This window comes from Salinimicrobium terrae DSM 17865 (assembly GCF_000424665.1).
Lineage (GTDB): Bacteria > Bacteroidota > Bacteroidia > Flavobacteriales > Flavobacteriaceae > Salinimicrobium > Salinimicrobium terrae.
In genome coordinates, this window is record NZ_AUKI01000001.1 from 1 (window position 1) to 57,671 (window position 57,671).

Sequence of the window (57,671 nt, forward strand, 5' to 3'; positions counted from 1 at the left end):
CCACACAGAATGCTTTTATTGAACGATTCAACGGCACCTATAGAAGAGGAGTTTTAAATAAATACATTTTTGAAGACTTGAATCAGGTAAGAGAACAAACTCAAATCTGGATGGATGATTATAATAATCAAAGACCACATGATGCATTAGGAAAAATGGCACCAATAGAATATGCTGAATTTAATTCTCTATTAGCGACTACAGATAAAACCAAAAACAATAATTTTATCCCATCAAGCAGTTCTAATTAGGGGAAGCTTACAATTGTAGTTCCCGAAGGATATAAAATTGAGCCTTAGAAGAAGACCTTACCTATCTGGTAGACTTCCCAATGGACGACAATGAAAATTATTACGTCGCCGTAGCAGGTCGGCATTTTTACGAAATAAAGCCGGAAATCGCCCCAGATGCACGGATTCTGCAACTCATGCCAGCCGGCAGCACAAAGGTTATCTATGATAAACTTGTTCCTGACTAAACTTAATACTATTTGACGATAAAAAAAGTTTCTTCGTTTAAAGCTATCCTAAAAAAGGGTAGTTATGTCAGACATTCACGAGTCGGTAAAGATTTGAATCTCCACTTTCTTATTTACCCTGATCAACTAAAAAAGCCACAGTAATAGCTTTAGTAAGCAAACAGCAAAAGGTATTTATTCTTTTCAAATGCAGGTGATTTTTTTTTCAAACAAAGTGCCCGGGTAAACTCACAAAACTTCTCTGGAAGTTTCCTGTAGAAATGAAAAAACAAAAAAATTTCGTTTTTCAAGAACAGCAATGACCTGATTCTATTGCCTCTTCAAATGACCTGAAATCTAGTTTTCTGATTCTAGAATAGGTGATTATTCTATCATTTTTCACAGTACTTTATGGTTGTTTGCGGCTTCCCTTGAAGGTATTATCTTATATTTGAAAATTAAAATTTACAAATGTCGGAAAAATCAGACCAGACAAAAATTTTAGTTACCGGGGCTGCCGGCTTCATAGGTTTTCATCTCGTAAAGAAATTATTGAATTTGGACTATGAAGTCGTAGGTATTGATAACATCAACGATTACTATGATATTGATCTAAAGTATGATCGTCTCAAGGAGCTGGGAATCGATAGAAAAGCTGCAGAAAATTTTCATGAAAAGGTGCAAAGTAAGCATCAGTTAGGCTTTACATTCATTAGAGTGAATCTTGAAGACCGGGGATATCTGCCTAAATTATTTGCTGAAAACAACTTTGAACAGGTCTGTAATCTTGCAGCACAAGCGGGAGTACGTTATAGTATTAAAAATCCGGAAGCTTACGTCGACAGCAATGTGGTGGGTTTTTTAAATCTCTTGGAATGTTGCCGGAATCACAAGATCAAACATTTGATATATGCCAGCAGTTCCAGTGTTTATGGGCAAAATGAGAAAGTGCCTTTTTCTGTTGAAGATAATGTAGATCATCCCGTTAGTTTATACGCAGCCACCAAAAAAAGTAATGAATTAATGGCTCATACGTATAGTCATTTATATGATATTAAAACTACAGGGCTTAGGTTCTTTACGGTATATGGTCCCTGGGGAAGACCAGATATGGCAATGTTTTTATTTACAGATGCAATGGTAAAAAAGAAACCAATTAAGGTTTTTAATAATGGTGACCTTGAGCGGGATTTTACTTATATCGATGATATTGTTGAGGGTATTATAAAAATTATACAACCTGAAAACGAGAATTCTAAGGCTCGATATTCTTTATACAATATTGGAAACAGTAAGCCGGTAAAGCTAATGGACTTCATTAGAGAAATAGAGAGGCAATTGGGTGTAGAAGCCCAAATGGATATGTATCCCATGCAACCCGGGGATGTTAACAGGACCTGGGCAGATGTTGAGTCATTAAAAGAGGATTTTGGCTATAACCCAAATACCCCCGTATCAACGGGAGTTAAAAATTTTATTGAATGGTTTAGAAAGTATTACACTTAATTTGTCATTCTATATAGAAAATTTCAATTTGATAAATCCTGTTTTGATTTGACTTAAACTTTTTCTAAGCTGGACCTTATTTTAAAATAAGGAGAGACTCATTAATTTTGCAATTGTTTAAGATTTCCAAATAAGCCTCTTCTTTAAGAAGTACTATCTTTACCCTCGGTTTTAATCTGGTAAGGAAAAAGAAATATTTATAATTCCAAAAAAGGATTTTAGCCAGTTAAAAAGCCGTAAAATACCAAACATGGAATATTCAGAATTTCTACAATTCTACAAATGGTTTAAATAAACAACTATTGATTAAGAACTTCATAAAAAAGTATTTTGAGAGTCTTGCTTTATTTTACTCTTATTTAGGGTACAAAGTATTTTTCATTTTCGCCTTGAATATTTTGGTAGGAGTGTTAGGTGGATTAGGTCTAACAATATTTTTACCCTTGTTACAACTTGTTAGTGACTCTTCCGAGGTCGATCCTGAAAAACCCGGAAAGATGGCTTTTATCATGGAGTTCGTACGTGATCTGGGACTTTCCTCGGAAATGGTTTTTATACTTTTCTTTATGATTATTTTCTTTTTTAGGAAAGGCCTAATCCGGTTCCTTCCCGGAATTTTGAAATTAAGTTTTAAGGAAAACCTTATTAGAAGATTAAGGGCGACAAATGTCCCGCACTTGAACAAATTAGTAGATCGTGCAGCAACATCCTTTTAGAAAATAGATCAACTTTTAGAAAAGACTTGGTTTTGTGGAAAACAAGTATAAATAAATGTTTAAAATTTTATTGTAACTATAGACTTAATGAATAAACCTCTTAATTTATATATACTTAATACACCTCATGATCAATGGGAAAATTACCTTATTAAAGATTTTAAAGAAAAAGGTATAATAGAGAATGCTGTGGTCCAGAAAACGGTTGCTGCCAGTAAGAAAAAGTTTGTGAATCTCGGCTCTAAAGGCTTGAATGGTGAATATAAATTTGTACCATTAGAAATTTATGATAAGGTGTATGATCATCTACCTAAGTTCATAGACATGTATTCAAGGGTTAACCTGCATAATTCTGTTAACTACAACGAACTTAACTACCATCAGTATCTCGACCATTTTAACTTAATGATAAATTATTATTATGGTTTATTCACTGAAAATAAAATTGATTTGCTCATCCAGAATAATTCCCCTCATGCCGGTTATGACTACATTCCTCATGTATTGGCAAAAGAAATGAGAATTAAAACTTTATATCTAGAACAACCGACATTTCCTAATAGATTTTTTCATTACTGGGATTTTGAGGATTATGGATCTTTTGAAACAACAGAAAAGCTTTTTGAACCTACCCGAATTGAGATTGAAAATAAATTTGAGAAGGATCTGCCTTATATGAAGGTGAATCGTAGAGATGGCTTTAAATTGTCTAATATTAAAGGTCCAGCTTCCTTACATAATGAGTTGACTAAATATGTTCCTGAATATCAATTGATAAAGGATTTACTTAAATCAAACTATAGAAGTCAGGCTTATTACCGTTATAAGCTACGAAAGCAATATGAAAAAAACAGAAAGAAACTCGCAACTGAGCTTAATTTAAATGTTCCTTTTGTCTATTTTGCATTACACTTACAACCAGAAAAAACCACTTCTTCCCTTGGAGGTAAGTATTCCGATCAGGCTTTAGCTTTAGAACATTTGTCTTCAATCCTGCCAGAGGGCTGGAAGATATGTGTCAAGGAAAATCCCAAGCAGACTTATTTTATGAGAAATCCCGAGTTCTTTAAAAGAATTGAAAGAATTCCCAACTTGGTATTTGTATCGCCTTCCTACAATACATATGATTTAATTAAAAATTCAAAGATTTGTGCAACCATAACAGGAACAGTTGGATGGGAGGCTATTACAGGGGGAAAACCTGTTATTGTATTTGGACGGGCATGGTATAAAACATTACCTGGGGTTTTTACTTTTTCATCAGATCTGGACATTGAAAAAATAAGTTCTGAAATAGTAAGTTTCACAGAGCTTCAGTTAAAATTTGATGAGCTTACTGCGAAATTAGCACCGGGGGTGGCTTTAAATGAAGTTTATCCTTCTTATTATAAAGATTATGACGTCGAAGAAAACGACATTACACTGGCCAATAGTCTTGAAAAAATTATTCGATCTAAATTTGAAAATTAATGTTAGCAAATAAAAGTTTATTAATTACTGGTGGCACCGGATCACTTGGGAAAGCTCTTACCAATCATATTTTAAAGAATTATCCTGGTATAAAAAGACTGGTTATCTTTTCAAGAGATGAGCAAAAACAGTTTCAAATGGCTCAGGAATATCCTGCTGATAAGTATCCACAGATCCGATATTTTATTGGTGATGTGCGGGACAAAGAAAGACTGGTGCGGGCTTTTAAAGATGTAGATTTCGTCATACATGCTGCGGCAATGAAACATGTGCATTTGGCAGAATACAACCCGGATGAATGCATTAAAACTAACGTGGGAGGGGCACAAAATGTTGTTCATGCCTGTTTGGAAACCGGAGTAGAACGTGTAGTTGCTTTATCTACAGATAAAGCTTGTGCTCCAATCAATTTATATGGTGCAACTAAACTTACTTCAGATAAGCTTTTCATAGCTGCAAATAATATTAAAGGCTGGAATCCTATTAAATTCTCAGTCGTACGATATGGAAATGTTATGGGATCTAATGGTTCTGTAATTCCTTTCTTTATGGAGAAAAAAAAGGAAGGTGTCCTGCCGATTACAGATCCCGAAATGACCAGATTTAATATCTCTTTAAAGGGAGGAGTGGACATGGTTATGCATGCATTGGAGAATGCCTGGGGCGGAGAACTTTTTGTTCCCAAGATCCCTTCTTATAAAATTATGGATGTTGCGGAAGCAGTTGGTCCCGACTGTCAAAAGAAAGTCGTAGGAATAAGACCGGGAGAAAAATTACATGAGGAAATGATCACTCCTTCAGATTCCTTTTACACCTATGACTTAGGGAAATATTATACTATTCTGCCTTCCAATCCCCGATGGAATTTGGAAGAATTTAAGGAGAAATTTAATGCCAAAAAGGTTCCTCAGGGCTTTAAATATAATTCAGAAGAGAATACAGAATGGGAAACTGTAGAACGTTTACGTGCTTTAATAAAGGAGCATATTGACGAAAATTTTGAAGTTGCCCAATAAAAATAAGTGATGCAAAATAAACCTATTCCCTACGGAAGACAAAATATTACAGAAGAAGATATACAGGCTGTTGTAGAAACCTTAAAGTCAGATTATCTTACTCAGGGACCGAAGATCATTGAATTTGAAAAAGCATTTGCAGAATACTCAGGTAGTAAATATGCAGTTGCAGTTGCTAATGGTACAGCCGCTCTCCATCTCTGTGCACTTACTCTGGGTGTAAAAGAGGGAAGTAAGGTTATTACTACTCCCATTACTTTTGCCGCCTCTGCCAATTGCGTAAGATATTGCGGAGGGGAGGTTGTATTTGCTGATATTCATCCCGAAACGTATCTCCTTGACATCAATTCAGTAAAAAAATTGTTGGAAGATGCTCCAAAAGGAACTTATAGCGGTATCATTCCCGTTGACTTTGCAGGTCGTGCCGTTAACCTGGAGGAATTTAAAGAACTGGCAAAGGAATATGATCTTTGGATCATAGAAGATGCCTGTCATGCACCAGGAGGTTTTTTCAATGATTCTAATGAACAAAGACAATTTTGCGGAAATGGAAATTTTGCCGATCTCGCCATCTTCTCTTTTCATCCTGTAAAACATATTGCCAGTGGAGAAGGAGGAATGATTACTACTAATGATAAAGATCTTTACAAAAAACTACTTCAACTCCGTACCCACGGAATCGTAAAAGATGACAATCTCTACAAGAATTCTATAGACTTCGCAGTTGGATCGACTGACCAGTCGAGTGGAGCCAAGACCTATCCTGGGTGGTATATGGAAATGCAGGAACTGGGATATAATTATAGGATTACAGATTTCCAGGCAGCCCTTGGAACAAGTCAGTTAAAAAGAGCTGAAGAAGGATTAGAGCGAAGAAGAGAAATTGCTCAAAACTACTACAGGGAATTTCAGAATAAACCGTTTGTAAAGGGCCAGTCTGGTCTTTTCGAAGGACACGCTTATCATTTATATATTATTGAGGTTGAAGATAGACTGGGCCTTTATAATTTTTTGAGAGAGCAAGGCATATTTGCACAAATTCATTATATCCCCTGCCATTTGATGCCTTATTACAGGGATCTTGGGTGGAAAGAGGATGATTTACCAAAGGCTGAAAACTATTACAGACATTGTATTAGTTTACCTATGTATCCAACTCTTTCACCTGAAGATCAGGATATGGTAATCTCAAAAATAAAAGAATATTACAGTGAATAAAAATCTTTGCATCATTCCGGCTCGTGGGGGAAGTAAACGTATTCCCAGGAAGAATATTAAAAGCTTTATGGGCAAGCCAATTATTGCTTATTCTATAGAAGCCGCATTAAAGAGTGGACTTTTTGAAGAGGTTATGGTATCTACTGACGATGCGGAGATCGCCGAAATAGCGGAAAAATATGGTGCAAAAATTCCTTTTTTGAGAAGTAAAAAGAATGCCGATGATTTTTCAACTACTGTGGATGTACTACTGGAAGTTGTGGAAGAATATGAAGCATTAGGAAAAAAGTATAACAATATCTGCTGCATTTATCCCACAGCACCTTTTGTAACTGACATAAAATTATCCGAAGCTTTTGAGAAATTGTCTAGGGAAAAACTTGACGCTGTATTTCCCATAATACCATTTGGGTATCCTATTCAAAGGTCATATAAAATAGAAAATAATAGTCTTCAGTTTTTCTTTCCGGAATTTGAGAAGTCACGGTCCCAGGATCTTGAAAAAGCCTATCATGATGCGGGACAGTTTTATTTTGCAAATACGGCAAAACTTCTTGTTAATAAATCTATTATATCAAATAGTACGGGGGGAATCATTATAAATGAAATGGAAGCTCAGGATATTGATACGTTAGAGGACTGGAATTTAGCCGAAGTCAAATTTAAACTAATGAAAAAAGAAATAGATCAAAAATAATAAATCAGCTGTTCTTGATAAATTTCAACATGGCAATGGACGCAAATAAAAAAAATATTTTTTTCAGGGCAGATGGTAGTACAGAGATTGGCTTAGGTCATATAGTCAGATGTATTGCTCTTGCCCATATGCTGAAAAAAAACTTTTCAATCAATTTTGCTTCAAAAGAAATTCCGGAAAATTTAAAAAAACAAATAAAAGAAAATGGTTTTCTGTTAAATGTGATTTCTTCTGAGGAAGATTTTTTCTCCTTATTATCTGGACAGGAAATCGTAGTGTTGGATCACTATGAACTGGATTCAGATTATCAGAAAAGAGTAAAGAACCTTGGGTGTAAATTGGTTTGTATTGATGATTTACATGAAAAAGAATTCTTTGCTGATTTAATTATTAATCATTCTCCAGGAATTGTCCCACAGGATTATCGTGCTCAAGAATATACAAAGTTTGCATTAGGACCTCAATACGCATTACTCCGTCCTATTTTTATTCAGGCTGCAGGCTTAGAGAAGGAAATAAGGGAAGTTAATAATGTAATGATATGTTTTGGTGGCTCAGATAATAAAAATTTAACCAAGCCCATTTTAGAAGTTGTGCAGACCAATAAGAAAATTAAAACGATCACTGTCATTTTAGGATCTGCATATCCCTATAGGAGTTCCATTGATGCAATTGTTGGAAACAACTCTAGGATTAGAGTATTATCTTCTTTAAATGAAAAAGAAATGTTGGCTGAGATTGAAGGTGCAGACTTGGCAATAATTCCTTCCAGCGGTATATTGTTTGAGGTTATTGCTGGAGGATGTATCCCATTGATTTGTTACTATGCAGAAAATCAAAAGAAACTTTTTACTTATTTCAAAGAAAGCAGAAAAATACCTTCATTTAATGCATTGAAATTTGACAAAAATGAGTTGGATTCTGCGATATCAGATATAGTGAATAAAAAAATCCAGATGAGAGAAATTCCTTTACGAAAAAAGATTGGACAATCTTATGTTAACAATTTACACAAGTTTATGGAACTCATAGCGTAATTAATCAAAAAATCAGGAACAAAAATTAGAAAAATTATGGGTTATACAATTAATGCGGAGCACATTTCTATTGGAAAGTTCGTTACCATTGAAGACGGCGTTTATATAGGAAACAAATTCGGAAAAAAAGCGCATAAAGTGATTATTGGTGATGGAGTCCATATTGGTCATAATTCCCGTTTCTATTATCCAAATTTAGAAATTGGGGACTATACAGATATTAACAACCACGCATTTGGTAGTGGGGATATGGATTGTAAAATTGGAAGTTGCTGTTGGTTTGGGCAGAACTGCATCCTGGATTCTGAAGGAGGACTTGAAATTCATAATGGTGTTGGAGTAGGGGCATACTCACAGTTATGGAGCCATATTAAATTTGGGGATGTTCTGGAAGGATGTCGTTGGGATCAAAGAAAGAAGCTTACTATTGAAGAAGATGTTTGGTTAGTAGGACACTGCATTGTTTCACCCATAACAGCAGAAAAAAAGAGTATGGCCATGGTGGGATCTGTAGTAACAAAAGATATGAAGGCTAACCACATCTATGCCGGTACTCCTGCAAAAGATATGACTGAGATTTTTGGTAATCAATATCAGGAAAAAAGTGTGGATGAAAAGTTTAGTATGATGGTTGAAAAATATAATGAATTTCTTGAGACACGACCTGAATACAAACCGGATAGAAATAATATAGAAATTATAAAATCAGCGAAAGCTATACAGAATAGTGATGAAATCTCTTATTTTAATGTAGAAGATAGGACTTATAATAAACTGCTCACTCAAATGGAATATGACTTTATGAAATTCCTCTTGGTACAGATTAAATTTTATCCTCGTCAATAACAAAATAGTGATCTTTTGATATTTTAATTACAATTGATACTAAATATAAGAAAAGCAACAGAGGAGGATTGCAGCTTATTATTCAAATGGGTAAATAATGAAGATGTACGGAAGAATGTGTTGAACCCTGAGCGAATTAATTGGACAAAACATGAATCCTGGTTTAGAAAAAAAATTGATGATCCTAATTCAGTTATTTATATCCTGGAAAAGGATAATTACCCTATTGGACAAGTAAGGTACGACAGAAATGAGGAAGATTTTTGGGATATAGATTTTTTTATTGATCCTAATTTTAGGAGCCTTGGTTTTGGAAAGAAAATAATTGAATTAACCTTAGGAGAAATAACTGGTTCTGTTAGAGCTTTAGTAAAAAAAGATAATGTGGTTTCACGTAAGGTTTTTGAAAAACTTGGATTTCAAGGATTAGAAAGTAAAGAAGGGATTTTCCAGTATATATTTAGATGAAAAGATTTGTTATTCTTACAGAGAAACCATGGCATAAAAGCCTCTACCTTTCGCTCCAAAAAGTGATTGCAGAGGCAGATTGGGTGCTTATCGATGAAAAGAAAAATTTTTCTTATGAGGAACTGGAGAAATTACAACCAGAAAAAATTTTTATACCTCATTGGTCCTATATCATTCCACCTCAAATTTTTAAAAAATTTGAATGTATTGTATTTCATATGACAGATCTACCCTACGGGCGCGGAGGCAGTCCACTTCAGAATTTGATTGCCAAAGGACATTCAGAAACAAAAATTTCAGCAATTAGAGTGGAAAAAGGTTTAGATACAGGTCCTGTCTATTTAAAAGCACCATTGAGTTTAATGGGTACAGCACAAGAAATTTTTCTCAGAAGTACTGATGTTATTGAGAAAATGATTGAGGAAATAATCATCCACGATTTAAATCCGGTTCCTCAATCAGGGGAAATTACAGAATTTATCAGGAGGAAACCAGAACAAGGAAATATAGAACGTCTTGATACTGTAGAACAGGTTTTTGATTATATAAGAATGTTAGATTGTGAAGGATATCCACCGGCATTTTTTGAAACAAAGGAATTTCGATTTGAATTTACCAGGGCTTCATTAAAATCTGAAAAAGAAATATTAGCAGATGTTAGAATCATTAAGAAATAAAAGAATTTTGGTCGTTGTTGCACATCCGGATGATGAATTATTGGGCCTGGGAGCGACTATGCATCAATTAATTCGTGATTATTCCTGTAAGGTAAAAGCTGTAATTCTGGGGGAGGGAATAACCTCGAGGTCTGATACCCGAAACCCGGAACAATGGCAGGAGGAATTGAAAATTCATAGAGATAATATTGAAAGTGCTCGAGAAGCAATAGGTTATGAATCCACAGGGATATATGATTTTCCGGACAATAGATTCGATACGGTATCTTTGCTGGATATCATAAAAGTTGTTGAAAAAGAAAAAAAACTTTTTGATCCCGAAATTATTTTTACCCACCACCATGGCGATGTTAACATCGATCATCAACTCACTTTTGAGGCCGTTGTTACTGCCTGTAGGCCTGTGAATGAGGAAAGGGTTCATACTATAGTTTCATTTGAAACTCCATCTGGTACTGAATGGGTAGCACCGACAGATTATGCCAGACAATTTATTCCTAATTTCTTTGTAGAAGTTTCTGAAGAGGGATTGGAGGCAAAAATAAAGGGAATGGAGAGTTATGAATTCGAAAAAAGGGAATATCCACATCCCAGGTCTCCTGAAGCTTTAAAGATCCAGGCTCAAAGATGGGGTGTTGTGGTCGGCAAAAAATTTGCAGAAGCATTCTCAATCGTTCGGATAGTTAATTAATCATTTTATAACGGCCTAAAAAACTTTTGATTTTGAATAAAATTTTTTGCAATTAAATATAATTTATCATGTGGAGACCAGAACCCACTAAAAAAACGGGGCCGAACTGAAAAGCCATACGAGTAGGAATTTAAAATTAAGAAAAATGAGTTTTAAAACAGAACAAGAGAATTTTTGGGCGGGTGATTTTGGTAATGAATACGTTGATAGAAATAATGACATTAAGAGTATAGCAACCAGAACTGCTGTATTTTCAAAAATTTTCTCCAGAACAAAGGATGTTAATTCTATTATTGAGTTTGGATCCAATGTTGGACTTAATCTTAAAGCTATAAGAACATTATTGCCTTCAAGTTCAATTAGTGCTATTGAAATAAATTCTAAAGCAATCCAGAAACTGAATGAAATTCCTGATGTAAAGGTTTTTGAAGGATCAATTTTAAATATGGAAGCTAAAGATTTAGGTAAATACGATTTAACTTTTACAGCAGGGGTTTTAATCCATATTAATCCCGAAGAATTACAGAAGGTTTATACGAATTTATATGAATGTTCAAACAAATATATACTTGTTAACGAATACTACAACACTAAACCTGTTGAAGTAAATTATCGTGGTAATTCAGAACGACTTTTTAAAAGAGACTTCGCAGGTGATTTGTTGGACCTATATCCAGATTTAGAATTAGTTGATTATGGTTTTCAATATCACAAAGACCATAACTTTCCTTTGGATGATTCTACCTGGTTTTTGCTAAAGAAAAAGAAGTAATATACAACCTATTGCCATCTGACAGTGGGACTGTCTTATCACGAGAATTGTGAAACGAAAAGTTTTGTGTACAGAAATCTTTAGGGATTAAATAGAAGGTAAATTCCCTTTAAATTTTTTCTTACTTTTTTTGAGACAACAGTAGAAGACATGTGGATTATTAAATGTAATATTTCTTTTTCCGCACAAATAACAGAAAACAAGAGCTATATATAAAAATTGTCATTTAAAGCTCTAGGTCCTGGTTGGAATTAAAATCTGAAAAATCAATACAATGAAAATAGGAAATATAGCAATAGGAGGAAATAATCCTTCATTTATAATTGCTGAATTATCGGCTAATCACAATGGTAGTTTAGAAACTGCAATAGAAACAATTAAAGCTGCAAAAAGAACAGGTGCAAATGCCATTAAATTGCAGACCTATACGGCAGATACTATGACTATTGATGTAAAATCTCCTGATTTTATGCTGAGCCAGGGAACTATCTGGGATGGTCAATATCTACATGATCTCTATAAAGTGGCGTACACCCCCTGGGAGTGGCATGAGCAACTTTTTAAGGTTGCAAAAGAGGAAGGGTTAATCTGTTTTTCATCGCCTTTTGATCGAACAGCCGTAGATTTACTTGAAGAATTAAATGCACCGGCCTATAAAATAGCTTCATTTGAAATTACTGATATACCACTTATTGAGCTAGTAGCTTCTAAAGGTAAGCCGGTAATAATTTCAACAGGTATTGCCGGGAAAGGGGATATTGAGCTGGCATTAGAAGCTTGCCTAAGAATGGGAAATAAAGATGTTGCGCTTTTAAAATGTACTTCTTCTTACCCGGCGCCCATAGAAGAGGCAAATATGGTGATGGTCAAGGATTTGGCCGAGCGATATAATGTTATCTCCGGCCTATCAGATCATACTATGGGAAATACTGTACCAATTGTTGCTACCTGCTTTGGAGCAAAAATTATTGAAAAACATTTTATTCTGGACAAATCTATCGGAGGTCCTGATGCTTCATTTTCCATGGATGAGCAAGAATTTACAGAAATGGTAAAAGCAGTTAGAGAAGCCGAAAAAGCTATTGGAGTGGTTGATTATACTTTGACCGATAAGCAGAAGAAAGGGAGGGACTTTTCACGCTCTCTATATGTGGTAAAAGATATAGAAAAAGGGGAAATAGTTACTGTAAAAAACGTAAGATCTATAAGACCCGGGTATGGTCTGCATCCCAAATATTATTCTCAAATCATGGGAAAAAAGGTTTTAAAAAGTCTCGATCGAGGGACACGTGTGTCTCTCGAAGATATAGAAAAATAAGTAAAATTCCATAAATATCCACAACTCGTATACGACACTCATTTTGTTCGTAAAGTTTTGATGCTGGTTAAAAGAACAATTCTTATTTATTTAACAGACACCAAAATAATCTCCTTTACTTTAGCCTTTTTAAAAAGTATATGGAAAATTTGCTGCGGCAGGAAACTTTTCTGAAGCATGCTGAGTAGCGCTTTCCTGATGAACGGCTTAAAAAATGATTATGTTTTGGGAATCTTGATTTTTTTGAAGCTTTTAGCGGTCAAGTAAAAAGGTAATTGTTTATGGGAAAGTTTTGATGATCGGAAAAGATATTTGTCACTTGAGCAGTACCCTCTGTATTAATTAATTGTATGTCTTTACAAAAAAAGGCTATCTCAGGTATTAGCTGGACTTTTATTGAGCAATTTGGTAGTAAGCTAATGTCATTTACTGTCCAAATCGTTTTAGCCAGACTAATCGCACCTGAAGAATTTGGTCTCCTGGGAATGATATTAATTTTTAATGCCGTCGGCACCTCATTATCAGATTCAGGGATGAGTCAATCTTTAGTAAGATCTGATAAGCCCGATGAAGAAGACTTTTCTACCGTTTTTAGCATAAACCTCGGGGTCTCACTGTTCCTTTACGTTATATTTTGGATTGTCGCTCCTTATATTTCGAGTTTTTATGACCAGCCCCGGCTAACCAATCTAATTCGGGTATATAGTGTAGTCATAATAATTAATAGCTTATTTGCCATACAAAAAACCAGATTAACCTATAATTTGAATTTTAAGTATCAAATGAAAGCTCAATTGCCAGCTTTGTTCCTCGCTGGTATTACAGGCATTCTACTGGCCTACTTAAATTTTGGGGTTTGGGCATTGGTGTATATGGAGATAGTAACTGCACTATCCTTGACGGTTATCTATTTTTTCCAAACCCGTTGGATTCCAAAAATGAGAATTAACCGTGTGAAACTAAAAGATCACTTTAATTTTGGTTATAAACTTGCTCTCTCAGGTGTTATGAGCAGAATTATTGCCAATATCTTTCCCATGGTAATTGGTAAGTATTTTTCTGCTGCAATGGTGGGTTATTACACGAGAGCATTTACAATGAAAAAATTCCCGGTTATTACTATTTCCAATACTTTAGATAAAGTTCTATATCCGCTTTTTGCAAAGATTAAACATAATAAGGTCCAATTAAAAAAAGCTTATCAAAAAGTACAGATTTTAGCTTTACTTGTTTTAAGTACGATTATGCTGATGTTAATCTTAACTGCACATCCTTTATTTGGCTTCTTGTTGGGTGAAAATTGGCTTCCGGCAGTTCCTTATTTCCAACTCTTATGTATATCGGGAATTTTTTACCCAATTAATAAATATAATTCAATACTATTGAAAATTAAAGGGAGGACCGATTTATACCTGAAAATGGCGGTAATTGTAAATGTTACTCTGGTTCTGGGAATAATTTTTACAGCTAAGCATGGAATTATTCCCTTAATTCTGGCACAACTAGGTAATATGTTAATCGCTGTCTTCCTTAACATCTATTATGCAAATAAGTTTATTAACTATACCTTTAAAGAACAGTTTACTGATTTATTTAAAACAGCACTACCCGGGTTGGTTTCTTTTACTATTGTATTTGGTTTAATGGAAATGTATTCAGTTTTTGAGAATTTTTCTTATATAATTCAACTTGTTTTTTCCGGAAGTTTATTTTTAGTCATTTTAATATTAATACATTATTTATTTAAGACCAGGTCCTTTCAAGAGCTGGCTTCACTGTTAAAATTAATAACCAAGGGAAAAATGTTGAGTAATTTGAAATAATGACATAATGACCAGTTTAAATAGCAATAACAATGTGTATGAGGCCTTATTGATCAAATTAGAGAAAAATGTCACTTGCCGAAGATTGGAGTCTGATCTATAACATTCCAGATATAATATTCCAGATATAATATTCCAGATATAATATTCCAATTTAGTTTTTTACAAATTGAAAAAAAAGGAAAATAAAAGAATGAGCAGCCACCAAAAAAAAGTACTATTTCTTATTGATTCATTGCAAGGCTCCGGTGCAGAGAGAAGTCTTGTCGAAATTGCAAAACGGTTTAAGGATTACACTCCCGTTTTTGTCCATATTTACGATGGGGACATGTTGAAGCCGGAGCTACAAAAAGCGGAGATTAAAGTTTATTCCTTAGGAGTTCAAAAAAAATATGGTTTTAAGGAAGCCTCAAATTTGCTTATTCCTATATACAAAGAGGAAAAACCCACTTTAGTACATTCTACTTTGTATCGAGCTGACATGGTTGCCAGGTACCTAAAGAAAAAATTTCCACAGATTCCTTTGATTGGTAGTTTTGTGAATAATTCCTATACTCCCCAACGATATAAAAGTGCAGGTTTAATTATGAAGATAAAAATTTGGTTGGCCTATCAACTAGATAAACATTCTGCAAAAAGAGTAGATTTTTTTATTTCTAACTCTGAAACTATAAAAAAATCTGAAGGTGGCGCTTTAGCAGTACCTCCCTCAAAAATTGGGGTAATTTACAGAGGGAGGGACCTCTCAAAGTATGATGGTTTTGACAAATCCTCATTAAGGAGTAAGAAATCTTCGCTAGGGATCCAAAGTGAAAATATCCTAATAAATGTGAGTAGGTTAATTGAGAGAAAGGCACAATTGGACATAATTAATGCGTTACCAGTTGTTCTCAAAAAATTTCCGGATACTGTTTTACTCATCGCCGGGCATGGAAAATATCATCATATTTTGCAGAAAAAGGCGGAAGAACTTAATATTCAGAAGCATGTTAAGCTTCTTGGGCGAAGGCAGGATATTTCTGAATTGTTGGCATTATCAAAAATTTTTATTTATCCATCCTACGCAGAAGGTTTACCGGGTGCTTTAATTGAGGCCATGATGTCACGCAAATTAATTATAGCTTCTAATATTGGCGAAAATCTTGAATGTGTTGATGAAAATTGTGCGTTAATATTTAAAAAGGGCGAGGTAGGTGAATTGGCAGATAAAATTATTTATGCTCTTAAGAATTTTTCAAGGTTGCAGGATTACGGTGAAAATGCCAGGAGGGCAGCACAAGAAAAATTTGAAATACAAACTATTGCCCATAAATATGAGGAGTTGTATGATGATGTCACGAATAATTATAGTTACAGGAGATGAGAAATATTATTTATAATGCTCTAAAATTGTTTGACCCTATTTTAAATAATATCAATAAAAACAGGCTTAGGGTTTTAGCTTATCACGATATAGTAGATCCTGATAATCTTGAAGCTCAGGTTATACATTTAAAATCAAAATATAATCTTATAAATATTTCCACTCTAAAAGAACATTTGTTCAATAATAGAGGTTTACCATCAAATTCAGTACTAATTACTTTGGATGATGGAGATAGATCTGTGTTTACAAAAGCTTTGCCTGTTTTTAAAAAACATCACATACCCTCCTGCTTATTTGTAGTCACAGAACTCATTAATAAAAACAAAGATTTCTGGTGGAATACTATAATAAAGAATGAGAAAAAAAATGGGCTTTCCCAGAAAGAAATTATAAGGGTCCTTAACGAAGCCAAATCAGTATCAAATGAACGAAGATTAAATTTATTAAAAAAATACCCGACTACATATCAACAACAATTAAAAACTGAGGAATTAATTGAGCTTAAAAAAAATGGTGTATATATAGGAAATCATTCACATACTCACCCTATGTTTGATAAGCTAAATAGAAAAGAGTTAGTGGATGAACTGTCGCAGGTTCATGCTTTTTTCAAAAGTTATAAAATTGGTGATTCAGAGGTATTTGCTTATCCTAATGGCAACTTCAGTGAAAGTTCAGAACATTTGCTTCACGAAAACAATATTAAAGTTGCTTTTTTATTTGATCATAAAATAAATGAAAAGCATATAAATCCATTAAGAATCTCGAGATTAGTAGTTAATGATATTACACCTCTCTGGAAATTTAAATTAATATTAAGCGGGTGGCATGGAAAAATATTGCCTTTAACCCGGGTGGTAGGAAAATTAAAAAAAACAGTATGACAAAATCAGAGTTATTACATAAAGTTACTGCCCGCTTTAAAGGATATCCTGTTTATTCAAAACCTTTAGCGTGGACTGGGAAGGAGATTACACACCATCAATGGATCTTCATCATTGGATGTTATAACTCGGGTACAACATTGTTGGACCAGATCCTTTCTGCACATAGTAAAGTTAGCGGATTGCCTGATGAAGGAGTAATGTTAACAGATCAATTGCCACGCCCGGAAGACTTCAACTGGCGAAGAATGTGGTGGAAGTGTGAGGAGGAAATTGACAATTATACCTTTGAAAACCAGCCTAATTCCCGAACAATTAAAAATCACTGGTCGCATTTCTATGACTTAACCAAACCTTACCTGGTCGAAAAATCGATTTCTAATATTTATCGTTTAGCCTTTTTCGATAAAGAGTTTCAGCCGGCTTACTTTGTACACATTGTAAGAAATGGTTATGCGGTTGCAGAAGGAATTCAGAGGAAAGTTAATATCATGAAGAATAATCCATTTTTTGCGCAAAAAAAATATCCTATTGAATACTGCGCCATGCAGTGGGTGAAATCGTTACAAAAGGTAGAAGAAAAGAAGGCTAACCTCTCAAATTTTTTAGAGATAAAATATGAGGATTTTACTGCCAATCCTAAAAAAGTGGTTAACGAGATTTATGATTTTGTTGGGCTGGAGCATGTAGAAGATGATTTTTTTAAGAGATCTTTTAAAGTTCACGAGAAAGAAAATTTAATAACTAATATGAATGTCAATAGCTTTAAACGTTTAGCTAAAGAAGATATTAGGATTATAAATAAAATTGCCGGAGAATATCTCGAAAAATACAACTACAAATTATTATAAAAATGAAATTACTTTATGTTCAGGATAGTCTGGGAACAGGGGGAGCAGAACGTTCTAATGCAGAACTTTGGTATTATCTCAGGAAAGAAGGTGTACAGATAAAGATAGTTGTCCTTAGCCATAGAAAAGAAGGGATTGAACAAGAGATTTTAAAAGAAGGTTTTGATGTCAATTTTTTAGAACCAGGAAATCTTATTAGTCATTCTAAACAAATAAGCCAAGTAATTAAAAATTATAAACCAGACATAGTTCATTCATCATTATATAATGCTTCCATGAGGGTGAGAATGGCGAAACTCTTTACTTCTTTTTACCATGTGGAAAGTTTAGTCAATTGTCTTTACGATGAAGTAAGATTTAAAGACCCCAAAGTAAACAGCTTTTCCTTAAAAGTTTACAGAAAAATAGATAAGTACACACAAAAGGGTACCGACAAATTTATAGCTGTCACCAATGAGGTGAAAAAGCATTATGAAAAGCAACTAAACATTCCTGCTTCTAAAATTGATTTTATCCATAGAGGGAGAAAGGATAATCCTTATAGACACGAAAAGCAGGAGGTTGGCCAGCAGTTGCGTAGAGAACTTGGATTTGCCCAGGATGATCTAATTTTTGTCCATGTGGGAAGGCAGGAATATCAGAAAGCTCATATAGACATTTTAAAGGCTATAAAAGAACAGGATGAGAAGTTACAACAACTACACGTTAAGTTCATCTTTTGTGGTAGAAATGGAAATTCAACAGATGTAATTGAAGATTTTTTAAATAAAGAAAATATAAAGACTGAAATGAGGTTCCTGGGGCACCGCACTGATATTTATAGGATACTGGTGGCATCAGATGTTTTTGTATTGCCTTCCCTTTATGAAGGCATTGGAGGAGTTTCAATAGAGGCGCAGGCTGCTGAATTACCGGTAATATGCTCTGATATTGCTGTTTTTAAAGAGGTAATGAAAGGAAATCCATACATCGAATTTTTTGAGAAATCAAATTTTGATGATCTCGGGCAAAAATTAGTCAAACTGGCGGGATCTCCTGCTTTAAGGGAAAAGATGGGAAAGGAAGGAAGGAAAAATTATATCAATAACTTTCAATTGGACAGTATTAATCGACAGGTTCTGGATTACTATAAAAAATTAGTCGAGGAGATGGTGTAAATAATAAATCGTTAAGAAATCATGAAGGGCAGGAAACAACAACTTGATCTGGAATACCGGGAAATAAATTATGACAAAGATTTACCAGAAGTAGTTGCTTTAATTCAAAAGTTTTTGGATCCCAATTTCTCAATTGAGTTTTTTAAGTGGAAACATTTAAATAGCCCTTTTGGAAGGTCATTTGGACTTATAGCTCTCCATAATAAAAGGATTGTAGGGTTAAGAATGTTTATGTTCTGGGAATTTTATAGTTCAGGGTTGGATAAATTTATTCGTGCGATTAGACCCGTGGATACTGTTACCGATGCCAATTATCGTGGCAAAGGGATTTTTAAAAAATTAAATTTAATTGGTCTGGATCGATGTAAGGGAAATTATGATCTTGTTTTTAACACCCCAAATGAAAATAGTCTACCGGCTAATTTAAAAATGGGATGGAAGAAATTGGAAAACGTTGAAAATTTTAAAATTGGCATTATCCATCCATTTTTAAAAAATTATACATCAAGAATGGTTTCTTTCGACGAAGTGGATTATTCATTTCAAAAGGAGAAAGTAAATTGGGCTACTACTGTTCGAACAAGAGAATTCCTTTCCTGGAGGTATAAAGATGAATCCTATAAAATAGCTGGTTTTAGGGACCCCAGGAATTTTATTATATATAAAGAGGAAAAGAGAAAAGGTTTACCTGCTATAATTGCCTACGAAATCATAGGAGATCCAACTCTTTTTTCCTGTATGATGTCTTCATTGGGCAGGAGCCTTAAGACCCCCCTGGTATATTTTTATAATTCTCCAGAATTTAGAGAAGTTGAATTTTTGGCATGTATAAAAAGAAAAAAAAGTATTGTATTATATAGAAATGACCGCTTTAATTTTAATATGAGAATTGAACTTTCGTTGGCTGATTTAGAAGGGGTATTATAATAAAGCTTGTCACCTTATTAAAAAGACAACTGGACGTTATATGTTTTTTCCTAATAAGGAGATGAAATATCTTCAAAAACTGACATACTAGTTTAACATTTTTTAAAAGATAATAAAATTGCTTAAAAATTGATGTCGTCATTGAAGATAATTAAAAATATGTCAATCCTTTTAATATGAATACTTTGTACAATAAAAATTAAGTGTATAATTTGAAAATAATTCATTTTGAAGATTATTCAGATAATCCATAAGCCACAACACAGAGGTGCAGAAGTTTTTGCCAGTCAACTTTCCGGACATTTAGTCTCACTAGGGCATCAGGTAAAAGTAGTAAGTGTTTATGAAGGAAAAGCAGATCTACCTTTTGATGGAAAAATTACTTCTTTAGAGGCCTCCCCTTCCAAACGATTTTTTGATTTAGCAGCGTGGAAGAGATTGAACAAAATCATTCGGGAGTTTGAACCTGATGTGGTTCAAGCCAACGCCGGGGATACTTTAAAATACGCTGTTTTTTCAAAAATCATTTTTAATTGGAAAGTCCCAATTTTCTCCAGAAATGCCAGTGAAATAGGTAGGTATCTTACAAACTCTATACAAAAGAATTTGAATTCGTTTCTTTACAAAAGAGTGGATAGAGTGATCTCTGTTTCCAAAGCTTCAGAAAATGATATTTTAGAACATTTTCCATTTTTAGAAGGTAGAACAGAGGTAATACCTGTGGGTCTGGAAAGAATTAAAATTCCTCGGGATGTAGTCCTTGAGCCCGGTAATAAAAAGCACATTGTTCACGTTGGTGGATTTACATTTGAAAAAAATCACAAAGGTCTTATAGAGATCATTCTAAAGGTTCTAAAGAAGCACCCGAATGTTTTTCTTCATCTTTTAGGTGATGGACCATTAAAAAAAGAAGTTGAAGAACAGGTAAAGGAGAATAATCTTTCTCAGTACGTAAAATTTTATGGTTTTGTAAACAATCCTCTTTCCTATATTAGAGGTGCAGATGTTCTAGTTCTTCCCAGTATAATTGAGGGTCTTCCAGGTGTTCTACTGGAGGCTATGTATTGTAAGATTCCTGTGGTGGCTTATAACGTTGGAGGAATTTCGGAAATTGTTAATGAAAATACCGGATTTCTTATTGAAAAAGATAGGAAGGAATTGTTTGCTACAGCTATTCTTGAAATTCTAGAGAAGGAAAATGACCTAATGATTAAAACGGCTTATAAAATAGTGAGTGAGCAATACATGAACGACAGAATAACTGAGCAGTTTGTGAGGTGTTATTCCCGTTTCTTAGATTGACTGAGATGATATCTCATGTTAAATAATGTTAATTACAAATTGTATGGTTGGAGTAGAAATCGGAAGCTATAGATTTGCAACTGTTTTCTTCAATTAAAAAATGAATGGGTAAAATTAGAATACTGCACTTAATCAAATCGTTAGGCAGAGGAGGCGCAGAGATGTTACTTCCTGAATCCCTGAAATTACACAACCAGGACAAATTTGAATTTCATTATATTTATTTTCTTCCCTGGAAGAGTCAGATGGTCGCGTCAATAGAAAATGCGGGAGGTAAGGTAAGCTGCTTTAACGCCAGTAACAACTTTAGAATGCTTCTAAAATATAAAGAGGTAATTGACTACTGTAAAAAGGAGAAAATTAATTTAATTCATTGTCACTTGCCCTGGTCTGGGTTCTTAGGTAGACTAATTTTTCGAAAGGTCAATCTTCCGGTTATTTACACAGAACATAATATCCAGGAACATTATCATAAAGTAACAAAAGCTTTAAATAAGTATACTTACAATAATCAAAGTCTTGCAATTGGAGTTTCAAAGGATGTCACTCGTTCTATAAAAGAAAATATTGCTCCAGATATCCCGGTGGAAACTGTTTTAAATGGAGTAAACACTAATTTTTTTAAAAGAAATGTTGAAAAGGGCAAGAAAATCCGCCAATATTACGGAATACCTGAAGAAGCTATTGTGCTTGGAAATATAGCTGTATTTAGAGAACAAAAAGCACTCGATGTTTGGATAAGGGCGTTTGCTAAAATTCATGAGCAAGACTCTTCAATATACGGCATAATTGTGGGGGCCGGACCAAAAGAAGAAGAAATGAAAGAGCAGATCAAAATTCTAGAGCTTGAAAATAAAATTTTTCTCCCCGGATTACAAACAGATACAGTATCCTACTTTTCCGCAATGGATATTTTTATGATGAGTTCTACATTTGAAGGTCTCCCTGTGGCACTTCTCGAAGCTATGAGTTTAAATTGTGCTGTTATAACTACTGCAGCAGGAGGAGTAGTAGAAGTCGTTCAGGATAAAAAGAATGGTTTGATTTGCGAGGTAGGCAATGAAAAAGCCCTGGCAGGATTAGCTATAAATCTTTTAGAAGATAAAGACCTCCGAACTAATTTACAGCAAAAAGCCAGAGAACGTATAAAAGAACATTTTAGTTTATCTTCTATGGTAAGTGAACTGGAAACGATTTATTTGAACAAAGTTAAGGATTAGATATGATCATTCGCAAAGCAAATGAAGGAGATGTACCTCAAATCATTAAGGTTCTAAAAAAAAGTCTTGGGGATGAGCTTCCAGTCTCTGAACAGATTTGGCGGTATAAACATTATGATAATCCATTTGGTCCTTCTATTGTTTTAATTGCTGAAGAAAACTATGACATTGTTGGGGTTAGAGCTTTTATGCGGTGGGAATGGAAGATGGGAAATGCCTTTTTTCACACCTATAGGGCTGTCGATACTGCGACATCTCCTGATCATCGGGGCAAAGGTATTTTTAAAAAATTGACCCTTAAAGCAGTGGAGGTTGCAAAGGAAGTTGGAGGAGATTTTATTTTTAACACTCCGAATGATCAAAGTAGACCGGGATACCTTAAGATGGGGTGGGAAAGATCTGGAAAAATAAAGGTGGGAATTACACCTTCATGGATTTCTTTTTGGAAACTACAGAGTGGTAATCCAGAATATATTATTTCTCATAAAACGTCTAAAGAAGAACTTGGAGCTATTTGCGATAATTGGAATTCGGCATTGGCATCAAATTCTCGTTTATTCACTCCAAAAAGTCCTGAATATCTCATTTGGAGATTTGAAAAAAATCCATTGCAAAAATATGAGGTCTTTTCAGAAGATGGAATCTATATGGCTGCCAGTGTGAAAAAGAGGAGGAACTTTAAGGAACTGAGAATTGTTGAAAGTATCTTCGAAAACAGAGAGAACAATCTAAGAAAGGCAGGAAAAATTATCAAAAAATGGAGTTCCAAATTTGGTGTACAGGTTATTTCCTTTTCACCAGAACTAAAACAATTAGGTGGCCCGTCTTTTGTAGGTTCTTTTGGTCCTATTCTTACTTTAAGAGATTTAAACCTTCAGATTTCCGGTAACCAGAATCTTGCAAATGTGGAACAATGGTCATATAGCTTGGGAGATCTAGAACTATTTTGAATTTATGCTGGGAGTATTATTCTTATTTCTTTTTTTATTTGTTGTAAATCAGGGAATCTTCTCTATTTATGCGAAGAAGCATAGGTTCTTTGATAAAAAGAAGATGAATCTCCTTTATATTTATCATAGTTTTTTTTATGGTTTCTATTTTTGGTATGCAAAGAATAATCCTTCAGACTCGAAAGGATATTACGAAATTATTAGTACTCATACAGGCTCATGGTTTGAATTATTTGGAACCGATACCACTTTTATTCATTTTCTTGGATATCCATTTTACAAAATAGGTATTTCTTCTTATGAGGGTCTAATGTTTTTGTTTTCCTGGTTTGGATTTCTGGGATTCCTTTATGCTTATTTGTTCTTCAGGGAGAATATTCCGGTGAAAATTAAATTTATTAAAATTGATTTCCTGACACTATTGTTATTTCTGCCTAATATGCACTTTTGGACTGTTGCCCTGTCAAAAGGAGCGCCAATTTTTTTAGGATTAATGATGTTTACCTATGCAATCACAGACCCACGTAAGCGTTTATTTCTTCTTGTCCTGAGTTCTTTCATTATTTTTCATATTCGACCCCACGTCTTTATGTTTGTGGCGGTAGGAGCCATCGTTGGTTATCTGAGCGGTCAGGAAAGAATTTCTCTTCAGAAGAAATTATTGATCTCAACCGGACTTATTATGACACTTTTTCTCGTACAAGATCAGATTTTGGCAGTAGTTGGACTACAGAATAGTGAGAATTTAGTGGGGGGATTTGAAGAATTTGCCGAAGGTCGTTCTTCCGATTTAAGCAGAAAAGCAGCCACTGGTGTAGATATGGCTGCTTATCCGTTGCCCCTTAAACTTTTTACCTTCTGGTTTCGACCTTTATTTATTGATGCACCCAGTTTTATGGGTTTTGTCATATCTGTGGAAAATTTGTTCTATCTTATAATTTTCATAAAAATACTGAGAAAGGATTTTATTCGGTTTTTATTAAGATCACCTTCATTTGTGAAAATGAGTGCAATGATATTTATAGCGACATCTTTTGCTATGACTTTTATTATGTCTAATCTTGGAATAATAATGCGGCAAAAATCAATGGTTATGTATTACCTTTTTTTTGTAATTTATTATTACCTGGCACAGAAAAAATACACCCGTATAATGCGCTTGAAGAAATTACAGGCTCTCAGAAAAAAAACTAAAATTAATAAACAAGGATATGCTCCTGCTTAAACCGGTTAAGTGAATAGAAACGGACATTTTGTTATTTCATTGGATTTTGAACTACTTTGGGGTGTTTTTGATGTCGTAGATTACAATGACAAATTCAGGTACTTCAGGAATACCAGAGAGGAAATTCCTAAAATTTTAACCTTGTTTGAAAGATATGATATCCATGCCACCTGGGCGATTGCAGGTATGTTATTTAATAAGGATTGGAATGAATGGGAGAAGAATAAACCCCTAAAGTTGCCGATTTACAGGAACAGTAAATTATCTCCTTACTCGTTTATTAATAACCTTTCTGAGGAGGAAAAATATAAGCTAAATGACCTCGTATTTGCTCCAGAATTGATAAAAGATATTAAAAAGACTGCAGGTCAGGAAATTGGCACCCACACCTATTCTCATTTCTATTGTCTTGAAGAAGGTCAGAACGTTGTGGATTTTAAACACGATCTCGAAAAAGCAATTGAATTAGCAGAAGCAAAAAATATTGCTATAAAAACCCTGGTTTTTCCACGAAATCAAATGAAGGAGGAATATTTAAAGGTATGTGCTGGACTGGGAATAAATAATGTACGTTCAAATCCTTCTGATTGGTATTGGGAAAATACGCTCTCCGAAAATATTTTTACTAAACTTGCTCGTTCAGGGGATGCCTATTTTCCCCTGGGTAAAAAGACGTATAACCTTGAACCGAAACCCAGCGATGTTGTTCTTAAACAGCCGGCTAGCCGTTTTTTCCGACCTGTTGAAAGTAATCAAGTTCTGCGTAAACTTAAATTGAAAAGAATTAAGAATGAGATCACCAATGCTGCACAAAATGGAGAAACGTATCACTTATGGTGGCATCCTCACAACTTTGGAGATGATCCAGTCGCAAGTATGAATGACCTGGAGCTTATTCTACAGCATTTTAAGATATGTAAAGAACAATATGGCCTCCAATCGGTCAATATGCAGGAATTACAAAATTCTATACGAGAATGAATTTTATGTTTATAGATGATCAAACATTAATAGTTTTTTATGATTTATAAGAATAGTCTTTGGCATAGAACTTAGTAATTTCGAATAATTTCAATACAACTTATGCTTCAATGGAAACCGGCAGATAAAAAAGCTGCAGTTTGTTTTACTATCGATGATATTCATCCTTCTAAAAGTACAGATTACTACGAAGCAGGAGGGGACCTGGACAAAGGAAGACTGGGCTTGGTTAAGTGGCTGCTGGATCGGCATCCAGAATTGAAAGTTACTCTTTTCACTACAGCTAATTGGAGAGAAATTTCTCCGGTCCCTACCCGTAAATTCCTTGCTTCACTTCCGGGAGTTAGAGACAAATTCTTTTTGGCTAAACGCTACCAAAAGGATACAATGAATTTGGAACGGCATCCTGAATTTGTTGAATTTCTTAATTCGATGAAAAATACGGAAATTGGATTTCATGGTCTCTACCATGTGCATAAAGGGTTAAAAATTCCTGTAGAATTTCAAAATCAAACTAAGGAAGAGTTTAGGGAGATTTTAAAGGAAATGCAGCGGATCTTTAATAAATCTGGGATTGAACATGTTAAAGGAATATGTCCTCCCGGTTGGAATGCACCAAACGCCTTATTAGATGAATTAATTAAAGAAAATTTTGATTTTATTGCTTCAGCAAGAGATATTTTCACACCTATTAGTAGGGATGCTAGGACAAATATGAGCGGCATCAAAGGAGCTTCCCTAATTAGACCTGAAGCCATAAAAGAAAATAAATTAATTCATTTTCCTACTAATTTCCAGGCCAACTCAAAGGTAGAGCGGGCCAAAGAAATTATTAATAATTCCGGACTTCTTTCAATTAAGGCGCATATTGTAAAATCGGTTTTTGGCTATATTGCAATAGACGGGGTGGATGAACTTTACATGAATTATCTGGACTCTTTATTGACTAATCTGAAAAACGAATATGGTGATTCGCTTTGGTTTACCTCTATGGGGGAAATTTCTGATTATATAAAAAAGAATAATTAATTATGGAAAAATTTGTAATAAACCCCAAAGGTTACAGAGAGGAGTATATTTCTAACCTTAATGCCTGCTTTGGTCACTGGGGAGGGGATGCCGAATACAAATGGGGACTTGAAAGGCAAATCGGGAAACATACGACCGACATAATGCTGATTGAAAATGAAGAGGATGGAGTTATAGCTGGATCAGCGGTATCTTACAGAAAGTTATCCCGGGGAAACACTTCTTTTGATATAGGTATAATGACAGGATCCTGGACCTTACCTGCAGCAAGACGGAAGGGCTGCTTTACGAAAATGATAAATTGTTCCAAAGAACTATGTAAAGATAATCAGGTTCCTTTCCTTACAGCTTTTGTCACTGAAACAAATGCAAGTAGCCGCAGGCTGGAATCGGAAGGATCATATATGTTTCCTACCTCTCATTTATTTTCTCCTGAAAAAGTTTATAATGAAAAAGATATACCTGCGCCTGAAGTAGTTGTACGAAACCAGGATGTGGATAGACAGATCTTTAGCCGTGCCATGGAAACTCAAAAGGAATTACTTAGCTTCAGTTATTCTTTTGAAGAATTCAGGAGCCAGTATTTGGACAGAATAAAACAAACAACGATCTTAAAGATCGAGGATGATTACGCTATCCTTGAGAATGGTCAAAATGAAATAAAGATTCTTCTTTTGACCTTTTTAAACAATAATGATTTCTTAGTTTATCAAAAAGCTATAGGTAATTGGTGTTTAAAAAACAGAGGGCGAAAATCATTTTTCTTTACCACAAGAAATGAACTTGCATCAATTTGTGAAGAAATTGGTTTTAATAATGTTTCCGGATATTTTACCATTCTTGAGAGTATGGGAGACGCTACAGAATACAACAAAAAATTTGCAGATCTTCATATTAATATGGGAGACAAGATGTAGATCTGGATGGAGAAACTTATAAGGATTACTACAGTGCCCGTTTCCCTTGAAAACCTACTGGAAGGGCAACTCAATTTTATGCAAGGTGAATATGAAGTAATAGCCGTTTCTTCGGAAAAGGAAAGATTAAATAAGTTGGGTGAAAAATTGGGGGTGAGGACCTATTCGGTGGACATGACAAGAGAAATTACACCTCACAAAGATATTTCTTCATTATGGGAATTGTACAGGTTTTTTAAAAGGGAAAAACCCTTAATAGTACATACGCATACGCCAAAAGCCGGCGTTGCGGGGATGATGGCAGCAAAAATGGCCGGAGTGCCTTTACGTTTACATACCTTAGCGGGTCTTCCTTTGTTGGAAGCAAAGGGACCAAAACGGAAACTGCTCGAAATAGTAGAAAAATTAACTTTTAAATGTGCGACTAAGGTTTACCCCAATTCAAAAAGGATCCATGATTATGTTCTGGAAAAAAAATTCATTTCCGCAGAAAAATTAAAAGTACTTGGAAAAGGAAGTTCCAACGGTATAGATACAAATTATTTTAATCCCAATAATTTCGAGAAATCGAGTAAGGAAAATTTCCGAAAAGAGTTATCCATTTCTAAGGAAGATTTGGTTTTTGTTTTTGTGGGAAGGCTTGTTAGGGATAAGGGAATAAATGAATTGGTCAGGGCCTTTAAGTTACTGAATAAGGAACATTCTAAAATAAAACTTTTGTTAGTTGGACCTTTTGAGGAAAGTCTTGATCCATTAGAACCTGAAACAGTAAGAATTATTGCAAATGATAATTCGATAATTGCAGTAGGATATAAAGATGATGTAAGGCCATATTTGGCCATCTCTGACGTACTTGCTTTTCCGAGTTATCGTGAAGGTTTTCCCAATGTTGTAATGCAGGCAGGGGCAATGGGTTTACCTGCAATAGTTTCGGACATCAATGGATGTAATGAGATTATAATTGAGGGGAAAAATGGTACCATAGTTCCTGCGAAAAGCACTGATGAATTGTATCATGCTATGAAAAAAATGATTCTGGATGAAAATTGGAAGAATTCATTAGCTCATAATGCCAGAAAGACCATAAAGGATAATTATGAGCGAAAAGATATGTGGAAAGCTATTCTGGCAGAGTATAAACATCTTGAAAAACAATTAAAGAAAGATTTTTAGTTTATGTGTGGAATTAATGGATTTGTTTCGACTAAAGAGGAAGATAAAACTGAAATTTCCAGGATTTTGGGTGAAATGAATCAGGAAATTGTCCATCGGGGTCCCGATCAGGATGGATTTTTTACTGAATCAACCCCATCTTATTCTGTTGGAATGGCTATGCGTAGGTTGTCTATAATAGATCTTGCCACAGGTGAGCAGCCAATGGCTTCAGACGATGGAATGATCCAGCTAGTTTTTAATGGGGAAATTTATAATTATAAGAGTTTAAAAGATCAATTAATTGATCTGGGATATAAATTTAAAACGACTTCAGATACCGAAGTTATCCTTCGCTTATATGAGGAGCATGGAAGTGATAGTTTTAAAAGGTTGGACGGGATGTTTGCCTTTAGCATTTATGACAGGAACCTTAATAAAATTTTTATTGCGAGGGATTACTTTGGAGAAAAACCTCTGTACTACACTCAGCAAAAAGAAAAATTCATATGGGCTTCAGAATTAAAATCTGTTATGACCCGTAAATCAGTTAAACCTCCAATTTCTCTTGAAGGTCTTAATCTGTTTTTTCAATTCACTTATATTCCTGCCCCTTTTACAATTTATGAAGGTATATACAAGTTAGAAGCTAATCATTATCTTGAATTTGATTGTAGAAAAAATTCTTTCTCAATTGCTGAAATTGAGCAGGAATTTCAGGAGCACAAAAAAGAAATTAATTTTTCTGAAGCAAAAAATAAGGCACATGAGCTGGTGCAGGAAAGTGTTCAAAGTAGGTCTGTATCCGATGTTCCAATAGGAACATTTTTATCTGGTGGTGTGGATTCTTCAGTTGTTTCAATATGTTTAGCACAACAAGCTGAAAAAAAAATAGATACCTTTTCGATAGGATTTGAGAAGAAATCCTTTGATGAAACAGACAAATCAAGGACCGTTGCAGAACTCATTGGTAGTAATCATCATGAGTTCGTAATTTCTGAAGGTGATCTAAAGGATAATATGGACCAGATTCTGCTAAATTTTGATGAACCTTTTGCAGATTCGTCCTCTTTACCTACCTACCTGGTGGCTCAAAAAACAAGACAACAGGTAAAGGTAGCACTTACAGGAGATGGTGGAGACGAAGTTTTTGGTGGATACAATAAGTATTACATGGGTAAAATGAATAACAAATATACTTCATTAATACCTAGATCTCTTCACAATGTAATAATTGGATCTACTGCTCCTTTTCTTTCAACCAAAGATGATAACAGAGGGTTTAGGTTTAAAACCAAACGTCTTTTAAAAGCTGTGAACTACGAAGGTGAGTTTTATTTTAATATAATGTCCCTGGGGTTTCCCCGAAATGAACTTAAGGAAATTTTGAAAGACAAATTTTTAAAAGCTGATGCTCTGGACTACTACAAGAGCAAAATTGGTGACCGTAACAAAACCTTACAGGATTTTAGAAAAATTGACCAGATCATTAGCCTGGAGGGTGATATGCTGGTGAAAGTCGATCGAACGAGTATGCTTACTTCTCTAGAGAGCCGTTCTCCTTTTTTAAATAAGGAGTTGTGGAATTTCACATCTCAGTTACCCGAAAATTATTTAATGAAAGGTTGGAACAAAAAGTATTTATTAAAAGAGGCTTTTAAAAAGTACTTTCCAGAAGACTTTTTGAATAAATCCAAGAAAGGATTTGGTGTCCCCGTAGGAGACTGGCTAAGAGGTTATCTCAGAAAAGAATTATTGAGCTACTCCGATAAAAGCTTTCTTAATTCCCAGGGAATTTTTAATACAGAAGTGATTATTGCTCTCATTAATAATCACATTTCTGGTAAAGTTGATAATACTTTCAGGGTATGGACTTTCTTCTGTTTTCAGAAGTGGTACAAACAGACTTATAACCATTCGAAAAACTAAGCACGACAAATTAAAATTGTAATAGGAATTAAATAATTAAAATTTTTCCAATTAATGGTAAAAGAGATAGGATCAGTTGAAAACGGAGGAGCTAGAGTTGGAGTGATAATATTGACTTATAATCGTCTAAGTTTATTAAAAATAACTTTATGTAAGGTCCTTGCTCAGACTCATCGTCCTCATGAAATCCTGGTTGTGGATAATTATTCTACAGACGGCACCAAAGAATATCTTGAGACCCTTGATACAATAACGACTATTTATTTAGAAGAGAATACGGGTCCTGCGGGAGGATTCTTTGAAGGAGTTAAATATTTTGCTGAAAATTCTTCAGTTGATTTTGTGTGGATGATGGATGATGATTTTTTTCCTTTTGATTCCTGCCTGGAAATACTTGTTAAAAATACAAATAGAGATACGGTGGTTTTTCCTTTCGTTAGAGAAAAAGATTTTGCTTCCAGAAGACAACCGGGATGGTGGGGGGTTTTGGTGCCCATGCCTATAATTAATCACGTTGGCTATCCCCGAAAAGATTTATTTTTCTGGTCTGAGGATACAGAATTTCTCCAGGCTAGAATAGAACAAAAGTTTAAATATCCTTTAAAATGGATTTCTTCTGCTAAGGGAGTACATTTCACCAAGAGAGAAACAAATTATCGTCAGCCTTGGCGCTATTATTACGAAATACGTAATTCCACATATTCCCGATTATTTATAAAGGAACGAACTGCGCTTCGAATGTATAAAATTGTAAGAAGCTGGGTCAAGCTTTTCGGTAGCATTATTGTAAAGGAAAATAACAAATTTGAAAAAATGAAATTTTTCTTGTTGGGTTCCTATCATGGATTAACAAAGCAGTTGGGTAAAACTGTAGAGCCTAAAACAGGTAAAATTATTAAAAAGAAGTAAAACCGGCTGTTTCTTATCTTTTTTTTAATTGAGGAGAGATTGTTTGCTATTGTCTTTAACAAAACTTTACATAGGTCTTTCTTACGAAATCCTGTAGTTTTGCTGTTAAATTAATGTTGAGTGTACCAAACTTTTTTAAAGCCTCTAATAGATTTTATTGTTGCACTAACAGGCCTAATTATTCTTTTTCCTGTTTTTATTCTTGTCGCCCTTGTTCTAACCTTTGCCAATAAAGATAATCCATTTTTTTTACAAGTTAGACCTGGGAAAAATGAAAAGCTTTTTAAAATTATAAAATTTAAAACCATGAAAGATGCCAAGGATAAGCATGGCATCGACCTTCCAGATGATCAACGACTAACATCGGTGGGTAGACTGGTGAGAAAGACATCTTTAGACGAAATACCTCAGTTATTAAACGTTTTAAAAGGAGATATGAGTCTTATTGGACCAAGACCCTTGCTTCCCGAGTATCTTGAACTATACACTCCTTATCAGAGAAAGAGGCACGAAGTGCGACCCGGAATTACTGGTTGGGCTGCTGTAAATGGAAGAAATACTCTTGATTGGAATCAAAAATTTGAATTGGATGTGTGGTATGTAAAAAATATCAGTTTTGGATTAGATTTTAAAATTTTATTAAGGACTATAGAGAAAGTTATTACATCCGAAGGAGTGAGTGCCGAAGGTCATCCAACTATGCCGAGATTTTCGGAGTATCTCAAAAACAAAAACAAGTAATGAAAAGAATACTAGTAACCGGTGCCGGAGCTTTACTCGGTCAGGGAATTCTAAGATCGCTTAGTTATTCTAAGAATGAGTACTATGTCATAACTGCAGATCCCGATGTGCGTTCGACTGGCCACGCACTGGCAGATAAATCTTATATTATTCCATTTGCCGGGGATGAAGTTTATCTAAAGAGAATAGAGGATATTATTGAACAGGAGCATATTGATCTAATTCTAATAGGAACAGATGTCGAATTGCCACTTTTTGCAACTAAGAAAGAATACTTAGAGAAGAAATATTCTTTAATTGTAGTTGTTTCAAAGACGGAAGCCGTAGAAATTGCTAATGATAAATGGAAAACAGCTCAATTTTTAAAAGATAATGGTTTTCCATTTCCTGTTTCTGCATTGACATCAGATAAAAAAGAAATTGAGCGACTGACAAAATTAGTCGATTTTCCTCTTATTGCAAAACCAGTAGATGGAGCAAGATCAAAAGGTTTACAAACGATTAATAATTATAATGAACTTAAAGAGATTTGCAGCTATGAAAACAACCTTGTAGTTCAGGAGAAAATTAAAGAGGATGAGGGTGAATTTACGACTGGCTGTCTTGTCTTCGGAGGGAAATGTGTAGCAGTAGTGTCTCTAATCCGTGATTTGCGGGATGGAAATACCTGGCGAGCTTATCGGAATGGAGATTCACCATATGATGATCAAATCGCCAAAATAGCAGAGAAGCTGGGAGTTGAAGGTCCGGCAAATTTTCAATACAGAATTAAAAATGGTCAACCTGTTGTCTTCGAAGTGAATTGCAGGTTTAGTGGAACAACTCCTTTAAGAATGATGTACGGCTTCAATGAAGTAGAGGCCCTAATACAGTATTATCTAGAGAATGAAAGTGTACAAAGACCCTCATTACGATCAGGTACTATATTGAGAACTTTTTCTGATGTCTTTATTCCTAATGAGGTGATAAGTGAATTTGAGGAAAAAGGGGAGACTGCAGCTTTTAAGGCCGAGTTTTTTTCTTTTAATAAAAGTTCTTAATGAAATTTTTAATTTTTGGTGGAACGGGATTTGTTGGGCGTGCTTTGATTCAATATTTAAAGGACCAGGGGGAAGACGTTGTACATGTTTCACGATCAGGAAAAAATGACTCTATAGCTCTGGATATTACTAATGAAAAGGATTTTTTAAATCTGGATGTAATTCCCGATGTTATAGTTAATTGTGCTTCTGTTACTCCAAAAAAAGGTAGAACTTCCAAGGATCCTGAATTTTTGAGAGAGTTATTTTCTACTAATGTAATCGGAGCAGTAAATATTTGCAATTGGGCTATAAAAAAGGAAGTTCCTAAGGTTATTAATTGTTCAACTCTTGTTGTGGTACGGAAACCATGGCCAATTCCTTTAAAAGAAGAACATCAAAATCCACCTACTGGATACCACGTGGGGTATGCTATGTCAAAGCTAGGTCAGGAACAATTAATGAATGAGTGCTTCGAGGGGAGTAGTTCGCAATTAATCCATCTAAGGCTTTCGGCAGTTTATGGTCCCGGTATGTCGGCTGAGGGAATCATTTTTGATACCCTTAAGAAATTGGAGAGGAATGAAGATGTAAATTTAAAGGATTCCAGGAAGAATTCTATTGATTTAATTCATGTGAGAGATGTTAGCCGAGTGATTTACAGTATTAGTAAGGGTCCGTTAAAGGATAAAATCTTAAACGTTGCAAAGGGTGAAGAACTTTTGATATGGGATCTTGTCCATCTTCTAAAGAAATTAAAACAGTCAGATTCTAAAATATTAAATTCAGACTCTAATTTATCCGCCTCGCCATCTGCCATAGACATTTCAAGATTGGAAAAATATCTCGGCAGGGAGTTCACTAAATTTACACCCTATGAGGATGGTTTGAAAGAGATAATAGATTTTGAAAAAAAGAATAATTTTTAAATATGCGTTACTTGATCTTTGGAGATGTTCATGGCAATTTACCAGCCCTTGAAGAGCTTTTCAAGTTTGAAAGGAATTCTTATGATCAAGCCATTTGTCATGGGGATGTTGTTAACTACGGTCCCTGGAGTAATGAATGTGTAGAATTTCTTGACACTTTATCAGACATTTTTCTATTAAAGGGTAACCATGAAGAAGCATTTTTGAGAGGGATCTATCCGGGAAAAAATGAGATAGCCAAATCTTTCTTTGATTTCTGTTTCCCAAAATTTATACAAAAAGAAAAAATTAGAAAATATGGTAGCTCATTCAGAGCAGGTAATTACGTTATCAGCCATACAATTCATCAGGATTATTTTTATCCCGATACCGACCTGACAAAATACAATATTAAAAGGAATTCTATTATTGGTCATTCTCATTATCAATTTGACCGAAAGATTGGAGAATTCAGAATAATTAACACAGGAAGTGTAGGGCAAAACCGCAAGGCTATAAACTTAGCAGAATACGTCATCTATGATGATGATAAAGACCAGGTTAAGTTGAAGTCTTTCCTATTTGACATTGATAAAGTGATTGACAAAATGGAAGATGATGGGTATCCGGAGATTTGCCTGAACTATTATAAAAACAAGACTAAGATTTAGCAATGAAATCAAAAATCTGGCTTTCTTCTCCGCATATGGGAGGACTTGAGAAAAAATATGTCGAAAAAGCTTTTGAAGAGAATTGGATCGCACCTTTGGGGCCGAACGTAACGGGATTTGAAGAAGATCTGGAAGTGTATTTGGGGGAAGAAGTTAAGGTGACAGCTTTAAGTTCAGGTACAGCAGCTTTGCATTTGGCTTTGATACTATTAGGAGTGGAAAGAGGAGATGAAGTTCTTTGTCAAAGTCTCACCTTTGCGGCTTCGGCCAATCCAATAGTGTATCAGGGAGCGACTCCTGTTTTCATAGATAGTGAAGAAGAAACCCTTAATATCTCTCCCATCTTTTTAGAAGAAGCAATAAAGTCAAGAATCAACAAAGGGAAAAAGCCTAAAGCTATTATAGCTGTACATTTATATGGTATGCCATATAAGGTGGATGAAGTACACGAAGTGGCGGCAAATTATGATATTCCAATTATTGAAGATAGTGCTGAAGCTCTTGGAAGCACTTATAATGGGAAAAAATGTGGAACTTTTGGCGACTTTTCTATATTATCTTTTAATGGCAACAAAATTATCACGACCTCTGGTGGTGGAGCTCTGGTGACCAGGAGTAATTCTGAAAAGGAAAGAGCTATTTTCTTGGCCACTCAGGCGCGGGATAAAGCTCCCCATTATCAGCATAGTGAAATAGGTTTCAATTATAGATTGAGCAATGTTTGTGCTGGAATAGGAAGAGGCCAAATGAGGGTGTTAGATAAGCATATTCAAAAGAGGCGAGATATGAATAATTTTTATCTTGATCTTTTTGAAGGGGTTAAAGGAACTAAAATCTTAAATGAACCGGAAAATAGCTATTTTTGTAATCATTGGCTAACAATTTTGAAGACTGAAAAAAAATCAGGTGGAGTAAATGCGGAAAAATTGAGATTATATCTTGAAAAAGAAAATATTGAAAGCAGACCTCTTTGGAAGCCCATGCATTTGCAACCTGTTTTTAGTAAAGTTCCTTTCTATGGAGATATGGTAGCAGAGACAGCTTTTAAAAATGGTCTATGTCTTCCTTCAGGTTCAAACCTGGGAGAAAATGAGAGGAACAGGATCAGTACCGCAATCAAAAATTTTCTACAGAAAAAGTAGCATTGTAAACGAAATTGTATGGGTAAGAATCTAAATAAAGCCCTTGAGCAAATATTATCCTCTGAGAATCGCCTTGATATAAGGAATATTAAGTACCTACCGCGATGGGCAATTTTAGGTATTGATGTAGCTCTATTAATAGTTTCAGATTATCTCACTCTACTAGCCCTGGAAGATCTCACGAATAGGATCTATGATTTTTTAAGTTTTCCTGAGCGTATGTTTCTTGCTGTGGGAGTGAATACATTTTTTTTCCTGATTTTCAGAACGTACGCAGGACTTATAAGACACTCGTCGTATCTTGATGCTTTAAAGATCATGCTGGCTAATTTTAGTACTTTCATGACCTTGATTATTCTCAATTACTTGTCTTTATTTCTAATTGGGGAAAGGATTTACTTGGTTGCCGGTTTAGTTTTTTATTTTCTGGTTTCATTTGCTTTACTTTTTCTCTTCCGTCTCTCTGTAAAACAGATCTATGAATATTTTAAAAACACGCAAAAAAATCAAAATTTAAAAAAAGCAGTGATTTTTGGTGCTGGTGAAAATGCCATATCCATTGCAGGAGCTCTGGAATCGGAACATCCTAAAAGATTTGATATTAGAGGATTTGTAACAAATGATAATACGAGAAGAAATATTCGAATTTTGGGGAAACCAGTAATTTATAATGGCTGGAAAGTAAGTGATGAGGCAAAAGTCTTAAATGCTACTGCTCTGATTTTGTCAGAAAACACCTTAACCGCCGAAGAAAAATTTGCTCTGGTGGAAGACTGCCTGGAGAATAATATTCAGGTTTTTAATGCACCTATTGTATCTAATTACGAAGATGAAAAATCGGTTTCCAATAAGGTCAAATCCTTGCAGATCGAGGATCTACTGGATAGGGAACCTATCCTGTTAAATAAAGAGAATAAGCGGCAGCAACTTACCGGAAAAACTATTTTAGTAACGGGTGGTGCCGGTTCAATAGGAAGTGAAATTGTGCGACAGGTTGCTGAATATAATCCCGGACTTCTTTTAATCCTTGACCAGGCAGAGACACCTCTACATAACCTGCAGTTGGAAATGGAGGGTAAATTTCCTGATCTAAACTATAAATGTATTATTTGTGATGTTGGAAATCGCAAAAGACTTGCGTTACTCCTTCAAAAATCTCCAGTAGATGTTATATATCATGCTGCGGCATATAAACATGTCCCTCTCATGGAGGCAAACCCTCATGAAGCGGTATTTGTAAATATTCAGGGGACTAAGAACCTAGCCGATCTTGCAGTTGAGTATAAAGTAGGTCATTTCGTAATGGTGTCTACAGACAAAGCCGTGAATCCAACGAATGTAATGGGGGCATCAAAAAGGGCGGCAGAAATATATGTTCAATCCTTATATCATTCCGCTAGTGGAACTGAAACTGGGAAGACAAAATTTATCACCACCCGTTTCGGAAATGTTCTCGGTTCAAATGGATCCGTAGTACCTCTGTTCCGGAAGCAAATAGAAAAAGGTGGTCCCGTTACTATAACTCATCCTGACATCATTCGTTATTTCATGACAATTCCTGAAGCTTGCCAGTTGGTTTTAGAAGCTGGAGCGATGGGGAAAGGTGGAGAAATTTTTATTTTCGATATGGGAGAACCAGTTAAAATTATGGACCTGGCTATAAAAATGATTAGGTTGGCAGGTTTTATTCCGAATCAACAAATAGGTATTAAAATTACAGGCCTTCGTCCGGGTGAAAAATTATATGAAGAGTTGTTGAGCAATAAAAGTAAAACTCTTCCTACCCATCACAAAAAAATTATGATTGCCGTAGACCAACCTGGTAAGTATGAAGAAATAAATGAATCCATTTTAAAGATTATCAAATCTGCAACCAAATTAAAGAGTCATAAAGTTGTTGCTAAATTAAAAGCCCTTGTTCCCGAATTTAAGAGTAATAATTCTACTTTTGAGAGATTAGATAAGGATACGATTAAGCATCCAACCCAGAAGAAGATTAGTTAAAATGATAATATTGAATCCTGTGAAGTTTTTTTTTCTCAACAAAAATATCCTGAAGTTCCTTTTTTTCATTTTTGGGATATTCCTCATTTCCTCTTGTTCAACCAGAAAAGAAATCGTTTATTTTCAGGATTTGGAAAGATTATCTAAAATGGCTGCACCTGGAGATTTTCAGGCAATAATTGAAGTTAATGATGTTCTTCGCATTGATGTTTCTTCTATGAATGAAGAACTTGCTGCGCCCTTCCAGCTAAATCTTAACACCCAAGGTTCAGGTGGCGGGGGAGGCGATAATGCTGCTCTTACAGGCTATCTGGTCAATTCGGATGGATATATAAATTTTCCGGTTTTGGGTAAAATATATGTAGAAGGAAAAAGCAGAGAAGAACTCGAGGAGGAACTCACAGAAAGGTTACGGGAGGGGTATTTAAAAGACGCGGTAGTTAGGGTTAGGATAGTGAATTTTGAAGTGACTGTAATGGGGGAGATTGGAAGTCAGGTTATTCAGGTAGAGGATGAAAGAATATCGGTTATTCAAGCCATTGCGATGTCGGGAGATATTACTTATGATGGTAAGAGAGATAAAATCCTTGTCATAAGGCAGATTGATGACCAACTAAAATATGAGATCCTGGATCTTACCAGTGTGGATATTTTTCAAAATCCTTTTTTCTATTTAAAGCAAAATGATATTGTATACGTGGAGCCAACATATAGAAGAGTGAAGTCGGCAGGATTTATTACGAGTTGGCAAGGTTTGGTTTCAATAATAACAACAGCATTTAGTCTATTTATACTTTTCAATAATATTTAATGGAAGAATTACAGGAAATTTCTGAAAAGGAAGAATCGAACTTTGATTTTAAAGCGGAAATTTATAAATATTTAAAACATTGGAAGTGGCTTCTGTTTGGCTGCTTTCTCGGCCTTTTGTTGGCTTATCTTTATAATAGATATACCCTACCACAATACACTACAGAGGCTACGATGATGATCCTTAAGGATGAAGGTAGTAATCTCGTTGGAGCCCTTCCTTCCGGTGGAGCTTCTATTTTGGCCTTTGATAATAGCTCCCTGGAAAACCAGATTGTAAACCTTAAATCTAAAAGATTAGTAGAAGAGGTTATTGATGAACTTAATTTAAATGTTACATATTTTGTCGAGGGAAAGGTAATTGCGGTTGAGGCTTATGTTAATCCTCCTGTCGTTATTGAATTTCTCACTGAGAAAAATCTGGTTCATGAATCATCTCTGAACATTTGGATAACTCCCATCTCCTCCTCTTCTTTTTTATTGGAAACAGCAGGTGGTTCTTCTAAAGAATTTGAATATGGAGAGCCTATAACTATGGAGGGACTAACTTTTTTAATAGCTCCGAATGAAACAGCACTTAATAATAGTTCTACAGTAAATATTCAGATATTTCCTTTGAAAGAAGTGGCCAATGAGTACATTGATGACTTAACTGTGGAGCCACAGGGAAGAGCTCAGGACATATTGTCCTTAAGTACTGTGAGTGAAGTTCCTGAGAAATCTCAGGATTTCCTCAATACTCTTATGCTTCATTTTAATGTAGATGGAGTAGCTGATAAGAGACAGGTAGCCGAAAATACTGCTGAATTTATCCAACAACGATTAGCATTAATTTCACAAGAATTGGATTCAGTGGAAGGAGGTATTGCCGATTTTAAAAGTGAAAATCAATTTATGGACGTGGGAAGTAGTGCCAGTCAATATTTGTCAAAATCTACTTTGGCCGAACAGGAGATCTTCTCCTTGGAGACTCAGTTGATGATATTGGAGGGTATCGAAAATAGGTTACTTTCTGCTAAACCTTATCAACTCTTACCTGAAGGAATGGGCCTGGAGGAAGGAGGTATGGGTAATTCAATAAGCCAGTTTAATGAACTCGTATTACAGAGAAATGCCTATTTAAATACTGGAACAACACAAAATCCTGTGGTACAAACGATTACGGAACAATTAGATTCATTACGAGAAAATATCCTCAATAATATCGATCAAACAAGAACTTCTATCCGTATTCAGTTACGGGAATTTAACCAGCTAGACCAAAGAGCAGAAGGACAGTTTAGTACTTTCCCCGGATTGGAAAAGGGAATTCGAAATATAGAGCGTCAACAGGCAATAAAAGAACAACTTTATTTGTTTCTTCTTCAAAGAAGAGAGGAAACAGCTATTTCCTTTGCTTCTACATCCCCCGTAGCGAAAGTTATTGATCCTGCCTATACCCTAAATGAACCAATCGATCCTAAACCATGGCTTATATTAACAGGGGGAGGAGTAATTGGATTGGTAATACCTTTGCTGATCATTTTTGTAATAAATTTCCTTGATACAAAAACACATCATAAAGGGGATCTACATTCACTTATTAAACATATTCCTTTTCTAGGGGAGATCCCTCGCGTGGGTACAGAGGAGTCGGAGATGATAAAATTAAATGACAGGTCTCCTCTGGCCGAATCATTTAGGATTCTCAGAACCAACCTGGCTTATCTCGTGCAATCCAGGAATAAAGATAAGGCTGAAGTAATCTTTGTTACCTCAACCATCAAAGGAGAAGGAAAAACCTTTGTTTCCTTTAATTTGGCGCGGACGCTTTCCAGTACTGGAAAAAAAATCTTGTTGGTAGGGGGCGATATACGTAATCCAAGACTTCATAAATTTGCGGGTAATCCTTTGGAAGTAAAAGGTCTCTCAGATTACCTTTATGACGTGGACACCAAGGCGGAAGATATTATACAATCCATAAATCAGGATAATATTCCGGTGGATATGGTCTTTTCCGGAGCAATACCTCCAAATCCTGCAGAGCTGCTCATGAATGACAGAATGGAAGAATTTCTAAATAGCCAAAGGGGAAACTATGATTTTATTATTGTAGATACAGCGCCTACTATGATTGTTACTGATACCCTTCTGATAAGTCAGCTGGCAGATACAACCATCTATGTGGTAAGGGCGGGGTATACCGAAAAGAAGCTTTTGGATTTCCCTGAAGATCTGAAACAACAAGGGAAACTCAAAGGACTTGCTGTTGTCCTTAATGATATAGACTATTCAAAATTTTCTTATGGTGCTAAGTACGGATACGCATATGGATATGGTTATGGATATGGAGCGGATGAGGATAAAAAAGGGGTTTTTAGCTTTTTAAAGAAGCCTTTTAATAAAACCTAGAAACGAAAAGATTCTTTAGTTTTATCAATTACAGGAAGAATAAGTTGTAGTTGTTTTTTGGATATTTTTATACTTGAGAGTTTTTCCAGATGCCGCATTTGATGAGTATCTGTTCCCAAAAAATCTATCATTTCTTCTTCCAAAAGACGCAAGGCTATTTCTTGGATATTTTTTCCATAATGACCTACAAGACTCAAGATATTTAACTGAAAGGAGCAACCTCTATTTTTGAGAGCTTTGTATTTATTAAGAGATTTGGAATGAAAAAAAGCATAGCGCTCGGGATGTGCAAGAACAGGAAGATACCGTCTGGTCTGAAGCTGAAAAAGGATCTCATTTAAATTGATAGGGGCTTGAAAATATGACATCTCTACGAGGACTTTATTATCAGTCAAAGTCAGAAGGTCTTCCTTCATCATTAATTCGAGAAACGCCTGATCCATCATATATTCTGCAGCCGCTTTAATTTGAATATTTTTTTTTCTTTGAACATTAAGTTCTTCCCGGAGGATTCTTAAGGCATTACCAATACTTTCAGGACTATTTGGATAGTAATCATTCATAATATGTGGAGTGGCTATGAATTTATTTATTCCTAACCTGTTGAAACCTTCAATAAGTTCTATTGAAGCCTGAAGATTTGCTGCTCCGTCATCAATTCCGGGTAGAATATGATTATGAATATCTATAAAATCCTCAAGCTGATCTTTAAGGAAATACTTTTTACTGAAAAAACTAAACATGGTTGAATATTATAATATAAAACTACTGTTTTTATTCTAGAGTTTATTGGGCTTTTGCATAAGAATACTACTTTTACGGTTCAAACCCAAAGCGTGAATACAAAACACTTCTTCTTAATATTTTTTCTGGTATCAATAGTTCATTCTCAAGAGATTGACTATACCTTATCAGCCCATGCTCAAGGCTTGATTTATTCGGGAGAAGAAAGTCCTTTCTGGATGCATTCTAACCAACGCGGCAGAATTGACGAAAGAACAAATTTCAGTTCATGGATAGATGGTATGGGTAGGTATGGATTTCGCGATGGAGGGATAGTGGAGGCTGGATTAGGAATACTTTATAAAGATGGCTATACAGAAGAGGTCCAACTTGATGAATATTTCGTAAGCTACGAGAATAATTTATTTGAAGCTTTTGCCGGAAGAAAACAAAAAGAGGAGTTCTTTAGCGGAATCAGTGCTACAAATAAAAATATGCTCTGGTCCCTTAATTCCCGACCCATTCCAGGAATAGGAATCAATTTCAAGCCTATAGAAGTTTTTAAACGTGCAGGAATTAGTGTTAAAGCATCTTGGGAAGAATATTTCTCAGATGAACAGGACAGGCATATTCCGAACATAAGAATTCATCATAAAAGCTTTCATTTTGTATACACAGGTATAAGAAATTTTGAGTTTATCGCAGGAGGTCATCATTACGCACAATGGGGAGGGAAATCTCCTGAATATGGGGAAATTCCGGCAGGTTTTGATGATTATCTGAGGGTGATTACCGGAGGAAGCATAATTGGTGGAGACGGTTTTGTAGGTGAAAGTGAGGTTAATGCTCTGGGGAACCATCTTGGAGGCTATGAGGTTCAATTAAACACCAGTATATCTCATTATGATATTTCTCTTGTCTACAACACTCTATTTGAAGATTTCTCCGGAATCAAACTTAGAAATACTCCGGATGGTCGGTACGGATTTTATCTGAGGGACAGGGAACCGGAAAAATGGATCCAGGCTTTTTTGTATGAATACTATTTTACAAGAAATCAAAGCAAAAATTATCCCACGACAGACGGAAAAGATAATTACTTTAATAACCACCTTTATCAGTCAGGTTGGACCTATGAAAAAAGAATAATTGGTTTACCATTTATCATGCTTGATGAAGATAGATTTAGAATAGCTCATAATAATATTGTTGCTCATCACATAGGGATAACAGGTAGCGCTTTTTATACTTACCCGTATAAATTTCTTACCAGTTACCGCGGGAATTATGGTGCAAAGAGCGGAAGTTCCAGACCAATTGAACAAATTATTTCAACTTATTTGGATGTCAATGTCTGGCAGGAATTTATGGATGTCAACCTCCAAGTAGGGGTTGACTTGCAATTTGAGGAATCTTCGAAGGTTGGGTTGGGTCTTCGGGTGAGCAAAAGCTTCTATTAACTATTCGTCTTTAAAAAGTATTGTGTAACTCAAGTAAACAGCTGCCACAGCTGCGAGTAAAAAGAACAGGATTGCGAGTCCTGGATATCCAAAGATCATAAAAGGGGAGGGGACACTCATCAACATTGCGGCACCAATAATCATAGCCGCAATGATAAGTCCAAGCGTAATTCGATTGGCCACTTTTTGAAAACCATCTGTAAACCTTTTTTCGTCAATTGCATCTATACGAAAACGAAATTCGTTTCGGGCAAGGTTCTCTGTTATCTTATCCAGGCGATCGGGAAGGTTTTCCATTAGCTTTTTGGAATCCAATAACACCGAAAATAATTCCTCTGGTTTTAACTCATTCAGCATTTTGTTATGCAGTAACTTATTCATGTAATTTCTTACTGCTTCTCTCAAATTGTATTCAGGTGCCAAAAATGCGACTATTTGATCCATGTTCAGCAGGATCTTTCCGAGGATATTAACCTCTACGGGGAGATGTATGCCATTCATGGCAGCACTTCTGTTCATCTGGATCAACAATTTTCCGGTCTGCATATCCTGTGCCGTACTATTACTGCTTTCCTGCACCATGACACTTATCTGCTTTCTGAATTCCTTTTCGGTGGCATGCTCGGTAATATCGCTCATGTTTATAAGAATATCAGCAATCTCTTCTCCGTCATTCTTACTCAATCCTAACAATAGTCTTAGCAAATGATCTTTCATCTTCTTGGAAAACTGGGCTACCATTCCAAGATCCATAAGAGCGATCTTTTCATTTGCCAGAAGATGAATATTACCCGGGTGAGGATCTGCATGTACAAATCCGTCAGATACTATTTGCTTTAGGTATGCTTCAATAAACTCATCAACAAGTGCTGTGTAATCATTTTCAGTCTTTTTAAGAGGTGAAACGCTGGTAATCTTTTTCCCCTTTACATACTCCATGGTGAGAACGCGGGAGGTAGTATAGTCGGGGAATGGCTGTGGTACTATTAGCCTTCGATAATCTTTGAGATTTATTCCCAGAGTGACCAGATTACTTGCCTCCCTAAGATAATCCAATTCATGTAGCATAATCCTTCTCAGTTCTGCCAGGACATCATTAAAACCATACTTTTTGCCAACTTCTGTATGTTTTACGGCGAGACCTGCCATTTCTTCAAGAGTATCAAGATCTTCCATAAATTTTTTCCTGATATCGGGTCTCTGGACTTTTACAGCAACTGTTTTCCCTGATCTTAATTCGGCCAGATGGACCTGACCTATAGAAGCACTGGCTAAAGGCTCTTCCTTGAAAAAATTAAAGGCTTTCGAGATTTTATTACCAATTTCTCCTTCTACGATCTCTCTCACTTCTTCATAAGGGATGGTGGGAAGGTCGTCCTGAAGCGAAGCTAAAGCTTTTAAGTACCGATCTGGTAAAAGATCGGGCCGGGTAGAAAGCAACTGTCCCAATTTGACATAGGTGGGACCCATTTGTTTAAGGTCTTCAACCAGCTCTTCCGGAGATTGTTCTTAATCACTAAAATTTCGAGCTGTTTCTTCTTCCATAGCGTTTGAAGCAGTTTCATGTAAAAGCTCACTGTTCCAGTACTTTAACATAAAACTCAAAAACTTCTGGTATCGCTCAATATTTGCGGGGAGAATAGACATAAAACTGAAGTATATTATTTTACTGAGTTATGTTAAAAATAATATTTTAAATATCACTCGAAGGAAGTTTTGAGAATTTTTAACTGAAGTGTGATTTTAGGCTAAACCAAGGATTTATATTTTTTATCTTGATTAGAGGCAACAAGTTGATATTAGTTAGATTAAAAATTTATTCCTTTTTTAAGGGAAAAAAGGCAATAAAAGGTTTGCAAAGATGTATCTGAACACATACATTTGCAACCGCAAAATATTTGCAAGTTCATATACATTACAAGGAGAGTTGCCAGAGTGGTTAATGGAGCAGTTTGCTAAACTGTCGACGAGCAATTGTCGCGTGAGTTCGAATCTCACACTCTCCGCTAAATGAATTCAAGATTCAGGATTTAGAATTCAGGATTTTTCAATTTATCTTGTCTGCTTTGGGAGGTAATTGGATTTGAAAAATTGTTAATTGAAATTATCAGCTTAAGCTGATCTCGGGGTGTAGCGTAGCCCGGTTATCGCGCCTGCTTTGGGAGCAGGAGGCCGCAGGTTCGAATCCTGCCACCCCGACGAAATAAAGCCTTGCACAAAAGTGCAGGGCTTTTTTGTTGGTCCCAGGCGCCAGCCTGTGCAGGCATTGTTTCAGTTCCACTCCAAAGGATCACCGACCGCAGGGAGGTAATTTGAAAATTGAAGAGACGATAGTAGAGGTGCTAATTGTCACAATTTGCTCTTGAAAATTAGAGGGTCCCGCACCTTTTTGGACTTATCAAAAAGCCTTCAGAAAAAACTCTGAGCTGAAATTTCCTTTTTAAAAATGTCATTTTTCAAGAGTATTTTTGAAAGATCTTTTGTAAATTCTTCTTTTGGTGAGAAGGACAAAACTATAGAAGGAAAAACCTCCAGATTTCCTATTTTTGCACTCCCAATAAAATTCCGAATCTGAAGATTATCTAAATTTATAATAAACTCATTATTTGATCAATCCGCCTTTATACCAGTCTAGATTTGATGCCCTGCAATGCTGTGTCCTTATCCCAACATATAATAATGATAGAACTCTTCAAAGGGTAATCGATGAGGTGCATCTTTATACCAGCAATATGATAGTGGTAAATGATGGTTCTACAGATGATACTGCCAGTGTTCTCCAGCAATTTTCTTTCCTTCGGGTAATCCATATTCCTGTGAACAAAGGGAAAGGTAATGCACTTAAAAGAGGTTTTAAGGAAGCTTCTAAAATGGGTTTTAAGTATGCGATTTCTATGGATTCAGACGGGCAGCATTATCCCGATGACTTCCGTGTGTTTTTGGATGCTCTGGAGGATCATCTTCCTGCCGAACCTGAACTTCTGGTTATCGGCTCCCGAAAAATGGACGATCCTACAGTTCCCGACAAAAGTAGTATAGGAAACCGTTTTTCCAGCTTCTGGTATCGGGTTGAAACCGGAGTGAAACTCCAGGACACCCAGTGTGGGTACAGACTTTATCCTCTCGAAGCCCTGAATTCTCTCACTTTGTACACCTCTCGTTTTGAACTGGAGATTGAAGTGATTGTAAAAGCGGCCTGGAATGGGGTGAAGGTGATAAATTTACCCGTAAAGGTGCTGTACGATCCCAAGGAAAGGGTTACTCATTTCAAGCCCTGGCAGGACGTTGCAAGGATCACCGTGTTAAATGTTTATTTTGTCTTTATTGCGGTTTTTTACATCGCACCACGCAATTTTCTGCGGAAGTTTCGCTCATCAAAAGAAAATATTTCTGAAAATAAAATCTCCCGTGAGGTTCCTCTGGAATAACGCCCTACTTTAACTTTTTTGACAAAGCAGTACTACCTTCTCCTCGTTGAGAAGTGTAGTGAAAAACAGGTAATTCTCTCCTCCGTCTTTAATTTTGAACTGACTCCGGAGTTCTGCAACAGTTTCAGGAAAATTGCGGGTGGTGATATTGGCTTTTTTTAACTGAAAGTCCTTTTTCAAATGTTTCTTTCTGAAAGGTAGTACTTGCAGGATCTTAAAACGCCTTCCCGGAAATTCAACAGGTTCTTCCGAAGTATATAACTGAGTATTTGGATGTAGTTTTTTAAGTCCAAATTCTTTTCCCAGGGCAGCAAATAAGCCGCTTTTCATTATGGCCGCATTTGGTTCGTAAAGAAAAATTTCAGGATCACTGTAAACTTCTGCTATTAGAGCGTTGTCAAAGGAACTTTCAAACAGTTGTTTTTCCTTCTTCTGAAAATTAATTGTTTTTATACGAATCTCTTCTGAAACATTTTTCTTAAAAATCCACAGCAATTCTTTCACATCATTTTCCACAGCGACTATGTGGATTTCATGCACATTTTGAAGTTCCCTGAGCCCGGCCTGAAGGTCTAGCAGGGGGGAAGTCTTCAAAAGAATACTATCGGTTTTTTCCTGAAGCAACTCCAGGTTTTTGGGAATATTGGGTAAACAATCCGACAGGAAAAATACGCGTCCGCCGGCTTCGTCTCGTCTGGAAGGATCTATATAGATCCAGTCAAATTTTTCTGAAGTATTTTTCAGAAATTCTATTCCATCCCCGGCCTCAGAAATGACATTTTTAGCACCCAATAGTTCAAAGTTGTGAGCGGCGATTTCCTGCAGATGAGGATTAAGTTCAAAATGTCTTACTTGTTCAAATTTTTCAGCAAAATAGTAAGAATCAATTCCGAAGCCACCTGTTATATCGGCCAGGTTATGGCCCTGGATTAGGGAAGCCTTATATTTTGCAGTGATCTCTGAAGAAGTTTGCTCTAAATTGACATTTGGAGGGTAAATGATTCCACTTTTTTCAAACCAGAGAGGCAATTTTTTTTCAGCTTTTTTCTTACCTGAAATTTGCACCAAAAGCTCCTGAATGGAAATGCCTTCAAAAGGACTGCCCTGAAATGCCATTTTTGACAGCTCAGTTTTATGATGCTTTTCAAGATATTCCTGAACCTCGTTATTTAGAAGTTTCTGGTTCAATTAAAGATCCCTGGTCAGGCGTTTAACGATCTTGTATTCACTTAAAGATTCTTTTGCAATGACCTTGATCGCAGTATAAAAAGGCACTGCCACAACCATCCCTAAAATTCCGAAAGTTAATCCCGCAATAAGGATAATCAGGAAGATCTCAAGGGGATGTGATCGCACACTAGCTCCAAAAATAAGTGGCTGATTAATAAAATTATCGATCAACTGGCAAATTAGATATCCGGCCATAACATAGACAAGTTGGGGCAGGATAATAGTTTGGAAATCAGCTCCCAGGTTGCTGGAAATCACAAAAAGAGAGATCAAAATTCCTGAAATAATCGGCCCCAGGTAAGGGACTACATTTAAAAAAGCACAAATTAAGGCAATGGCAATAGGATTTTTTATTTCGAACAGAGATAACAATATACTATATAGAATAAACAAGACGGTTATCTGCATGGTGAGACCAACAAAATAGCGGGATAGTAATACCTTTATCTTATTAAAAACCCGTTGAAATTTATCCTCATGGCCTCTGTTAGAGAAGACCAGGATACTGTTGAGCATTAGACGGCTATCTTTTAAAAAAAAGAAGGAAATAAAAATTATGGAAAATACCGCGATAATACCCGCTCCCAGTATTCCGAAAAAACTATTCAGGTAACGGGGGATTGTGGCCAGATCAAAATTTCGTGCAAATTCGGTTTGTTTAATACCTTCAATAATATTGATTTCTTCAACTCCAAGATAATTATTGATCTGATTATTAAGTTCATTTAAGTCCCTGGTAAAAGCATCCATATCTATTTGTCCCAAATTTTTACTTTGTTCCACTACAATCGGAATAAAGATCGTGATCAAACCGATAAAACTCGAGAGTACGAGCAGCAGGACAATGACCACCGCGAGCTTATTGGGAACCCTAAGTTGATTTTTAAGAAAAAGGACTACAGGACGTCCTACAAGGGAGATTACTCCGGCAATAGCGATATAAACCAGGACCGACTGTATGAGGTACAGAAAATAAAGAAGAAAAACCACTCCTAATAATATGGCAATGGCTCGAAGGATTCCGTAGGAAAGTTCTTTTTCGTTCACTAGGTAAATATATTATTTCTCATTGAACTGGCTGCAGCCTTTTAGTAATTTCAAAGAGTGCAATTGCAGCTGCATGGCTTACATTCATGCTGCTGTTTTCTCCAAACATATTTATATGCAGAAGATTATCGGCCTTTTCCAAAATCTCATTCTTCACTCCCAGTCTTTCATTTCCCAGCACCAAAGCCACTCTGTCATTAGCCCGTAAATTACACTCCTGAATTGGAATACTTCCTGAACCTATTTCAAGAGCGAGAATTTCATATCCCGATAATTTTAATTCCCGGATAACAGCTTCGGAATTATCCCGCTCCTCAAAAAGCACATTTTTGACAGTGGATCTGGCTGTCCTCTTTAACCTGTTGCTGTTTAAGTCTACCAAACTTTCACAGAAAAGTAGCTTTTCAACCCCAAAAGCATCGGCTAGCCGAAATAAGCTACCCAGGTTCGCCGGACTGGAAATTCCGTCCAAAACTAAAACAATAGGAAATTGCTTCTTTTTGAAAGTGGTGGAATCGTGAGTTGCCTGCATTAATTAGAAAAAGCAAATTTCATGATGTTCGCTCCCATTTGAAGCGCCTTTAACCTCACCTCTTCGGGATCATTGTGTACCTCTGAGTCTTCCCAGCCATCACCAAGATCGGTTTCAAAAGTAAACAGGCAGAGGAGCCGTCCATTTTCAAAAATTCCAAATGCCTGTGGACGAAGTCCGTCATGTTCATGAATTTTTGGTAGTCCATTTGGAAAATTATATGCTGCAGAAAAGATAGGATGGGAGGCGGGAAGTTCCTCGAGCTCTTTATCCGGAAATACTTTCTCCAGCTCCCTGCGAATATACTCATTCATGCCGTAATTGTCATCAATGTGCAAAAATCCTCCTCCAAGAAGATAATTCCTCAAATTTAAAGCGTCTTCATCACTGAAGAACACATTTCCATGACCCGTCATAAAAATAAAAGGATATTGAAAAATATCTGTACTACCGGGTTCTACTGTCGCAGGTTGAGGGTCAATTGAGGTTTTAATATTTTGATTAGAGAATTCAATTAGATTCGGTACCGCAGTAGGATTACTGTACCAATCGCCCCCACCTCCGTATTTGAGTACTGCAACCTTTTGTGCCTGCACGTTCGACGAAAAGGAAAATAAGAAAAGGATTAAAAACAGTTTTTTCATGACTCTAAAATAGCAAAAAGGGAATTATTCTTCTTCATTGATCAAAGCAGCTGTATGACAGGCAACTATCGCAGCAGTTTCAGTTCTTAATCTGCTGTTTCCCAGGCTTACAGGTTCCCAGCCTGCTTTCATTGCTACTTCTATTTCTTCTTCGGAAAAGTCTCCTTCGGGCCCAATTAAAATGGTCGCTGAAATAGCTTTTTGGAGACTCCTTGAGAGTAATTTTTTTGGCATGGAATCTTCACAGTGTGCAATGAACTTGGCTTCCGAATGACCTTTCTTTATAAAATCCTTAAAACTGACAGGTTCATTCAACACCGGGAATCTAGTATGTAGTGATTGTTTCAGCGCACTCTGAATCACTCTTTGAAAGCGCTCAGATTTAATTACTTTTCTTTCACTGTGGTCACAAATCACCGGTGTGATCTCCTGAATGCCTATTTCTGTGGCTTTTTCCAAAAACCACTCGTATCTGTCATTCATTTTGGTAGGGGCAACTGCAAGGTGTAAATGATAAGGTGCCGGAGGCTCTTTTTCAGCAGACAATATTCTGGCGCTACAGTTATTAGGCTCGGCCAGAGTGATCTCTGTTTCAAAGATCCAGCTTTTCCCGTTTGTGAGGTGTAAAGTATCTCCTTCGCGCTTTCTCAGGACTTTCACAATATGCTTACTCTCCTCTCTGGAAAATCGGACTTCCCTATCATTTTCTGTTACTTCAGGATGAAAAAAGAGGTGCATGGATTACATTTTAATTCTTGCCTTGGCAGTCACTCCCAGATCGGCAAAATCTTCAGAAATAAATTTATAATGCCCTGCAATGGCGATCATCGCGGCATTATCTGTTGTATATTCGAACTTAGGAATATAAGTCTTCCAGCCGTACTTTGCCTGCGCTTCGTGCAGAGTGTTTCTTATTCCGCTATTTGCCGATACTCCTCCGGCAATTGCGATCTCTGTAATCCCCGTTTGTTTAACTGCCTTCTTTAGTTTGTCCATAAGAATCCCAATGATGGTATGCTGAATTGAAGCACAGATATCTTCTAGGTTTTCTTCAATGAATTGTGGATTCTGCTTTACCTGCTTCTGAATGAAGTACAAGATCGAAGTTTTTAATCCGCTAAAGCTAAAGTTCAAACCTTCTACCTTCGGTTTGGGGAAAGGAAAGGCTTTAGGATCACCTTTTTGAGCATTTTTATCTACCAGGGGTCCACCGGGGTAGGGGAGACCAAGGATCTTTGCGCTTTTATCGAAAGCTTCTCCCACTGCATCATCCAGGGTTTCTCCAATTACTTCCATTTGAAAGTAATCGGTAACTTTTACGATTTGGGTGTGGCCTCCACTAATCGTTAGAGCGAGAAACGGAAATTTGGGTTTTTTGAAATCTTTCTCATCGATGAAATGCGCGAGAATATGAGCCTGCATATGGTTGATGTCCAAAAGGGGAATCTTTAAACCTAAAGACAATGATTTTGCAAAAGAAGTCCCCACAAGGAGCGAACCCATTAAACCCGGGCCACGGGTAAAGGCAACAGCCGTGAGGTCTTCCTTAGTAATTCCGGCCCTTGAAAGAGCTTCATGAATGACCGGTACAATGTTCTGTTGATGTGCTCGTGAAGCCAACTCGGGCACCACTCCGCCGTACTTTTGATGAACCTCCTGGGTTGCCACAACATTTGAAAGGATTTTTCCGCTGTGAAGTACTGCAGCAGCGGTGTCATCACAGGAAGATTCAATGCCGAGTATGTAAATATTTTGTGCTGTCATCCTTAGTATTTAGGCCCGAAAATTGTTAATATTGCTCGCAAAGTTATAACTAAAAAATCTATCAGAAAATTCTGGAAAATACTAGGTAAAATGCTGCTCTCTCTGCTGCTGCTTTTCATCATTTTGTTGATAGTATTTTCTATTCCCTCCGTACAGACTTTTGTTGCAGGAAAAATTACAGATTCACTTAAAGAATCTAAAGATGTAGACATAAGTATTGGGAGGGTTGGCATTACTTATAGCGGAAAGCTTAAACTAAATGATGTTTTGATCCTGGATCACCACCAGGACACCCTTATTTTTTCCCAACAGGTAAAGACGTCGGCTACCAGCCTTAGAAGTATTTATAACAATAATCCTACTCTGGGAGCTACAACCGCAAAGGACCTTTACATGAACATGAAGGTATATGAAGGGGAGGAGCGGGATAACCTAAATATATTTCTTAATAAGCTTAAAAGTAAAAAACAGCAGGAGTCCACTCCTTTTGTGTTGGCCATTTCAAGGCTTGAGGTGGTAAACGGGAAGTTCAACTACATAAACCAGAATTTAAATGATCCTGAAGTAGTCAGATTAGATAACCTATTCATTCTAGCCAGCGGTTTATTGGTAGAAGATTCAGATGTTTATGTGGATATTGAAAAGCTTTCGGGTTTTGAAAACAGAGGAATTAGAGTGACCCATCTAAGTATGGATTTCACCTATACTTCCGAGGAAATGGTATTGGAAGAGCTGCAGGTAGAAACTCCTGATTCTAGAATTGATTCCGACATTCGTTTTGATATTACCAATGGTTTTGCAGGATTTATTAATACTGTACCTGTTGAGGCGACCTTTAGACCGTCAACCATCTCTACAAATGATCTTCAGCCTTTTTATGACAAATTTGGAAAAGATCAAAAGATCAATTTTTCGACTAATCTTGACGGGATACTAAATGATTTACTGCTTTACGATATTAAAATGACCGGCCTTGATCGCACGCGCCTCGAAGGAGAACTACAAATTAGAAATTCCCTGGGCACAGATGAAGATGAATTCTCCCTTGACGGAATTATAACAAATCTTTCCACCAATTATTACGATCTTGTTAATCTCCTTCCCGGTTTACTTCAGGGTAAATTACCCCGGGAACTCAGAGAACTGGGGAATGTTCAGCTTGAGGGAGATATTTTTATTTCAGAAAACTCTTTGGTTACAGATGCTGTTTTGTTCTCACAGCTGGGAGCCGCTAACATTGATCTTGAAATGAACGGCTTTGGAGAAGGAGTAATTACCTCTTACGACGGTCGCCTGGTGGCGCGAAATTTTAATGTGGGACGATTAGCCAATATCCGGGATCTGGGCACCACTTCGCTTAATGTTACTTTTGACGGAAGAGGATTTACAACAGAAACCCTGAATACGCAGGTGCGGGGAAGTATTTCGCGTTTGGTATATAATGGCTACACTTACAACAATCTTAAATTACGTGGTACTTTAAAAGCACCTCTTTTTAATGGGAATGTGATCTCTCTGGATCCTAATCTCCGAATGGAATTTAATGGACTTGCAGATTTTTCAGCCGAAACAAACATATATGATTTTGAAGCCTCTGTGGCCCATGCCGATCTGGCTGCCTTAAATTTGGTGCAACGCGATAGTATCTCCACTTTTCAGGGAGATGTGATTATGAATATGGAAGGTACTAACCTTAATAATTTTGAGGGAGAGATTTATCTTTTAAATACTTCTTATAAGAACGAGAATGATACTTACATGTTCAAGGACCTTGAAGTGACATCAGATTTTGATGGGCCTGTGAGGACTATTGAGGTGCATTCCCCAGATGTCATTAATGGTACAATAGAAGGGATATTTGATATTACGGAAGTTCCTGCATTGATTGAAAATGCGGTTGGAAGTCTCTACACCAACTATCGTCCCAATAAGATTACCACCGACCAGTATCTAAATTTTGACTTTGATATTTACAATAAGATCGTAGAAGTTTTTTATCCTGAAATAGCCCTGGCTCCCAATACTTTCATACGGGGAAGTGTGGAATCTGATGAATCTGAATTTCGTTTGGCCTTTAGATCCCCTCAAATAGAAGCTTTCAATAACTTATTTGATAAGGTTAATATTCAGGTAGATAACTCAAATCCACTTTTTAATACTTTTATTGAAATTGATAGTGTAGCTACAAATTTTTACAACATCAAGGATTTCAATCTCATCAATGTTACTCTCAATGATACCCTTTTCATGCGTTCAGAATTTAAAGGTGGCCCTAAAAGCAACGATGAATTTAATCTTAATTTGTACCACACCATTAATGATGACAATCAGTCTGTAATAGGTTTGCAACCCTCGGACCTGAAATTTAAAGAAAGCGTCTGGCATCTTAATGAGGAAGGTAACAAGTCCAATAGGATCATTTTCTCTAATGGATTTAATAATGTGAGAATTGATTCTCTTGTGCTGAGCCATGAAAATGAAGAAATCCGATTATCGGGAGAAATGCGTGATTCCACTTATAAAGATTTCAGAATGGAATTCGACAATGTGGATTTGTATAAAATCACTCCCGAATTCGCCAGCCTGGAAATGGAAGGGATTGTAAACGGCTCTTTAAATCTCCTGCAGCAGGAAGGGGCTTATTATCCTAATACTTCTCTTACAGTTAGGGATCTTATAATTAATGACCAGATGTTGGGAGTTCTCAACCTCGATGTAATGGGAAACCGCGATTTGAGCCTTTACAATGTAAACACTACACTGCGGAACGCAGGGCTGGAATCACTTTCGGCTATTGGGGAGATCCTGGTGGAAGGAGATTCACCCGAAATTGACCTGGAAGTAGATCTGAAAAATTTTAATTTGGCCGCTTTTAGTCCCCTCGGAAAAGATGTCATTGAGAACATAAGAGGCTTAGTTTCGGGAGAAGCCGATGTTACGGGAAATTATAAAAATCCTGATATAGAAGGAAGACTTTTTCTTGATGAGGCAGGCTTATCAATACCATATTTGGAGGTGGATTATGCTTTTGAAGAAGGAGCTGTGGTGAATTTAAATCAGCAGCAGTTTAACTTTGATGAGATTACAATTACCGATACAGAATACAACACCACTGGTGTACTTGATGGGACAATTTCCCACAGGAACTTTAGCGATTGGGTCCTTGGACTTAACATCTCTACAAACCGTCTTCTGGTTCTGGATACAGATTATGATGAGGAAGCCCTTTACTACGGTACAGCTTTCATTGGGGGAAATGCGGCCATTTACGGCCCAACCTCTGAACTTGTGATTGATGTCGTAGGTGCCACCCGTAGAGGAACAGTTTTCAAAATCCCTATTAGTGATTCTGAAAGCGTAGGAGATAATTCATTTATTCACTTTTTGAGCCCGGAGGAAAAGGCAGCCCGATTAGCTGGTGAGGAGCTGGAATTCCAGGATGTTAAAGGTCTGGAACTTAATTTTGATCTTGACGTTACAGATGATGCTCTGGTGGAACTGGACATTGACGGAAGCATATTGCGGGGAAGAGGAGCAGGAACTTTACTGATCGAGATCAATACCCTGGGAAAATTTAATATGTGGGGTGACTTTATTGCAAATACTGGAGAATATATTTTTAATTACGGCGCACTGCAAAAGCGTTTCGAAGTGCGGCCTGGTGGAAGTATAAACTGGAATGGAAACCCTGCTCTGGCCGATCTCAATATTAGTGCAGTCTATGAAGCCCATGCTAACCCGGCAATTGTCCTGGACAATCCCGGTGTTAGCCGAAGGATACCCGTAGATGTGGTGATTAATCTTGAAGGAGAGCTTTTGCAACCCGATATTTCCTTTGATCTCGAATATCCCAATGTAGCTTCGGCTGTCAGATCGGAACTGGAATACAAAATAGAAACCAGCACCAATACCGAAATTCAGGCGTTCTCTCTTATTACTCTCGGCCAATTTTACACAGAAAATGTGCTTACGGGTAGCCCCGGAAGCATATGGGCAGGGAACCTTTTTGAAAGTGCTTCAGGATTCTTTAATAACCTGCTTTCCGACGATTCAGGGACATTCCAGGTGGGCCTTAATTACGAACAGGGGATACGAACTCCCGAACAATCAATGGCAGATAGGTTTGGGGTAACTCTTTCCACACAAATTAGTGAACGGGTACTAATAAATGGCCAGGTTGGAGTGCCGGTAGGAGGTGTCACTGAAACTGTTATTGTGGGAAACCTGGAGATCGAATTTCTTTTGAATGAAGAAGGAAACTTACGGGCAACTATTTTCAACCGGGAAAACAACATTCAATATCTTGGAGAAGAACTAGGCTTTACGCAGGGAGTAGGATTATCTTACCAGGTGGATTTTGACACTTTTAAAGAGCTCCTGCGGAAAATTGTTGACCGGGAAGTTACCAGTACTGCCGCCATTCGAGAGGAAGAGGAAGATGGGCAGGTTGAAAAGAAAAGTCTTGCCCCCGATTATATCAGGTTTCCCGGAGCCGATGACTTTTAACTACAAGAGGTTCCAAAAATGGCATTTTTGGAACCTCTTGTAGTTTGAGCCGATAGACCTGGAGAAATTTTACTTTACGGCGATTACACTAATCTCTACGTTGACAAATTTCGGAAGATTGGCCACTTCCACAGTTTCCCGTGCCGGGGCTGTCTCTTCATCAAAATATTTTGAATAAACGGCATTGATCCTGCCGAAATTATTCATATCGCTTATAAAGATTGAACTTTTTACTACATTTTCAAAGCTCATTTCGGCCGCGACCAATATTGCTTTAAGGTTTCGCATTACCTGTTCTGTCTCTTCTTCAATATTTTTCTGTTCCAGTTCCCCACTTACCGGGTTAAGTGCAATTTGTCCGGAAATATATAAAGTATTTCCGCTTAAAACTGCCTGGTTGTAAGCTCCAATTGGTGCCGGTGCATCTTTAGTTTGAATGATCTTTTTCATGATTTTCAGTTTTTATAATCTTCTATCTCTTTCTCTTCTCTTCTCATATTTAATATCTCTTAACAGGGAAGACTTGATCCCAATAAAGAAATTCCATTGTTTGTAAATGCCAAAAGGAGTCCAGCTAAAGGTCATTCTCCAGCTCTCGAGATCCCTGCCAAACCTCAGTTGGGTATGGGTAAATCCCGTGTTGACAAAGTCATAACCCGAAGAAGCACCTACAGACCACTTGGGAGAAAGTTCCACATCTCCCGAAAACATCAAGGAGTGGGAGGAAATTTGGCCTTGGCGAGCATTGTTACTGTAGTTAAGTACATAAGCTAGCCTAAGGTCCCAGGGGATGTCAAAGTTATACCAGCTGTTCTCACTCTCCTCATCCTCTTCGGGCATATTCTGCTCATGCTCATCATAAAAAGTGCCGTCAATGTCCATGTCTTTACCAAAGAGATCATCGGGTCGTCCGCCATTTCTGAAAGTCTGATTTTCAAGCCGGTTTACATTCTCTTTTCCTCCTGAAAAATCCCGGCTTGAAAAGGAATATCCAAAACTAACATTTGCGTTGGTAAGCCGGAATAAACTTCCACCATTCTGAATATTTAGCGTATTGATTCGGCGGTTTTGATTGTTCAGAGCATAAATGTCCAGGTTGGTTCCAAAGTTAATATCCAATTTGTTTTGAACGACCGGAAT

The 57,671-nt window shown here is 36.3% G+C and carries 51 protein-coding genes and 2 tRNA genes (1 of these 53 running past the window's edge); 42 read left to right on the forward strand and 11 right to left on the reverse strand.

Features of this window, described 5'->3' with window-relative positions; translation table 11 throughout:
- The 37 genes from H148_RS16915 to H148_RS0100210 all read left to right on the forward strand — a co-directional run.
- The coding region (locus H148_RS16915; protein ID WP_037324398.1) for an integrase core domain-containing protein at window positions 1-251 on the forward strand (251 nt) is incomplete at its 5' end.
- Between the two features lie 677 nt (window positions 252-928).
- Window positions 929-1,963: an NAD-dependent epimerase gene (locus tag H148_RS0100020; RefSeq protein WP_029032959.1), complete on the forward strand. Its 1,035-nt coding sequence runs from the start codon at window positions 929-931 to the stop codon at window positions 1,961-1,963.
- Between the two features lie 803 nt (window positions 1,964-2,766).
- Window positions 2,767-4,149, forward strand: coding sequence for a capsular polysaccharide export protein, LipB/KpsS family (locus H148_RS0100030; RefSeq protein ID WP_029032961.1), 1,383 nt, complete (start codon window positions 2,767-2,769; stop codon window positions 4,147-4,149).
- Complete coding sequence (gene pseB, locus H148_RS0100035; RefSeq protein ID WP_029032962.1) at window positions 4,149-5,165, forward strand: UDP-N-acetylglucosamine 4,6-dehydratase (inverting); 1,017 nt, start codon at window positions 4,149-4,151, stop codon at window positions 5,163-5,165. The genes H148_RS0100030 and pseB overlap by 1 nt, the downstream gene beginning before the upstream one ends.
- Window positions 5,166-5,174: 9 nt before the next feature.
- Window positions 5,175-6,383 carry a UDP-4-amino-4,6-dideoxy-N-acetyl-beta-L-altrosamine transaminase gene (gene pseC / locus H148_RS0100040; protein ID WP_029032963.1) on the forward strand — a complete coding sequence of 403 codons (1,209 nt, stop codon included), beginning with the start codon at window positions 5,175-5,177 and terminating at the stop codon, window positions 6,381-6,383.
- Window positions 6,376-7,080: a pseudaminic acid cytidylyltransferase gene (pseF, locus tag H148_RS0100045; protein WP_029032964.1), complete on the forward strand. Its 705-nt coding sequence runs from the start codon at window positions 6,376-6,378 to the stop codon at window positions 7,078-7,080. The genes pseC and pseF overlap by 8 nt, the downstream gene beginning before the upstream one ends.
- A gap of 29 nt (window positions 7,081-7,109) precedes the next feature.
- Complete coding sequence (gene pseG / locus H148_RS0100050; protein ID WP_029032965.1) at window positions 7,110-8,117, forward strand: UDP-2,4-diacetamido-2,4,6-trideoxy-beta-L-altropyranose hydrolase; 1,008 nt, start codon at window positions 7,110-7,112, stop codon at window positions 8,115-8,117.
- Between the two features lie 36 nt (window positions 8,118-8,153).
- Window positions 8,154-8,963 (forward strand): LbetaH domain-containing protein, encoded by an 810-nt coding sequence (locus tag H148_RS0100055; RefSeq protein WP_029032966.1) that lies wholly within the window; start codon window positions 8,154-8,156, stop codon window positions 8,961-8,963.
- A 33-nt stretch (window positions 8,964-8,996) separates the two neighbouring features.
- Window positions 8,997-9,431, forward strand: a complete 435-nt coding sequence (locus H148_RS0100060; RefSeq protein ID WP_029032967.1) for a GNAT family N-acetyltransferase — start codon at window positions 8,997-8,999, stop codon at window positions 9,429-9,431.
- A gap of 62 nt (window positions 9,432-9,493) precedes the next feature.
- A complete protein-coding gene (locus tag H148_RS0100065) occupies window positions 9,494-10,108 on the forward strand; it encodes a formyl transferase (protein WP_245583357.1) in 615 nt (204 codons plus the stop codon).
- Complete coding sequence (locus H148_RS0100070) at window positions 10,086-10,799, forward strand: PIG-L deacetylase family protein (protein ID WP_029032969.1); 714 nt, start codon at window positions 10,086-10,088, stop codon at window positions 10,797-10,799. The genes H148_RS0100065 and H148_RS0100070 overlap by 23 nt, the downstream gene beginning before the upstream one ends.
- A 145-nt stretch (window positions 10,800-10,944) precedes the next feature.
- Window positions 10,945-11,571, forward strand: coding sequence for a pseudaminic acid biosynthesis-associated methylase (locus H148_RS0100075; RefSeq protein WP_029032970.1), 627 nt, complete (start codon window positions 10,945-10,947; stop codon window positions 11,569-11,571).
- 274 nt (window positions 11,572-11,845) lie between these two features.
- Window positions 11,846-12,889: a pseudaminic acid synthase gene (gene pseI / locus H148_RS0100080; RefSeq protein WP_029032971.1), complete on the forward strand. Its 1,044-nt coding sequence runs from the start codon at window positions 11,846-11,848 to the stop codon at window positions 12,887-12,889.
- 350 nt (window positions 12,890-13,239) lie between these two features.
- On the forward strand, window positions 13,240-14,712 hold the full coding sequence (locus H148_RS0100095; RefSeq protein ID WP_029032972.1) for a lipopolysaccharide biosynthesis protein: 1,473 nt from the start codon (window positions 13,240-13,242) through the stop codon (window positions 14,710-14,712).
- 169 nt (window positions 14,713-14,881) lie between these two features.
- Window positions 14,882-16,075 carry a glycosyltransferase family 4 protein gene (locus tag H148_RS0100100; protein WP_029032973.1) on the forward strand — a complete coding sequence of 398 codons (1,194 nt, stop codon included), beginning with the start codon at window positions 14,882-14,884 and terminating at the stop codon, window positions 16,073-16,075.
- Window positions 16,072-16,962, forward strand: a complete 891-nt coding sequence (locus H148_RS0100105; protein ID WP_029032974.1) for a polysaccharide deacetylase family protein — start codon at window positions 16,072-16,074, stop codon at window positions 16,960-16,962. Before H148_RS0100100 ends, H148_RS0100105 begins: the two co-directional genes overlap by 4 nt.
- On the forward strand, window positions 16,959-17,813 hold the full coding sequence (locus H148_RS0100110) for a sulfotransferase family protein (RefSeq protein ID WP_029032975.1): 855 nt from the start codon (window positions 16,959-16,961) through the stop codon (window positions 17,811-17,813). The genes H148_RS0100105 and H148_RS0100110 overlap by 4 nt, the downstream gene beginning before the upstream one ends.
- Before the next feature lie 2 nt (window positions 17,814-17,815).
- A complete protein-coding gene (locus H148_RS0100115) occupies window positions 17,816-18,970 on the forward strand; it encodes a glycosyltransferase family 4 protein (RefSeq protein ID WP_029032976.1) in 1,155 nt (384 codons plus the stop codon).
- Between the two features lie 114 nt (window positions 18,971-19,084).
- Entirely contained in the window at window positions 19,085-19,897 is an 813-nt protein-coding gene (locus tag H148_RS18210; protein WP_245583358.1) for a GNAT family protein, read from the forward strand.
- A gap of 228 nt (window positions 19,898-20,125) precedes the next feature.
- Window positions 20,126-21,199: a glycosyltransferase gene (locus tag H148_RS0100125; protein WP_029032978.1), complete on the forward strand. Its 1,074-nt coding sequence runs from the start codon at window positions 20,126-20,128 to the stop codon at window positions 21,197-21,199.
- 104 nt (window positions 21,200-21,303) lie between these two features.
- Window positions 21,304-22,419 carry a glycosyltransferase gene (locus H148_RS0100130; protein ID WP_029032979.1) on the forward strand — a complete coding sequence of 372 codons (1,116 nt, stop codon included), beginning with the start codon at window positions 21,304-21,306 and terminating at the stop codon, window positions 22,417-22,419.
- 2 nt (window positions 22,420-22,421) lie between these two features.
- On the forward strand, window positions 22,422-23,369 hold the full coding sequence (locus H148_RS18215; RefSeq protein ID WP_051286096.1) for a GNAT family N-acetyltransferase: 948 nt from the start codon (window positions 22,422-22,424) through the stop codon (window positions 23,367-23,369).
- A 382-nt stretch (window positions 23,370-23,751) separates the two neighbouring features.
- Window positions 23,752-24,594: a hypothetical protein gene (locus H148_RS0100140; protein ID WP_245583359.1), complete on the forward strand. Its 843-nt coding sequence runs from the start codon at window positions 23,752-23,754 to the stop codon at window positions 24,592-24,594.
- A gap of 9 nt (window positions 24,595-24,603) precedes the next feature.
- Window positions 24,604-25,575 carry a polysaccharide deacetylase family protein gene (locus tag H148_RS0100145; RefSeq protein WP_029032981.1) on the forward strand — a complete coding sequence of 324 codons (972 nt, stop codon included), beginning with the start codon at window positions 24,604-24,606 and terminating at the stop codon, window positions 25,573-25,575.
- A 102-nt stretch (window positions 25,576-25,677) separates the two neighbouring features.
- Complete coding sequence (locus H148_RS0100150) at window positions 25,678-26,604, forward strand: DUF2334 domain-containing protein (RefSeq protein ID WP_029032982.1); 927 nt, start codon at window positions 25,678-25,680, stop codon at window positions 26,602-26,604.
- 2 nt (window positions 26,605-26,606) lie between these two features.
- Window positions 26,607-27,521 (forward strand): GNAT family N-acetyltransferase, encoded by a 915-nt coding sequence (locus tag H148_RS0100155; protein WP_029032983.1) that lies wholly within the window; start codon window positions 26,607-26,609, stop codon window positions 27,519-27,521.
- A gap of 6 nt (window positions 27,522-27,527) precedes the next feature.
- On the forward strand, window positions 27,528-28,694 hold the full coding sequence (locus H148_RS0100160) for a glycosyltransferase family 4 protein (protein ID WP_029032984.1): 1,167 nt from the start codon (window positions 27,528-27,530) through the stop codon (window positions 28,692-28,694).
- A 3-nt stretch (window positions 28,695-28,697) separates the two neighbouring features.
- Window positions 28,698-30,602, forward strand: a complete 1,905-nt coding sequence (asnB, locus tag H148_RS0100165) for an asparagine synthase (glutamine-hydrolyzing) (RefSeq protein WP_029032985.1) — start codon at window positions 28,698-28,700, stop codon at window positions 30,600-30,602.
- Window positions 30,603-30,656: 54 nt separating this feature from the next.
- Window positions 30,657-31,511 carry a glycosyltransferase family 2 protein gene (locus H148_RS0100170; protein ID WP_029032986.1) on the forward strand — a complete coding sequence of 285 codons (855 nt, stop codon included), beginning with the start codon at window positions 30,657-30,659 and terminating at the stop codon, window positions 31,509-31,511.
- A gap of 120 nt (window positions 31,512-31,631) precedes the next feature.
- Window positions 31,632-32,252, forward strand: a complete 621-nt coding sequence (locus H148_RS0100175; RefSeq protein ID WP_029032987.1) for a sugar transferase — start codon at window positions 31,632-31,634, stop codon at window positions 32,250-32,252.
- On the forward strand, window positions 32,252-33,292 hold the full coding sequence (locus H148_RS16930) for an ATP-grasp domain-containing protein (RefSeq protein ID WP_051286097.1): 1,041 nt from the start codon (window positions 32,252-32,254) through the stop codon (window positions 33,290-33,292). Before H148_RS0100175 ends, H148_RS16930 begins: the two co-directional genes overlap by 1 nt.
- Entirely contained in the window at window positions 33,292-34,200 is a 909-nt protein-coding gene (locus tag H148_RS0100185) for an NAD-dependent epimerase/dehydratase family protein (RefSeq protein ID WP_029032988.1), read from the forward strand. Before H148_RS16930 ends, H148_RS0100185 begins: the two co-directional genes overlap by 1 nt.
- A 2-nt stretch (window positions 34,201-34,202) precedes the next feature.
- On the forward strand, window positions 34,203-34,850 hold the full coding sequence (locus H148_RS0100190; RefSeq protein ID WP_029032989.1) for a metallophosphoesterase family protein: 648 nt from the start codon (window positions 34,203-34,205) through the stop codon (window positions 34,848-34,850).
- Window positions 34,851-34,852: 2 nt separating this feature from the next.
- On the forward strand, window positions 34,853-35,992 hold the full coding sequence (locus H148_RS0100195; RefSeq protein WP_029032990.1) for a DegT/DnrJ/EryC1/StrS family aminotransferase: 1,140 nt from the start codon (window positions 34,853-34,855) through the stop codon (window positions 35,990-35,992).
- A gap of 18 nt (window positions 35,993-36,010) precedes the next feature.
- The gene (locus H148_RS16935; RefSeq protein WP_037324402.1) at window positions 36,011-37,996 is read left to right on the forward strand and encodes a nucleoside-diphosphate sugar epimerase/dehydratase; all 1,986 of its coding nucleotides are present in this window, start codon (window positions 36,011-36,013) and stop codon (window positions 37,994-37,996) included.
- Between the two features lie 148 nt (window positions 37,997-38,144).
- On the forward strand, window positions 38,145-38,807 hold the full coding sequence (locus H148_RS0100205) for a polysaccharide biosynthesis/export family protein (protein ID WP_245583360.1): 663 nt from the start codon (window positions 38,145-38,147) through the stop codon (window positions 38,805-38,807).
- The gene (locus tag H148_RS0100210) at window positions 38,807-41,197 is read left to right on the forward strand and encodes a GumC family protein (protein WP_029032992.1); all 2,391 of its coding nucleotides are present in this window, start codon (window positions 38,807-38,809) and stop codon (window positions 41,195-41,197) included. Before H148_RS0100205 ends, H148_RS0100210 begins: the two co-directional genes overlap by 1 nt.
- Here H148_RS0100210 and H148_RS0100215 read toward each other — a convergent pair.
- Window positions 41,194-41,940: a tyrosine-protein phosphatase gene (locus H148_RS0100215; RefSeq protein ID WP_029032993.1), complete on the reverse strand. Its 747-nt coding sequence runs from the start codon at window positions 41,938-41,940 to the stop codon at window positions 41,194-41,196. The genes H148_RS0100210 and H148_RS0100215 overlap by 4 nt on opposite strands.
- A 219-nt stretch (window positions 41,941-42,159) precedes the next feature.
- On the opposite strand from H148_RS0100215, the gene H148_RS0100220 reads away from it, so the two are divergent.
- Entirely contained in the window at window positions 42,160-43,380 is a 1,221-nt protein-coding gene (locus H148_RS0100220) for a capsule assembly Wzi family protein (RefSeq protein WP_245583361.1), read from the forward strand.
- Here H148_RS0100220 and H148_RS16940 read toward each other — a convergent pair whose 3' ends face one another.
- The gene (locus H148_RS16940; RefSeq protein WP_245583362.1) at window positions 43,381-44,850 is read right to left on the reverse strand and encodes an ABC1 kinase family protein; all 1,470 of its coding nucleotides are present in this window, start codon (window positions 44,848-44,850) and stop codon (window positions 43,381-43,383) included.
- A 39-nt stretch (window positions 44,851-44,889) separates the two neighbouring features.
- Window positions 44,890-45,027 carry a hypothetical protein gene (locus tag H148_RS18765; RefSeq protein WP_245583363.1) on the reverse strand — a complete coding sequence of 46 codons (138 nt, stop codon included), beginning with the start codon at window positions 45,025-45,027 and terminating at the stop codon, window positions 44,890-44,892.
- Between the two features lie 274 nt (window positions 45,028-45,301).
- Between H148_RS18765 and H148_RS0100230 the strand changes: the two genes are divergently transcribed.
- The 3 genes from H148_RS0100230 to H148_RS16945 all read left to right on the forward strand — a co-directional run bounded on the left by H148_RS0100230 (window position 45,302) and on the right by H148_RS16945 (window position 46,808).
- Window positions 45,302-45,386 (forward strand) — tRNA-Ser (locus tag H148_RS0100230).
- Window positions 45,387-45,504: 118 nt separating this feature from the next.
- Window positions 45,505-45,579: transfer RNA gene (locus tag H148_RS0100235), tRNA-Pro, on the forward strand.
- Between the two features lie 407 nt (window positions 45,580-45,986).
- Window positions 45,987-46,808 carry a glycosyltransferase family 2 protein gene (locus H148_RS16945; RefSeq protein WP_083961529.1) on the forward strand — a complete coding sequence of 274 codons (822 nt, stop codon included), beginning with the start codon at window positions 45,987-45,989 and terminating at the stop codon, window positions 46,806-46,808.
- A gap of 9 nt (window positions 46,809-46,817) precedes the next feature.
- Here the strand turns inward: H148_RS16945 and H148_RS0100250 are convergent, their stop codons facing one another.
- The 6 genes from H148_RS0100250 to tsaD form a co-directional block, all read right to left on the reverse strand.
- Window positions 46,818-47,924: a class I SAM-dependent methyltransferase gene (locus H148_RS0100250; RefSeq protein ID WP_342663227.1), complete on the reverse strand. Its 1,107-nt coding sequence runs from the start codon at window positions 47,922-47,924 to the stop codon at window positions 46,818-46,820.
- Between the two features lie 72 nt (window positions 47,925-47,996).
- Window positions 47,997-49,085 carry an AI-2E family transporter gene (locus tag H148_RS0100255; protein ID WP_029032996.1) on the reverse strand — a complete coding sequence of 363 codons (1,089 nt, stop codon included), beginning with the start codon at window positions 49,083-49,085 and terminating at the stop codon, window positions 47,997-47,999.
- Between the two features lie 19 nt (window positions 49,086-49,104).
- Window positions 49,105-49,617 carry a TrmH family RNA methyltransferase gene (locus tag H148_RS0100260; RefSeq protein ID WP_029032997.1) on the reverse strand — a complete coding sequence of 171 codons (513 nt, stop codon included), beginning with the start codon at window positions 49,615-49,617 and terminating at the stop codon, window positions 49,105-49,107.
- Window positions 49,617-50,261, reverse strand: coding sequence for a DUF4159 domain-containing protein (locus H148_RS0100265; RefSeq protein WP_029032998.1), 645 nt, complete (start codon window positions 50,259-50,261; stop codon window positions 49,617-49,619). Before H148_RS0100265 ends, H148_RS0100260 begins: the two co-directional genes overlap by 1 nt.
- A gap of 24 nt (window positions 50,262-50,285) precedes the next feature.
- Window positions 50,286-50,999, reverse strand: a complete 714-nt coding sequence (locus H148_RS0100270; protein ID WP_029032999.1) for a 16S rRNA (uracil(1498)-N(3))-methyltransferase — start codon at window positions 50,997-50,999, stop codon at window positions 50,286-50,288.
- A 3-nt stretch (window positions 51,000-51,002) separates the two neighbouring features.
- A complete protein-coding gene (tsaD, locus tag H148_RS0100275) occupies window positions 51,003-52,025 on the reverse strand; it encodes a tRNA (adenosine(37)-N6)-threonylcarbamoyltransferase complex transferase subunit TsaD (RefSeq protein WP_029033000.1) in 1,023 nt (340 codons plus the stop codon).
- A 90-nt stretch (window positions 52,026-52,115) separates the two neighbouring features.
- Here tsaD and H148_RS0100280 point away from each other — a divergent pair, with 90 nt between their 5' ends.
- Window positions 52,116-56,531: a translocation/assembly module TamB domain-containing protein gene (locus tag H148_RS0100280; protein ID WP_245583364.1), complete on the forward strand. Its 4,416-nt coding sequence runs from the start codon at window positions 52,116-52,118 to the stop codon at window positions 56,529-56,531.
- Between the two features lie 69 nt (window positions 56,532-56,600).
- Here the strand turns inward: H148_RS0100280 and H148_RS0100285 are convergent, their stop codons facing one another.
- Together H148_RS0100285 and H148_RS0100290 are read right to left on the reverse strand one after the other, a co-directional pair.
- Complete coding sequence (locus H148_RS0100285; RefSeq protein WP_029033002.1) at window positions 56,601-56,981, reverse strand: RidA family protein; 381 nt, start codon at window positions 56,979-56,981, stop codon at window positions 56,601-56,603.
- A gap of 12 nt (window positions 56,982-56,993) precedes the next feature.
- Window positions 56,994-57,671 carry the final stretch of a putative LPS assembly protein LptD gene (locus H148_RS0100290; protein WP_156877172.1) on the reverse strand. Its footprint extends 1,977 nt past the window's final position, so the window shows 678 of its 2,655 coding nt (coding positions 1,978-2,655); its start codon lies off the right edge, out of view; its stop codon occupies window positions 56,994-56,996.

Excerpts from the sequence above, each read along its gene's own strand:
- H148_RS0100020 (WP_029032959.1), top strand. The coding sequence starts at position 929 with ATGTCGGAAAAATCAGACCAGACAAAAATTTTAGTTACCGGGGCTGCC.
- H148_RS0100030 (WP_029032961.1), top strand. The coding sequence starts at position 2,767 with ATGAATAAACCTCTTAATTTATATATACTTAATACACCTCATGATCAA.
- pseB (WP_029032962.1), top strand. The coding sequence starts at position 4,149 with ATGTTAGCAAATAAAAGTTTATTAATTACTGGTGGCACCGGATCACTT.
- pseC (WP_029032963.1), top strand. The coding sequence starts at position 5,175 with ATGCAAAATAAACCTATTCCCTACGGAAGACAAAATATTACAGAAGAA.
- pseG (WP_029032965.1), top strand. The coding sequence starts at position 7,110 with ATGGCAATGGACGCAAATAAAAAAAATATTTTTTTCAGGGCAGATGGT.
- H148_RS0100055 (WP_029032966.1), top strand. The coding sequence starts at position 8,154 with ATGGGTTATACAATTAATGCGGAGCACATTTCTATTGGAAAGTTCGTT.
- H148_RS0100070 (WP_029032969.1), top strand. The coding sequence starts at position 10,086 with ATGTTAGAATCATTAAGAAATAAAAGAATTTTGGTCGTTGTTGCACAT.
- H148_RS0100075 (WP_029032970.1), top strand. The coding sequence starts at position 10,945 with ATGAGTTTTAAAACAGAACAAGAGAATTTTTGGGCGGGTGATTTTGGT.
- pseI (WP_029032971.1), top strand. The coding sequence starts at position 11,846 with ATGAAAATAGGAAATATAGCAATAGGAGGAAATAATCCTTCATTTATA.
- H148_RS0100095 (WP_029032972.1), top strand. The coding sequence starts at position 13,240 with ATGTCTTTACAAAAAAAGGCTATCTCAGGTATTAGCTGGACTTTTATT.
- H148_RS0100105 (WP_029032974.1), top strand. The coding sequence starts at position 16,072 with ATGAGAAATATTATTTATAATGCTCTAAAATTGTTTGACCCTATTTTA.
- H148_RS0100110 (WP_029032975.1), top strand. The coding sequence starts at position 16,959 with ATGACAAAATCAGAGTTATTACATAAAGTTACTGCCCGCTTTAAAGGA.
- H148_RS0100115 (WP_029032976.1), top strand. The coding sequence starts at position 17,816 with ATGAAATTACTTTATGTTCAGGATAGTCTGGGAACAGGGGGAGCAGAA.
- H148_RS0100130 (WP_029032979.1), top strand. The coding sequence starts at position 21,304 with ATGGGTAAAATTAGAATACTGCACTTAATCAAATCGTTAGGCAGAGGA.
- H148_RS18215 (WP_051286096.1), top strand. The coding sequence starts at position 22,422 with ATGATCATTCGCAAAGCAAATGAAGGAGATGTACCTCAAATCATTAAG.
- H148_RS0100150 (WP_029032982.1), top strand. The coding sequence starts at position 25,678 with ATGCTTCAATGGAAACCGGCAGATAAAAAAGCTGCAGTTTGTTTTACT.
- H148_RS0100155 (WP_029032983.1), top strand. The coding sequence starts at position 26,607 with ATGGAAAAATTTGTAATAAACCCCAAAGGTTACAGAGAGGAGTATATT.
- H148_RS0100160 (WP_029032984.1), top strand. The coding sequence starts at position 27,528 with ATGGAGAAACTTATAAGGATTACTACAGTGCCCGTTTCCCTTGAAAAC.
- asnB (WP_029032985.1), top strand. The coding sequence starts at position 28,698 with ATGTGTGGAATTAATGGATTTGTTTCGACTAAAGAGGAAGATAAAACT.
- H148_RS0100170 (WP_029032986.1), top strand. The coding sequence starts at position 30,657 with ATGGTAAAAGAGATAGGATCAGTTGAAAACGGAGGAGCTAGAGTTGGA.
- H148_RS16930 (WP_051286097.1), top strand. The coding sequence starts at position 32,252 with ATGAAAAGAATACTAGTAACCGGTGCCGGAGCTTTACTCGGTCAGGGA.
- H148_RS0100185 (WP_029032988.1), top strand. The coding sequence starts at position 33,292 with ATGAAATTTTTAATTTTTGGTGGAACGGGATTTGTTGGGCGTGCTTTG.
- H148_RS0100190 (WP_029032989.1), top strand. The coding sequence starts at position 34,203 with ATGCGTTACTTGATCTTTGGAGATGTTCATGGCAATTTACCAGCCCTT.
- H148_RS0100195 (WP_029032990.1), top strand. The coding sequence starts at position 34,853 with ATGAAATCAAAAATCTGGCTTTCTTCTCCGCATATGGGAGGACTTGAG.
- H148_RS16935 (WP_037324402.1), top strand. The coding sequence starts at position 36,011 with ATGGGTAAGAATCTAAATAAAGCCCTTGAGCAAATATTATCCTCTGAG.
- H148_RS0100205 (WP_245583360.1), top strand. The coding sequence starts at position 38,145 with ATGGCTGCACCTGGAGATTTTCAGGCAATAATTGAAGTTAATGATGTT.
- H148_RS0100210 (WP_029032992.1), top strand. The coding sequence starts at position 38,807 with ATGGAAGAATTACAGGAAATTTCTGAAAAGGAAGAATCGAACTTTGAT.
- H148_RS0100215 (WP_029032993.1), bottom strand. The coding sequence starts at position 41,940 with ATGTTTAGTTTTTTCAGTAAAAAGTATTTCCTTAAAGATCAGCTTGAG.
- H148_RS0100220 (WP_245583361.1), top strand. The coding sequence starts at position 42,160 with ATGCATTCTAACCAACGCGGCAGAATTGACGAAAGAACAAATTTCAGT.
- H148_RS16940 (WP_245583362.1), bottom strand. The coding sequence starts at position 44,850 with ATGGGTCCCACCTATGTCAAATTGGGACAGTTGCTTTCTACCCGGCCC.
- H148_RS18765 (WP_245583363.1), bottom strand. The coding sequence starts at position 45,027 with ATGTCTATTCTCCCCGCAAATATTGAGCGATACCAGAAGTTTTTGAGT.
- H148_RS0100250 (WP_342663227.1), bottom strand. The coding sequence starts at position 47,924 with ATGGCATTTCAGGGCAGTCCTTTTGAAGGCATTTCCATTCAGGAGCTT.
- H148_RS0100260 (WP_029032997.1), bottom strand. The coding sequence starts at position 49,617 with ATGCAGGCAACTCACGATTCCACCACTTTCAAAAAGAAGCAATTTCCT.
- H148_RS0100265 (WP_029032998.1), bottom strand. The coding sequence starts at position 50,261 with ATGAAAAAACTGTTTTTAATCCTTTTCTTATTTTCCTTTTCGTCGAAC.
- H148_RS0100270 (WP_029032999.1), bottom strand. The coding sequence starts at position 50,999 with ATGCACCTCTTTTTTCATCCTGAAGTAACAGAAAATGATAGGGAAGTC.
- tsaD (WP_029033000.1), bottom strand. The coding sequence starts at position 52,025 with ATGACAGCACAAAATATTTACATACTCGGCATTGAATCTTCCTGTGAT.
- H148_RS0100280 (WP_245583364.1), top strand. The coding sequence starts at position 52,116 with ATGCTGCTCTCTCTGCTGCTGCTTTTCATCATTTTGTTGATAGTATTT.
- H148_RS0100285 (WP_029033002.1), bottom strand. The coding sequence starts at position 56,981 with ATGAAAAAGATCATTCAAACTAAAGATGCACCGGCACCAATTGGAGCT.